The sequence below is a fragment of the Streptomyces sp. NPDC096176 genome, from assembly GCF_044763255.1.
GTDB lineage: Bacteria > Actinomycetota > Actinomycetes > Streptomycetales > Streptomycetaceae > Streptomyces.
Genome location: NZ_JBIWFV010000012.1, coordinates 1 through 48,852 on the forward strand (window position 1 = coordinate 1; position 48,852 = coordinate 48,852).

The following is a 48,852-nucleotide window of genomic DNA, read 5'->3' on the forward strand; positions in this document are numbered from 1 at the left end:
AGGAACCTCGACCATCCGAAGATGGACGGGGTATCAACATATCTGGCGTTGATTTTTGGCACACTGTTGAGTTCTCAAGGAACGGACGCTTCCTTCGGTCCCTTTCACGGGCCCTCCGGGCGCTTCCCTTCGGTGTTTCCAACACTATCAGGCTTTCATGGCCTCTCCGACCACCACCTTGCGGGCACCCTGAGGGCAACCAGTGGTTTAGACCAGTTAGGATCCGGCTTGATAAGCGCTGCTGCCGACCCCCGACTCAGCGTCGCGTTGGGGTCAGGCAGGGGTACGACAGTACAGGCCTACCGGCAGATGACGCAAATCCCTCCGGTGTGCCCCTAGTCCGTCAACTGGTAGGTCCAGGGCGGAACTAGGACTTCTCATGACCTACCCTTCTGAAACAGTGCGTCGACCACGACACGCCGTGACGGCGCCGACCGAATCTCCGCCCCTGGGAGGCTCCATGACCACAGTGACGTCCCCTCTTGCCGGACGAGCCATCGGGCTCGCCGCGGTGCCCGACCCGGTGTTCTCCGGTGCGATGGTCGGGCCCGGGACTGCCATTGACCCCGTGCGTGAGCCGTCGGAGGCCGTCTCTCCCGTTGACGGCATCATCGTTTCGCTGCACCCGCATGCCTTTGTTGTCGTCGACGACGAGGGGCACGGGGTGCTGACGCACCTCGGTATCGACACGGTGCAGCTGAATGGCGAGGGCTTCGAGCTGCTCGTCAACAAGGGGGACACCGTGCGCCGCGGTCAGGCCGTGGTGGGCTGGGACCCGTCGGCCGTCGAGGCCGCCGGCAAGTCCGCCATCTGCCCGGTCGTGGCGCTCGAGGCCACCCACGATGCTCTGTCCGGGCTCCGAGAGGACGGCGACGTGAAGGCCGGCGACAGCCTCTTCGGCTGGCAGTGACCGCCGACGCCGGTGACGGCGGGTCGGAGATTCATCGCGGCGGCACGGATCGTCGCTCTATCGGAGACGGTGAAATGGAGACAACGCTGCGAGGCGTCGGCGTGAGCCACGGTGTGGCGATCGGCGAGGTGCGGCACATGGGCACGGCGGTTCTCGAGCCGCCGGCCAAGCAGATCCCGGCACAGGACGCGGGGCGCGAGCAGGGGCGTGCCCGTCAGGCTGTCGAGGCCGTGTCCGCCGACCTGATTGCCCGCGGGAATCTGGCCGGCGGCGAGGCACAGGCGGTGCTCGAGGCGCAGGCCATGATGGCGCAGGACCCGGAGCTGATGGCCGACGTCGAGCGCCGTATCGCAGTCGGCAGCACGGCCGAGCGTGCGGTGTACGACGCCTTCGCCGCCTACCGGGCGCTGCTGGCCGGTGCCGGCGAGTACCTGGCCGGGCGGGTCGCGGATTTGGACGACGTGCGGAACCGGATCGTGGCACGACTGCTGGGCGTGCCGATGCCGGGAGTTCCCGACAGTGACGAGCCGTATGTACTGATCGCCCGGGACCTGGCGCCGGCGGACACCGCGCTTCTGGACCCGGCACTGGTGCTCGGGTTCGTCACCGAGGAGGGCGGGCCGACGAGCCACAGCGCCATTCTGGCGCGGGCGCTCGGGGTGCCTGCCGTGGTCGCTCTGCCGGGCGCGGGTGAGATCGCCGAAGGCACCATGATCGCCGTCGACGGCAGCACGGGCGAGATCTTCGTGGAGCCGAGCGACGAGAAGCGCGAGCAGATGGAGCAGGCCGCGGCCGAGCGCAGGGCGGCCCTCGCGGCTTCCACCGGCCCGGGGGCGACGTCCGACGGGCACAAGGTGCCGCTGCTGGCGAATGTCGGCGGCCCCGCGGATGTGCCCGCGGCCGTGGACGCCGGTGCCGAGGGTGTCGGTCTCTTCCGTACCGAGTTCCTGTTCCTGGACGACAGCAAGCAGGCTCCGTCGGAGGAGAAGCAGGTCGAGGCGTACCGCAAGGTGCTCGAGGCCTTTCCCGAGGGGCGAGTGGTCGTGCGGGTGCTGGACGCCGGCGCGGACAAGCCGCTCGACTTCCTGACCCCGGCCGACGAGCCGAACCCGGCGCTGGGTGTGCGCGGGCTGCGCTCGTTGCTGGACCACCCGGAGGTGCTGAGGACGCAGCTGTCGGCGCTGTCGAAGGCCGCGCAGGGGCTGCCCGTGTACCTCGAGGTCATGGCTCCGATGGTCGCGGACCGTACGGACGCCAAGGCGTTCGCCGACGCGTGCCGGGAGGCGGGCCTGCGGGCGAAGTTCGGAGCGATGGTGGAGATCCCGTCCGCCGCGCTGCGGGCGCGCTCGATCCTGCAGGAGGTGGAGTTCCTTTCGCTCGGCACCAACGACCTCGCGCAGTACACCTTCGCCGCCGACCGGCAGGTGGGTGCCGTTTCACGGCTGCAGGACCCCTGGCAGCCGGCGCTGCTCGATCTGGTGGCGCTGTCCGCAGAGGCTGCCCAGGCCGAGGGCAAGAGCTGTGGTGTGTGTGGTGAAGCTGCCTCCGATCCACTGCTGGCTTGTGTGCTGACCGGTCTGGGTGTGACGTCGCTGTCGATGGGCGCCGCGTCGATTCCTTATGTGCGGGCGACGCTCGCGAAGTACACGCTGGCGCAGTGCGAGCGTGCGGCCGCGGCGGCGCGTGCCGCGGACACCGCCGAGGAAGCCCGGGTGGCCGCGCAGGCGGTGCTGTCCGGCGAGTAGCCGCGGCACGGCGCCGATGGATGACAAGGGGGCTTCCCGCCGACGGCGGGAAGCCCCCTTCGCTGTCAGTGGTGGTGTTCCGGGTCGTCGGTGGTGATGGGGAAGCCCGCGCAGTACTCGACGCCTGGCTCCGGGGACAGGGGGTCGCCGGTGGCGGAGTCGGTGCAGTAGGCGCTGAACACCTCGCCAGCGGTGAGTGGGTCGAGGCGGCCCTGGGTGAGCCGCCAGCCGTGGAGGTGGTCGGGCGTGTCGGAGCTGCTGGTGCGGAGCACCACTCCTCCGGAGGTTTGGAGGGCGATGCCCGCGGCGAGGACGGTGACGAACTCGGCGCCTTCCGCAGCGTCGATCTGCGCCGACGTCGAGGGGCCGCCCTGGGCGTGGAGAACGGCGAGGAGCTGTTCGTCCGGGCCGGGGACGCTGCAGACGAGGTGGTGCGTGCCGGGCCCTGCCACCTCGAGCAGGCGCATCAGGATGCGGGAGGCCGTGTCGAACGCGGACCTTCCGATGTCCTGTCCGCAGTCGGCGCAGGCTCCGAGGTCGGCGAGAAGCATGGTGGCGTACTCCCACGTGGCCTGGCGGACCGCCCTGTTGATGAGCTGGGGCAGCAGCGCGCGCAGGGGTTGCCCCGTGTACGCGACGCCGGCGCCGCGGCCCGCGAGCTCTGCGGTGAAACGGCTGCGGCCTGCCGGGGCGTCGGCGTCGATGCCTGCCTCGGTGCAGTACTCGGCGAATTCCCCGGGGTCGAAGAGGGCCACGGACGTGTGCAGTTGCTGGGCAGCCAGGGATTTCAGGAGCTGCTCCGACTGCCGTAGATAGGTGCTGTAGTCGTCGAACGCGAAGGTGCGGTAGCGGCGCATGGTCGTGAAGTCCTGCTCGTCGGCGAGGATGCCGACGGTGCTCGGGACTTCTCGGCGCAGCGCGCGCCGCATCGCTGCGTTGCTGCCGGTCTGCCTGGACTGCCTGGACTGCCTGATGTGCGCCATGTCGATTCCCCCAGTGCGCTGTCGATCATTCGTGACTCACGGTAGTGGGAGGCACTGACAATCCGGCTCCGGCAGCCGGTCGCGTGCGAGCCGGCCTTGGGCGAGGCACACCGCGCAGAAACCCTTGAGGACGGCATCGAGAACGAACATGCCCCGGACATCGCGGGCGCGCCGCTCCATGCACCCGCGTCCGGAGGCCTCGCGCCGTGCGGCCTACGTGCGGACCGCCACCAAGCTTCTGGGTACGGACTTGCGGTGGGCCACGGCGGCGTGCGACCCGACGATGCCGGCGCGTCACGACGGGCGGCTGCGGCTGACGTGGGGGTGGATCAGTCATCTGCTGCAGCGCACGGTCCTCGGCCTGATGACCGACTCCGACACGCAGGCCCTGGCGGCCCGCGCCCGGTCCGCCTACGGCGAGCGGCGGCGGGAGCTGGTGTCCGAGTTGGCCTCACGCGGGGTGGAGGCACACGGGGTGGGCGGGATGAATGTGTGGGTGCCCGTCCGCGACGAGTCCGCAGTCGTGCACGGACTGCGTTCGAGGGGCTGGTGGGTCGCGGCCGGGGCACGGGTTACGGCTCTCGGCGGCCCCCGGGTGCGGATCACGGCCGCCGACTGCAGCCGGCCGACGCTGCTCGGCCGGCCTCGGACTTCGCCGGCGTGCTGGGTGAGTCCGAGACGACCTACGGGGGTTGACCACGACCGGGGCTACTTGCGGCCGCGCGCGATCTCCTCGTAGAAGCGGAGGAGTTCGGGGTTGTCCACGGAGCCCGGGTTGACCGCCTTGGCGAGCGCGGTGCCCTGGAGGAGTCGTTTGACCGGGACCTCGATGCGCTTGCCGGTGAGCGTGTGGGGGACGCCGGGGACCTCGATGATGTCGTCGGGGACGTGCCGCGGCGAGAGGTTCTCGCGGATGGACTGCTTGATGCGGGTGCGCAGGCCGTCGTCGAGGACGGCGCCCTCGGCGAGGTGGACGAAGAGCGGCATCCAGTAGCCGCCGTCCGGTTCCTCGAGGCCGATGACGAGCGACTCGCGGATCTCGGGGAGGCGTTCGACGACCTCGTAGATGTCGGCCGAACCCATGCGGACGCCCTGACGGTTGAGCGTGGAGTCGGAGCGGCCGTGGATGATCACGGAGCCGCGGTCGGTGATGGTGATCCAGTCGCCGTGTCGCCACACGCCGGGATACATCTCGAAGTAGCTGTCGCGGTAGCGGCTGCCGTCGGGGTCGTTCCAGAACCGGATCGGCATCGAGGGCATCGGGTTGGTGACCACCAGTTCACCGACCTCGCCGACGACCGGTTTGCCCTGCGGGTCCCAGGACTGCAGGTCGGTACCGAGGCACGCGGCCTGCAACTCGCCGATCTCGACGGGAAGCGTGGGCACGGCTCCTGCGAAGCAGCTGCACACGTCGGTGCCGCCGCTGACGGAGGCGATCCACAGGTTGTCCGCCACCTGGTCGTGCAGCCAGCGGAAGCCGTCGGGCGGCAGCGGGGAGCCGGTGGTGGCGACGCACTTGACGCGCGAGAGGTCGAAGTCCCCTCCGGGGTGGACATCCGCCTTGGCGCAGGCCATGACGTACGCGGCGGAGGTGCCGAACAAGGTGGCCTCCGTGCGTTCCGCGACCCGCCACTGGGCGCCGGTGTCGGGATAGCCGGGGCTGCCGTCGTACAGGACGACGGTGGTGCCGGTGAGCAGGCCGGAGACGAGGAAGTTCCACATCATCCAGCCGGTGGAGGTGTACCAGAAGAACCGGTCGCCGGGGCCGAGGTCGCAGTGGAGACCGAGCTGCTTGAAGTGCTCCAGCAGGATGCCGCCCTGGGACTGGACGATGGCCTTGGGCAGGCCGGTGGTGCCAGAGGAGTACAGCACCCACAGCGGGTGGTCGAAGGGGACCTGTTCGAAGACCGGCTCGGCGTGTCCCACGGTCACCGCGGTCCAGTCGAGGGCGCCCTCGGGGGCGTCGGTCCCGAGCAGCGGGATGTGGACGACCGCACGCAGGGTGGGCAGTTCGCGGCGCAGCTCGGCGACGGTTTCCGTGCGGTCGTGCTCCTTGCCGCCGTAGCGGTAGCCGTCGACCGTGAACAGGACAACGGGTTCGACCTGTTGGAAGCGGTCGAGGACGCTGCGGGCGCCGAAGTCGGGGGCGCAGGAGGTCCACACCGCGCCGACCGCGGCGGTGGCGAGGAGCGCTGTGACGGCCTGCGGGATGTTCGGGAGGTAGCCGCTGACGCGGTCCCCGGGCCTGACGCCGAGGGCGCGCAGCTCGGCGGCGAGCGCGCCGACCTGGCGCCGGAGCTCGGACCAGCTGATGGGCGTCGCCTCATGTGTCTCGTCCACATACAGCAGCGCGGGATCATGGGCACGCGTGGGATCTTCGGCGGTGCGCAGGGCGTGCTCGGCGTAGTTGAGGGTGGCGCCCGGGAACCACTGGGCACCGGGCATCGCTCGGTCGGCTAGGACGCGCGAGTACGGGGTCGAGAAGCGGATCTCGAACCATTCGGCGACCGCCTGCCAGAACGTCTCCAGCTCGTCGACGGACCAGCGGTGCAGCGCCTGGTAACCGCCCTCGGCGGGTGCCCCGTGGCGCTCGGCGGCCCAGGCCTGGAATCGGGTGATCCGGGCGGCGGCGATGCGGTCGGGGTCGGGCTGCCAGAGAGGGGCAGGGTTCGCGCTTGAGGTCATTGGTCGGCTCCCGGGCTGGCTCTACGCGGTGTGTGCGTGCCGCCGCGCACGGGCGGGGTGTGCGCGGACGCGGCTGACAGGACGATGCCATGTGATCGTCTTTCGCACCAGGGCTGATCCCCCATGGTCAGCTTGGCGAATATGTGCTCCCATCACGGGTGAACGGCAGTTGAACAGCGCATCTGCGTCCGCTCTCGGATGGCAGGGTGATCCGCATGGACGGTCGTGATCTGGTGCGCTCTGTGAGAACGTTCGCTACGGCTCAGGGGCTGCGGGCCGCCCGCTCGGCATGGCGCCGGCACCGGGCCGATGCCGTGGGCCTGCCGGCCAGGGGCCCGGAGCGGGCCAGGGTGCCGGGCCCGGCGACCGGCGCGGAGCCGCTGCCCGGTGGGGGCGTCGTACGGTTCGCCCGTGCCGAGCTGCGCATCGTGGTGACGGTGGGCGGTGCGGTGTTCCTGGGATGGGACGGTGCGCTGCCGGAACCCTCCTACGCCCTGGCCGGCGTGCCTCCCGAGCCCGATGCCCGGGTGGCGATCGAGCCGGACAAGGACGGCGGCTGGCGGGTGGTCTCCGAGCGGCTGACGGTCGAGGTCTCGCGGCACGGCGGGGTGGAGATCCGCACGCCGGGCGGTGTGGTGCTGCGGCGGGATCTGCCGCCGCGCTGGTGGGAGCCGGTCGGAGGAGGGTCCGCGCGCTGGGTGCAGCGCAGCGAGATCGCCGCCGACGCGCGCCTGTTCGGGCTCGGCGGGCGGGCTTCGGGACCGCGGCTGCGGGACGGTGTCTATGGGCTGTGGAACACGGCGCCGCAGGAAGGGTTCGGTCCGGGCGAGGACCCGTTGTACATCACGATGCCGGTGCAGCTGGTGGTTGCCGACGCGGCCACCCATCTCGCCTTCCACGACAACACGTGGGAGGGCAGGGTCAGCGTCCGTGAGGGTGAGGAGGGCGCAGGGTCCGGCCACGACCGGCCCGGCACCGTCGAGCTGCGGATGGAGGGCGGGCCGCTGCGCAGCTGGGTGCTGGTGGGCATGCCCGCGCGGGTCCTCTTCGGATGGGCGCAGCTGACGGGGGCTCCCGCGCTGCCCCCTTCGTGGGCGCTCGGCGCGCAGCGCGTCGTACGGACCGACAGCGAGGAGGAACTGCGCAGGGCCGCGGCCGCCCATCGTGAGCTGGAACTTCCGCTGTCGGCCGTCCATGTCGGCGGCCTCTTCGGCGACGGCTTCGACGGCGCACCGTCAGGGCTCACAGGCGACCGTGATCGTTTCCCCTCCCTGCCGGAGGTCGCGAAAGATCTGCGCGAGGAAGGGGTGCGACTGGTCCGCGCGGTCTGCCCGGCGGTGGGCGCCGTGCCGGGAGAGGCGGTGTACGACAGTGGGTCCTCGGCGGGGCTGTTCGTGCGGGACTCCAGGGGCGCCGAAGTGCGGGGCACGGCCGGTCGGCAGGAGTGCGTCTTCCCGGACTTCACGGAGCCGCGGGTGCGCGAGTGGTGGGGCGAGCTGTACGAGGAGGGACTCGCCCAGGGCTTCTCGGGTGTGTGGCACGACCGGAACGAGCCGGTGGCCTGCACGGCCTTCGGCAGTATGACGCTCCCCCGGTCATCGCTGCACGCGCTGGACGGGCGCCCCGGCGACCATCGGGAGGCGCACAACGTGTACGGGCTGGGAATGGCCCGCGCCGGCTACGAGGCGCTGCGCCGGCTGCGTCCCGAAGAGCGGCCGTTCCTCGTCTCCCGCTCCGGCTGGGCGGGGATGCAGCGGTACGGCGGCGCCGGGTCCGGGGAGGTCTCGGCGGGCTGGCCGGGACTGCGGGCAACGCTGTCACTGGTACTGGGGCTCGGGCTGTGCGGCGTTCCCTATGCGGGGGCGGATGTGGGCGCCGACGGGGGGCCGTCGCCGGAGCTGTATCTTCGGCGGCTCCAGCTGGCGGCGTACCTGCCACTGATGCGTACGAAGGAGGCCACGCCGCCGCGGGCGTACGGCCCGGAGGTGGCGGCGCACGCGAGGGCCGCCCTGGTGGAGCGGGCCCGGCTCGGCCCGTACTTCGTGACGCTGGCGCACCTGGCCCGGCTGACCGGGGCGCCGTATGTGCGTCCGCTGTGGTGGGGATGTCCGGAGGACCGGGCGCTGCGGGACTGCGAGGACGCTTTTCTGTTGGGCGACTCGTTGCTCGTGGCTCCGGTGCTGGAGCGGGGCGCGGACCGGCGTGCGGTGCGGCTGCCGCGCGGCCGGTGGTACGACACGGCCACCGGCCGGTCCTACGAGGGCCCCGGCCAAGTGCTCGTTGACGCACCGCTGTCCCGGATTCCGGTGCTCGCACGTGCGGGTGCGGTGCTGCCGGTGCTCGACATGGCCGGCGGAGAGGGCGACGGACAGGACCGGGTCGGGCTGGAGGTCTGGGCGCCGGCCGTGGGACGCACGGGTGGCGGGCTGGTGGTGCGGGACACCGGGGACGGCTGGGCCGAGCCGGAGGTCGAGCGCTGGACGACCCGCCTGGTGAACGGGCGGGTTGTGGTGGAACGGGTCACCGACGGCGGACCGGTCACGGCCGAGGGACCGGTACGGGTGCGGGGCCTGGAGTGACGGCGAGCCGCGTTGCACGGCGGCCGACGGGGCGCGCCCTCGGACCGGCGCTCCGTCGGCCGGGCGTCCCTCAGAACGACAGGCGCGCCCTCAGTTAACGACAGGCGCGCCCTCAGTTGGTGTAGACGCCGGAGAACCAGTTCCGCGCGGCGATCGTGTGGAGGGGGAACGCGAGGTCCGCGGGGCCGCGCAGCAGCCGCCAGCCGTCGGTCTCGTCGGTCGGGAGGGACGGCGGCAGTTCGGCCGCCGACCGCACGGGGAGCAGCCCGAGGACGAGCAGATGTCCGGCCGGGGAACTGAGGGCGTCTGCGAGCCGCACGTCGCGCTCCGAAGCCTCGATACCGGTCTCCTCCCGAAGCTCGCGCACCACCGCGTGCCGCCAGTCCTCGCCGTGGTCGATGAATCCGCCGGGCAGAGCGGTTCCGCCGAGGGCGGGCGCGATCGTGCGGGTGATGACGACGAGGCCGGTGCCGTGGGCGTCGCGCACGGGCAGCAGTGCGACGGCGACCGGCAGCGGATTGCGGTAGGCGATCTCGCCGCAGGCGGGACAGGTGCGGGGCCAGCCTGCGGTGGAGCCGTACGGCGCTCCGCAGTGGCCGCAGTGGGAGTCCTTGGACACGCGCGGACTGTATCCGATCACTCTTTCCCGGCGGGCCGGTACCTGGTAAACGGTGGGCGCATGACTCGACTTGGTTCCGCCTTGCGTGCTCTGACCGCCACAGCCGCCGCTCTGCTCACCGTCACCACAGCGGCTCCCGCAGCCCGGGCAGTTCCCGAACCCAAGGCGCCGCGGGAGTTCGTGGCGCTGCGCGCCGTGGCGCCGACGATCATTCAGGAGATGCGTTACACGACGCCGCACAACTTCGTGGGCGAGCCGGTCGACGGCTACCGGCAGCCGGTGTGCATCGTCACGCGGCCCGCGGCGCAGGCGCTGCGCCGGGCGCAGTCGGCGCTGCTGCGGCAGGGGTACTCGCTGAAGGTGTACGACTGCTACCGCCCGCAGCGTGCTGTCGACCACTTCGTGCGGTGGGCGAAGGATCTCGAGGACGAGACGATGAAGAAGGAGTTCTATCCGCAAGTCGACAAGTCGCGTCTCTTCGCGGATGGTTACATCGCGGAGAAGTCCGGGCACAGCCGCGGCAGCACGGTGGACCTGACGATCGTGAAGCTGCCCGCCCTGCCGACCCGGCCGTATGTGCCGGGCGAGCCGCTCGCGCCGTGCTACGCGCCCCAGGCCGAACGGTTCCCGGACAACTCGGTCGACATGGGGACCGGGTACGACTGCTTCGACACCCTGTCGCACACCGACGATCCGCGGATCACCGGCGAGCAGCGCGCCAACCGGGAACTGCTGAGGGGCACCCTCGCGGCGGTCGGGTTCGTGAACCTGCCGGAGGAGTGGTGGCACTTCACGTACAAGCCGGAGCCCTTCCCCGACAGGTACTTCGATTTCCCCGTAGCGGTGCGTTCGGTCGCGGGGCACCGGGCGGGCTGACGCTGGGCGCTGCGGCGGCTAACGTGCCGGCATGACGCAGCAGCAGACTTTCCGGTCGTACGAGGAGTTCTGGCCCTACTACGTCGCGATGCACTCCCGGGCGGCGACTCGGTGGGTGCATCTGACGGGCACGCTGACCGGGCTCGCGGTCACCGCCTACGGTCTGGCACGGGGGCGGAAACGTTTCGTGGCCGCGCTGCCGTTGATCGGCTACGGGACGGCGTGGCCTGCCCACTTCTTCATCGAGGGGAACAATCCGGCGACGTTCGGGCATCCGGCGTGGTCGCTGCGCGGTGACATGCAGATGATCCGGATGATGCTGGCGGGCAGGGACGCCGAGCTGGCGGAGATCGCCGCCAAGTGGCTCGCGGAGAACCGCTGACTGCTCGTTCCCCGCGCTTGGTCATGCCGTGAACAGCGCATGCTGTCGGCGACCTTGACGCCCCATCACGGCCGGTGAAAACTGCCTGTTCGTCGGCAGCTCCGTACGTCGGCGCGCACGCTCACCACGCTCGTCACGGACACCGGGCGTGGCAGGGATCCGCCCTGCCGCCGGCTCCGTAGCCATGGACGTCCATGAAATGCACATGGAGCACGAACCCTGCACGGAGGGCCGGGGCAGGTGTCCCGGGCGAGGGCCAAGGAGCCGCCATGAGCAACGCAGACATATTCCTCGGTGAGGTCATCGGCACCGCGATACTCATTCTCTTCGGCGCAGGTGTCTGCGCCGCCGTCACCCTGCATCACTCCAAGGCGAAGTCCGCGGGCTGGGTCGTCATCGCGTTCGGCTGGGGCTTCGGTGTGCTGGCCGGCGCGTACACCGCCGCACCGCTGTCCGGCGGGCACCTCAACCCGGCGGTCACCGTGGGCGTCGCCGTCGACACCGGCGAGTGGAGCAAGGTGCCGCTCTACATCGTGTCGCAGATGATCGGCGCGATCGTCGGTGCCGTACTGGCGTACCTCGTCTACTTCGCACAGTTCCAGGCGAACGGCGACGCCAAGAACGCCCAGCCGACGCTGGGGATCTTCGCCACCGGTCCGGAGATCCGCAAACCGTGGGCGAACGCCCTCACGGAGATCATCGCGACGATGGGGCTGGTCCTGCCGATTCTCGCGTTCGGGAAGAACGACGGCATCGGCATCGGACCGATTCCCGGCGAGGACGCCGGAATCTACGGCTCCGGCATCTCCATCCTGCTGGTCTCGCTGCTGGTCGTCGGCATCGGCCTCTCGCTCGGCGGGCCGACCGGTTACGCCATCAACCCGGCCCGCGATCTCGGTCCGCGCATTGCGCACGCCGTTCTGCCGATCCCCAACAAGGGGATGTCCGACTGGGGTTATGCCTGGGTGCCGGTAGCCGGGCCGCTCGTCGGAGCACTGCTGGCCGGACTCATCTTCAACGCGGCCTTCTAGGGCCGCCGCCGGCCTTTCCCCGGCCCTCCGGCCGGCCGATTCGAGAAGGGGACGTCATGACGGACAGGTTCGTCGCCGCAATCGATCAGGGCACCACGTCCAGCCGCTGCATCATCTTCAACCAGGACGGCGCCGTCGTCGCCGTCGACCAGCGCGAACACCGCCAGATCTTCCCGAGGCCCGGGTGGGTGGAGCACGACGCGACCGAGATCTGGTCGAAGGTGCAGGCGGTCGTCGCCGGGGCCGTCGCCAAGGCGGGTCTGCGCGCCGACCAGCTCAGCGCCCTCGGGATCACCAACCAGCGCGAGACGACGGTGCTGTGGGACCGGGCGACCGGAAAGCCCGTGCACAACGCGATCGTCTGGCAGGACACCCGTACGGCGGCTCTCTGCCACGAACTGGGCGGCTCGGACGGGCAGGACCGCTTCCGCGACACCACCGGTCTGCCGCTGGCCAGCTACTTCTCGGGGCCGAAGGCCGCCTGGCTGCTGGACGAGGTGCCCGGGCTGCGTGCGCGGGCGGAGCGGGGCGAGATCGCGTTCGGCACCATCGACTCCTGGTTGATCTGGAACCTCACCGGCGGCACGGACGGCGGCGTGCACGTCACCGATGTGACCAACGCGTCGCGCACCATGCTGATGGACCTCCGGACCCTGGAGTGGGACGCGGAGATCCTTGCCGCGATGAATCTGCCGAAGGAGATGCTGCCCGAGATCCGGTCCTCCTCTGAGGTGTACGGGACAGCCGTCGGCCAGCTCGCCGGGGTCCCCGTGGCCTCCGCGCTCGGCGACCAGCAGGCCGCGATCTTCGGCCAGGCCTGCTACGACATCGGCACGGCCAAGAACACCTACGGGACCGGCAGCTTCCTGCTGCTCAACACCGGCAACCGGTTCGTCCCCTCGAAGAGCGGGCTGATCACGACGCTCGGCTACAAGATCGGCGACGAGTCACCCGTCTACTGCCTGGAGGGGTCCATCGCCATCACCGGCGCCCTCGTGCAGTGGTTCCGTGACCAGCTCGGCATCATCCGCTCGGCCGGGGAGATCGAGACGTTGGCCGCGAGCGTGGAGGACAACGGCGGCGCGTACATCGTGCCGGCGTTCTCCGGCCTCTATGCCCCCTATTGGCGCTCCGACGCACGCGGTGTCGTCACGGGCCTGACCAGGTATGTGACGAAGGCGCACCTCGCACGGGCGGTCCTGGAGGCGACCAGCTGGCAGACGCGTGAGGTGGTCGACGCCATGTACCAGGACTCCGGGGTGCAGATCACCACGCTCAAGGTCGACGGAGGCATGACGGCCAACAATCTCCTGATGCAGCATCAGGCGGATGTGCTGGCCGTGCCGGTGATCCGGCCGAAGGTGTCGGAGACGACCTGTCTGGGCGCGGCGTACGCGGCCGGGCTGGCGACGGGTGTCTGGTCGGGCCTGGACGAGCTCAAGACCCACTGGCAGCGCGACGTGGAGTGGTCGCCGCGGATGGAGGCGGAGGTCCGCGAGCGCGAGTACCACAACTGGCGCAAGGCGGTGGAGAAGAGCTTCGGCTGGGAGGAGGAAGCCGGCCAGGGCTGAGCCGCCGCCCTGGCCTGTTCGGGGCTCGGCCCCCGGCTTGGGGCCCGGCCGGGTGTGCGCGGCAGCGGCACCGAGCCCGATCCGCAGCGGTTGCACAGAGCCCACGGCCCGTACCCCTGTCGGTGGGGGTACGGGCCGTGTCACCTCATGGGCTCAGGTCGTGGCGTGCTCGCGCACCTGGTCGGCGCGGGCCAGGGCGTGCTCGACCACCGCGACGAGGATGTCCTTGACGGACTCCCGCTCGCGAGCGTCACCCATCAACAGCGGCACTTCGGGATCGAGGTCGAGCGCGGCGCGTACGGTCTCCTCGGGGAAGCGGTTCGCCCCCTCGAAGCAGTTGACCGCGACCGCGAAGGGAATTCCTCGGCGTTCGAAGTAGTCGATGCCCGCGAAGCAGTCCTCGAGACGGCGTGTGTCGGCGAGGACGACGGCGCCGAGCGCGCCCTGCGCCAGCTCGTCCCACAGGAACCAGAAGCGGTCCTGGCCCGGGGTACCGAACAGGTACAGGACCAGGTCCTCGCGCAGGGTGATGCGCCCGAAGTCCATGGCGACCGTGGTGGTCGTCTTGGTCTCGACGCCGGCGAGGTCGTCCACCGGCCGGCCGGCCTCGGTGAGCGTCTCCTCCGTACGCAGCGGTTTGATCTCGCTGACCGCGCCGACCAGGGTGGTCTTGCCGACGCCGAAGCCGCCGGCCACCAGGATCTTCAGAGTCACCGGCTCGATCGGCGCCTTGCGGCGGCTAGAGCGCCCGAAGACCATTGATCACCTCGCGGAGAATGCTCACGTCCGGCAGTTCGGCCGGCGGAACGGGACGGGTTACGTGTACGAGCGCGTCGTCGACGAGATCGCCGACGAGCACGCGGACCACACCGACGGGCAGGTCCAGACCGGCGGCAAGTTCGGCGATCGACTGCGGGGTGCCGCCACAGCGTTCGACGATCTCGACGTGTTCCGGCGAGAGCGTCTGGTCACGGCCCGGGTCGTCGGCCGCGGCCTCCGGCACGACCAGGGCGATCAGGTCGAGCCGGTGGCGGCCCGCGTGGCTGGTTCGGCCTCGGGTCATCGCGTACGGGCGCACCACCGGGCCCGCGTCGGCGTCGATCCAGTGGTGCGACCTGTGACCATGCTGGAGTGAGTCACTCATGGCCGCCCTCACCCTCCGGCGGCCGGACCGGTCCGTGGTGCGGTGACGAGGTGGGCTCCGACCCGCTTGACCATCAGGGTCATCTCGTACGCGACCTGGCCCACGTCCGAGTCGGAGTCGGCCAGCACGGCGAGACAGCTGCCGTCGCCGGCGGCGGTGACGAAGAGGAAGGCCTCGTCGAGTTCCACGACGGTCTGGCGGACCTGCCCGGCGTCGAAGTGGCGGCCGACGCCCTTGGCAAGGCTGTGGAAGCCGGAGGCGACGGCCGCGAGATGCTCGCTGTCCTCGCGGGTCAGTTCCCGGGACGTGCCGGTGGCGAGGCCGTCGCTGGAGAGCACGAGGGCCTTGCGGATACTGGCGACGCGGTCGACCAGTTCGTCCAGGAGCCAGTTGAGTCCGCCCGAGCGCTGGGCTCCGAGCTGGGCGCCGTGTGCGTCGGTTGCTGCGGCGTGCGGTGCGGTCATCGACCGTCCCCCTCCGATGTCGATCCGTCCGATGTCGATCCTGGTGCCGACCGGCCGTCGCCGGTGGCTGGGTCACTGCCTGGTTCGGCCGCGGCGTCCTCCGCGTTGCGGCGGCGGCCGCGCTGCCAGCCGCGCTGCATGGACGCCATGCGGTCGCGGACTTCGTCCGCGTCCCGCTCCGGCTCACTGCGTGGGACCGGGGCGGCCGTCTGCTCGCCGTCGGCGTCGGCCGACGCCCTGAGCTGGGGCGCGAGGCTGGCCTGCCGGACCCGGCGGGGCAGGCCCTCGAGCGGCTGCTGCGGCGTGCCGTCCGGCCCGGGCACGTCGCGCCTCGGCCGTACGGGCTGCGGCGGTCGAGTGTCCTGGCGCGGTGCCGATTCCTGCGAGGGTTCCTGCACGGGCTGCACGGGCGGGGGGCCGGACAGCGGCCTCGGTTTCGCGCGGTCGCGGCGGTCCTCCGGGAACGGCGTGGGCGCGGCCGTGAGCGGCGGCCGGGCGAACGGCGTCGGATCCACGGCCCGTCCGGGCTCCTGGGCCGGGTGATGACGTCCGGCCGCACCGCGCTCGTCGACCCGCCGGCCGTGGTCGGCGACGAGCGTCGGGGGCCTGCGTCGCGGCAGGGGCACGGGCCCGACGCGGTGCTCGCCGGGCTGCTCCCGCGCCTGCTGGTGCTGCTCGCCGGGCGCGTCCCCGTGGCGTCGGCGGGGGCGGAAGACGCCGCCCCGCTCGCTCTCGGTGCCCTCCAGGTCGGCGAGGCGGCCGGGGTCCGTGGGCAGAGGTCGGTTGTCGCCGAGCACCGAGCGGTCGCGCTCGTCGAGGCCCAACGCGCCGATCGGCGCCTCCAGTTCGACGGGTCCGTCGAGGAGGGCGGAGCCGACCAGGCCGGTCGGCACCTGGGACAGGGCAGCCTGCTTGCCGTCGCCGCGCCGTCCGGCCGCGCTGTCGCTCTTCCGGTCGAGACGGAATCCTGTGCCCTGCGTCTCCGGCGCCTCCGTGAGCAGGGCCGCCGGTATGAAGACCACGGCGGTCGTGCCGCCGTACGGGGACTGCTGGAGCGAGACACGGACGTTCTGGCGCTGGGCGAGGCGGCTGACGACGAAGAGGCCGAGCCGGTCGGTGTCGGAGAGCTCGAACTCGGGGGTCTCCGCGAGGCGCAGGTTGGCGTCGAGGAGCGCGTCTGCGGCCATGCCGAGACCGCGGTCGTGGATCTCGAGGGTGAAGCCGTTGGCGACCCGTTCGCCGAGGACCTGCACGCCGGTGTGCGGAGGTGAGAACACCGTCGCGTTCTCGAGGAGTTCGGCGATGAGATGGGTGAGGTCGGCGACCGCGGGCCCGCCGACGCCGATCCGCGGCAGCCTGCGCACCTCGATGCGCTCGTAGTCCTCGACCTCGGCCACGGCGGCCCGGACGACGTCCATCAGCTGGATGGGCTTGCGCCACTGCCTCGACGGGGCGGCCCCGGAGAGGATAACCAGGCCCTCCGCGTGGCGCCGCATGCGGGTGGTGAGGTGGTCGAGGCGGAACAGGTCGGCCAGTTCCTCCGTGTCCTCGGTGCGCCGCTCCATCTGGTCGAGGAGGGAGAGTTGGCGGTGCAGCAGCACCTGGTTGCGGCGGGCGAGGTTCACGAACACCTCGGAGACCCCGCGCCGCATCTCGGCCTGGCGGACGGCGGCCTCGACGGCTGCCCGCTGGAGGGTGTTCAGCGCCTGACCGGCCTGGCCGATCTCGTCCTTGTCGTACTCGAGGCGCGGCGCCTCCGTCTCGACATCGACGTGTTCGCCGGCGGCGAGGCGCCGCATCACGCTGGGCAGCCGTACGCCGGAGACCTCGTGGGCATCCTTGCGCAGCCGGGACAGGTCGCGGACCAGGTCGCGGCCGATCCGTACGGAGACGATCACGGAGACGAGCAGGGCCAGGAACCCGAGGACGCCTGCCACTCCGGCCAGGAGAAGAACCCGGTACGCGGCGGGTTCGACCCGGTCCTCGTAGCGGTCGCCGGCGTCGGCGGCCTCACGGTCGAGCTGGTCGAGGACGGGGGTGGCGGCCTGCTGCCAGCGTTCGGCGTCGGACGCGGGCAGCTTGTCGGCCGGCCCTGCAGCGATGATGCGTTCCTCGGTGTCGCGCAGGGGCGCGGTCTCGGGGCTGCTCCAGTACTGCTCGAAGGTGTCCCGTTCCCGGGAGGGCAGCATCTCGAGGTTCGACGCGTAATAGACCTTCCGGTGCGCGGCATGGTCGGCGAGCCGGCGGATCTCCTGTGCCGTCACCTTCCGGGCGGTCAGCGACGAGGCGATCAGGGCGTCTTCACGGGAGAGCATCTCGCGGGCGCGGGAGAGTCCGACCAGCGCACGGCCCTGGCGTTCCATCTCGACGTCGTCGAAGGCGTGCAGGGTCAGCAGGAAGCTGTGCGAGGGGTCGACGAGCCGGTTGTAGAACTCGAGGGCGTCCGCGCGGCTGACGGTGTTGGTGTCCACGGACCGGCGCAGGGCTCCGATGCCCTCGAAGGCGTCGAGGAGCGACTCCAGTTGCTGCGCCGACTCGGAGGACATGTCGTCGCGAGCGGACGGCTGCTCCGCGTTCCGCCGGAGCGTGGCGAGGGCACTGTCGGTGGCCGCGCGGCGCGTGCGCAGCACCGGCTGCGCGTCGGCGGCACGCCGGTCCGCGAGGTAGATCAGTGTCTGCCTGCGTTCCTTCTGGACGACGTCGATCGTGTCCAGGACGGGCTTGCCAACCTGCTCCGCGACGGAGCTGGCGTCGAGCAGCTGGTTCGCCTCCCGACCGGTCAGTACGGTCGCGAAGCCCCACAGGGCCGTGAGGGAGACGAGAGGGACGAGCAGCAACGCCACGATCTTCCGGCGGATGGACTTCCCGCGAAAGCGCATGGCCTCCCCCTGCTCGACTCCGCACGGTGCGGGTGGTGTTCCGACAGCAAACGGCGTGAGCCTACTACTGTCATACAACCAACTCGAAGAGACGTCCGGATGGTTTTCGGCCTCCGCACCATCGTTCGATCATGGGATGTCCTGGTATTCGGGGAGTTGGCATTCTGCGCCTTGCCGCGCGACAGCTGCGGCATGTCACTTTTCGGACCAGGGCAGATGGCTGGAACTCTTCGCTCCCTGGGAATCATCCGGCCTGCTCGTTCGTCGTTCTGTGCAGGGGTGTTGAGGGGTTCGCAGTCGCCACGCGCATGGAATTCAGCCGTTGCGGCGGGGGGTCGAGCGGCGGGTCCTGTGGCGGTTGTGCGGCTGCTGTGCGGGCAGCCGGAGTAAGGAAACCGAATCCGGGAAGCCACCGTCAGGTCGGACAGAGGTGGGGAGTGACAGAAACCATGGACACGGACGAGCGCCGCTACGCGGCGCCGACGGCGGACGACGCGCATGTGCTGCGGCAGCTCTGGGTCGAGGAGCCGGTGGCAAGACGGCGCATGGCCGACCCAGTCCGTACGGCGGCGGTCCGCGCGGTGATCATCGCGTCGCTGACGATGATCCAGGCGATGGCGGCGTTCCTCTTCACGCTCACTGGGGCCTGGCTGGCGTTTCCGCTGGTGCTCAGCAGCATTGTCAGCACGATTGCCGCCACGTGGGCGGTACTCGACGTGTGGGTGACCCGCCAGGTGTGGAACCAGCGGAACGGCGTGGTTTCCGCGCCCAGCAGCACCGCGCGCCACCTGCGCCGCGAGCGCCGTCACGCCCGCCGGACGGCCCGCGCCGCAGCCCGCGAGACCTCGCACATACGGCGGCGCGGCACCGGAAACCTCTCCCGGGCGTAGGGCCGCCCCTTTCGGACCTGCCAGGCCTGCCTGCCCTTCCGTCGGTCCGGGCCTGCCTGCCCTTCCGTGGGGACCGGCTCGCCTGCCCTGTATGCCCGACCTGCCCGCGCCGACGGGACGGCGCGGGCAGGGGCGAGCGGGTACGGCGCTACTCCTGCGGGCCCGCCGCCGACTGTGCCGGCGTCTGGGTCGGCTCCCCGGTCGGCTGCGCGGGCAGCGAGGCGCGCTTGAACATACGGGTCGCGGTGATCTCTCCGTGCACGGTCTCCCCCGTCGAATCCACCTGCGGCAGGCCGGGACGCAGATGCTCCTCGACGCTGATGTACTTCAGCCCTGCCCGCAGGTCGGCGTCGTTGCGCAGCCGAATCACCAGGGGGAACTCCGCGAGGGCCGTCGTGTCGAACAGGCCGGTGGTGTAGAGCAGTTGAACACCGAGCGCGTCGGAGACCGCCCGCTGGAGCTCCAGCAGATAGGTGGCGTTGGCGCGGCCGATGGGGTTGTCGAGGAACAGAGTGCCCGCGTGCCGGTGCTTGTCCCTGCCACGGTCGTTGCTGCGCAGCGCGGCCATCGTGCAGTACAGGGCGATGGCGGCGGTGAGCAGCTGGCCCCCGGAGAACACGTCGCCCATCTGACCGACCGGCACACGCTCGGCACGCAGCACCGCGTCGGGCTTCAGGATCTCCACGGCCACGCCCTTGGGCTGCAGCGCCGCCTGAACCCCGCGGAGCAGGAGCGACATGCCGTCGCGCCGCCCCTCGCCGTACGCGGCCGACGCGTTCTTCTTCACCGCGGCACGGGTCGCCTCGTCGATGACCTCGCCCAGCCGCTCCGCGAGCGTCGCCTGGTCCGGCTCCTCGAACCTGATCCGCAGGAACTCCTGTCCCGACCACTCGCCGAGCCCTTCGGGCAGCCGGGAGAGCCGTTGGGCGGAGCGGAGCGTGGCCAGCGCCGACTCCACAAGGCCGCGCAGCCGGTCGACGATGGTGTCGCGGTTGCGCTCGAGCTGTTCCAGCTCGTCGGTGAGCACTCGTAGCCGGGGCGCGAACGCCTCCGCCCACTTCGCCGCGTGCTCGGGCAGCGCGGCGGCGGGCAGTTCCCGGATCTGCTGGCGGGCCGGGGTGCGGACCTGCTCGTAACGGGTGGAGTTGGCGTGCCGGACGAGTACGTCGCTCGCCTCGCGCACAGCCGACTCGGCCGCGGACAGGTCGGTCGCGCAGCCGCGCAACGCGCGGCGGGTCTCCGCCGCGGAGTGCCGGGCCTCCTCCAGGGTGCCCGGGTACGGCTCCGGTGCGTCCGGCGTCTCGTCCTCGTGGTGGTGGTCGCGCAGCAGGTCGCTCAGGAGTGCGGCCGTCTCCTCGAAGCCGCCGACGGCGTCCTCCGCGGACCGGTGGGCATGGAGCAGACCGGCGTGCGCGGCGCGTGCCGTCTCCAAGGCGTCCGTGCAGGCGGCGAGTTCGCCGGTGGCCGTACGCAGCAGGGCCTGGGCGTGCTCGGCATCAGCGGGGACGAGGTCGTCGGGCAGGTCGGTGTGGGCCTCGCCTTCGGCGGGGGCGAGGCGCTCGGCCTCGCCGCGCAGCCGGCCGAGCTTCTCGCTCGCCTCCGAGGCACGCGACTCCAGCATCTGCACCAGGGACTCGGCCCGTGCGGCGGCGGCCTGGCGGGAGGGGCCGTCGGCGCCGTCGGTTCCCTCCAGGAGCTGTGCGGCGCGGGTGCGGACCTTGTTGGTGAGCCGGTCGAGTTCCGCGAGGGCGGCGCTCTCGTCGCTCTCGGCACGGGCCTGCTCCGCGCGCAGATCCGCGCCGACGCCGACCTTCTCGTAGAGCTGGGAGGCCGCGCGGTACGCCTCCCGCAGGGTGGGCAGCGCGGGGCAGGGCGTCGTCCCGTCATCTTCCGGCAGGTTCTCGGGCGCTCCGGCGATCTCGGCACGCTCTGCCAGCAGCGCACGGGCGGTGCGGCGGGCGTCGTCCCCCGCGCGCTGCGCGGCGCGGCGGTCCTCGTCGGCGGCCTTCGCGCGCTCCAGGCAGGTCGCGGCGCGGGTCTCGGAGTCGGCGGCCTCGTCGGCGAGTTCACGGAGTTTCACCTGCCAGCCCGCCCGTTCGCGCAGCCGGAAGGCGAGGCCTGCGAGCGCGTCCGCGGCCCGGCGTGCCCGTTGGGCGGCGTCCTGCCGCTCGTCGTGCACACGGGCGGCGTCGGACGCCGCCTCCTCGGCTTCGGCGCGTGCGGTGCGGGCCTCTGCGAGCGTTTCCTGCGCTTCTTCCGCCGCTGCGCGGGCCGTACGGGCGCCTTCGGCCAGCTCGGCGAGCATGCCGGGCGGGCAGTCCGTGCGCCACGCGCCGAGGCGCGCGGCGATGGCCCGGTCGGCGGTGAGGCGGGCGGCGAGCGTCCGGATGTCCTCGTCCCGTGCCGTCGCCCTGGCGCGCAGCGCCTGGCGCTCCTCGTCGGCGGCATGTTCGTCGTGCATCGCCGGGTTCGGCGGCACGAGGAACACGTCCCCGTCGTCGTCGGTCCTCGGCCCCGGGACGGGGGCGAGCAGTGCGGCGGCGGTCCCGACGGCCACGGCGGACCGGGGCAGCAGAGCCGCGCCGGCGAGAACCTCGCGGGCGCGGGCGTGCGAATCCGGGTCCGTGATCACCACACCGTCGACGAGCTCGGGTCGCGCGGCCAGGACGGCGGCGTGGTCGGCGGGGTCGACGGACTGTGCGAGGTAGCGCCAGCCGGGCAGGGCGGGGATGCCGTGCTCGCCCAGATGTTCAACGGTGGCGAGGACGTCGGGGCCCGGCGGCAGCAGCCCGCCGTCGCCGAGCGCGCCGAGGATGCGGGCGTCGTCGGCGGCGGCGGTGCGCAGGTCGAACAGCTGTCGTTCCGCGGAGGCGACGGACTGTTCGAGCAGTTCGCGCAGTTCGTCGGCGAATCCGTCGAGCTCCTCGACGGTGAGGGGCCCTTCCCCGGTCCGGCGGGTCGGGACGAGGCGGCCGTCGCGGCGTCGGTGGGCAGCGCTTTCGGCGGCGAGCGTTGCGTGCGAGGCCGCGGTGCCGTCGCCCTCGCCGTGGGTTGCCGGTGCGGCCTGGCCGGTGCCGAGCGGGTCGGGGGTGCGCGGCGACGGCACCAGGGAGTTCGTGGTGGCGGGCGCGAGGCTCAGCAGGTCCGTCAGACGTTCGTCTTCGGCGATGGACTCTGCGGCGCGGCGCTCTGCCGCGTAGGCGTTCTCCGCCGCCTGTGCCGCGTCCGCCGCCCGGGCGGCGGCGAGTTCCGCGCGGCTCTCCGCGGCCGCCGCCTCCTTTGCGCGCTCCGCCGTGGAGCGGGCGGCCTCGCGGGCCTCGTCCCAGGCGGCGACGGTCGTCTTCTCCGCGTCGCTCGCGGCCAGCGCGGCACGGGCCGGGTCGGCGTCGGGGGCGGTGTCGTCGAGCCATCCGGCCCGCACCGCCTCCGCCGTCTCCTGCTCGACCTCGGTCAGCCGCTGGCGGAGGTGGCCGATCTCGCTGCGGGCGCGCTGCGCCTCCCTCGCGGCGGCAGTGGCGTCCCGGTGGGCGGCCTCGCCCGCCTCCTGCAGGGCGCGGGAACGCTCCTCCTCCTCGTTGGCGATGCGTTCGCCGTTCTCCGCCGCCGTGTTCAGAGCGCGGACGAGGTCGCCGGCGGCCTTGGCCCGCGCGGCGAGCGCGGGGGCGGCGTCCCGCTCCGCCTCCCGGATCGCCGCGGCGACACGAGCGGAACGGTCGGCGGCCGCCCGGTGCCGCAGTACCGCCTCCGCCGCTTGCCACGCCGAGTGCAGGGTGCGCGCGTCGATGAGTTCCCGGCGCTGCGCGGCGGCGCCCTTCTCAGCGGCCGCGAGGGCCAGGGACGCGTGGCGGAACGCCAGTTCGGCGGCGACCAGCGAGCTGCGGTTGCGTGTCTCCTCGGCTGCGGTCACCGTGTGCGCGGCGGCGGTGACCTGCTGGGCGAGCTCCGCAGTACGGGTCCGCTCCTGCGCGGCACGGGCGGAGAGGCGCCGCGCCAGGGTGCGGGTGCGTCGCTCCGCGCCGGCGTGGATGTCGCGCGCCCTGGTGCGGGTGTCGGCGGCCTCGACGATGCGGCCGAGCAGGTCGACGGAGCCTGCGGTGAAGTCCCGTTCCGCGGTGAGCTCCGCGCGCCGGCCCAGCTTGTTGCCGAATCCGCTGACCAGGTCGGCAAGCCCGTCCGTGTCGCGGGTGTCGGTGACGGCGCGCAGCAGGAGGTCGGTGAAGTCGGAGTCCTTCTTGACGGCGAACAGGCCGGCCGCCTCGCCCTCGTCGGCGTTCATCTCCCGCTGGTAGCGGAACAGTTCGGGGTCGAGGCCGAGGTCGCCGAGGTGCTCGTTCCAGCGGTCGTGGATCTCCTCCCAGTACACGTCGAGATGCGGATACGCCTTGCCGGCCTCGGTGATGGCGTCGCGGAAGCCCTTCATCGTGCGGCGGCGGCCCTGAGCGCCCGACGCGCCTTCGACGGGGGGACGGACGGCGGTGGACTCCGCGACCGGCAGCGAGTCGAGCCCGAGTCCGGGGCCGGGACGGAAGGAGTACCAGGCCTCCGCGAACTTCCGCGGGTCGTTGGACACCTGACGTCCCCGCCACTCGCTGACCTTGCCGACGACGACCAGCTCGCCGGTCAAGGTGTGCTGCCACTCGAGCGCCACGTGCCCGCAGTCGTCGGCGAGCAGGAATTTGCGCAGCACGCCCGAGCTGGCTCCGCCGAGCGTGTTGCGGTGGCCGGGCAGCATCACGGAGAAGATCAGTTTGAGCAGGACCGACTTGCCGCCGCCGTTCTCGAGGAAGAGCACGCCCGCGGGCGCCGGGCGGCGCGGCGGGCCGACCGGCTCCTCCTCGAAGAACTCCGCCTGCATAGGGGCGGGGTCGGGCACGGGCTCGCCGACTCCGCGCAGGTCGAGCACGGTGTCGGCGTAGCGCGCACCGGCAGGACCGATGGAGTAGAGGCGGACCCGGGACAACTCGTACATGGCGGGGGACTCTCGGTTTGGTCGATGTGTTCGTCTGAACGGTTACGCGGCGGCGGGCAGCAGTCGGGCGGGGACGAGCACGCCCTACGCGTGGAAGGGCAGTCCGGCGTCGGCCGCCACGTCGAGGTCGTCGCCGTCGGGCGGTGCCACGAGCGTGGCGGAACCGTCGCTGACGGGGACGACGCCCAGTTCCAGCAGCTCGGCCATCGCTGCGTTGCCCGCCATGTCGCGAACCTGCAGCTGATAGCGGGCCGTGGTGCGGAAGGCGCCCCCGGCGTCGTCACCGGTCCGCTGCAGGAAGCCGGAGTCGGTGAGGAAGGCGACGGCCTTGCCGACGATGCCGGTCGTCGATCCCGCCAGGCGGCGAGCGTCCTTGGTGGCGCCGGTGGCGCTGCGACGGGCGTAGACCCGCCAGGCGGCCTCCAGACCCGGGGCCTCGCTGGCCGGGTCGGTGTTCTCGCCCTTCTCGTCGGCGCGCTCTTCGAGGCGCCGGCACGCCTGGCGCACGAAGGCGTCCACGCCGTTGATGGTGATCCGGCCGATGTATCCGTCGTCGGCGAGGTCCTCCGGGCGGGGGAAGGCCATGGCGGCGACGGCGAGGTGGGCCAGGCCGTGCAGGAAGCGGTCGGCGGAGTCGGCGGAGGCCCGGCGGGCGTAGTCGCCCATCCGGACCGCGAAGACGGAGTCCTCGCCGGCGGTGACGGCCATGCCGGCCCGGGGAGACACCTCCAGCACGACGAGGCCGAGGCCGGTCGCGACGGCGTCGGCGACGCGTGCGAAGGCGGTGTCCCCACGGTAGCGGCGCAGTAGTTCGGCGTACTCCGCGTCGCGGGCCGGCAGCAGCTTGGGCTGGAGCCCGAAGGAGACGAGGCGCGCGGCGTCGGCGGCGTCGGCGGGGGTCACCCCTGGGGCGGTGATGGCGGCCGCGGAGATCGGTCCGGTCGGAGGGCCTGGAGGGGCGACCGGGTCGCTCCACGCGGCGGGAGCCTCGACGTGGGGGTCGCTCACGGGGGTGCTCCTAGGGCTGGGTTTGACGGGGGAGATGGGTGGTCGAGGTGTCTACGGGGCGGTGGCGGTGGGGGCGGCACGCCGTTCCCCTAACCGCCCTGTCCGGAAACCGGGCTCCGCGCGGACCGTGGTACGGCGCTTCGCACGGTCTCCTCAAGCGCCGGACTGGCTGCGGTCGCCGTCGTACGAGGCCCCGGGCGCTCGGCCCACGGCCTCGTCACGCCCCCTCCGCACGCGCCGCCGCCATGCCCACCGCGTCCAGCAGCGCCGTACCCACGATCAGGTCCGCGCCGCCGAACTCCGGGTCGTCCAGCTGCGTACCGTCGTCCACGGCGAACAGCAGTCGCTGCTCGCCCTGGCGGTACGCGGTGCCGACCGGAGGGCTCGCCGCGTGGACGGCCAGCAACGCGACCAGATACGGAAGGTCGGGGTCCCGGCGGCGTGCCTCCACCAGCAGGCCGGAGAGCCGGCGCGGCGCGTCGTGCTCCAGGTCCAGCAGCTCCCTGGCGCTCGCGAGCTGCTCCTCGCTGAAGCGGCTGTCGTCGGGGGTGGCGATCAGGTCGGGCTCCGGCATCTCCGCACCGAGGTGCTCGCGCTCCATCGGCGGGGTCAGAAGCAGGTCGACGAGGTCGCCGACGCGGACGGAGGGCGGTGTCCGCAGGCCGGTCCCGCGTGCGAAGAAGGCGTCGGTGACGTGGATCGCCGACTCGACGGGCAGCGGCAGCAGTGGTGCCACCAGTTGTCCGTACAGGTCGAGCCCGGTCCGGGCGGTGGGCCGGGCGAAGGCCTGCCGGTCCTGTTCGGCCCGGAACAGCGGGCCGGCCTCCAGAAGGCGGGACTGGAGCTGGGTGTGCCGGCGGATGCAGTCCTTGACTATGTCGACGAGCTCGGCGGCGCGGCGCTTGTGCTCGGGGTCCTCGGCTTCGTCACGGGCCTTGCGGATGTTGGTGAGGATCGCGTTCTCGTGGCGGTACCGGTCGGCGACATGGTCGAGGGCCTCGGCGATCATGTCGGGGACGTCGTTCAGCCAGTCCACAGCCCGGACGTTGCGTCGTGTGGCCTCGAGCGTCCTGCGGAGTACCTCCGAGTACTGCACGGTCCGGTAGCGGGCCTGTTCGGCGGCGAGTTGCGCGTCGGCGAGACGGCCGCGGCTGATGAGGACCTCGAGCTTCACCTCGGCCGCGATCTGCGCGCTGGTGACGTCGGTGTCGAGCGCACCGACCAGGACGTTGACCGCTTCGTCGGTGGTGCGCAGATAGACGGTGCCGCCGTGGCCGGGCACTTCCTCGATGAGCTTGAAGTCGTAGTCGCGGCGGGTGTAGACGCCGTCGGTGCCGAACGTGCCGTAGACGGCGCGGAAGCCGCGGTCCACGCTGCCGACGTTGATCAGGTTCTCCAGCACCCAGCGCGCCACGCGCTCGTGCTCGGCCACGGGCCGTCGTGGCGCCTGGGCGGCCACCCGCGGGAGGAGGCGCGCCACTATCTGATCGTGATCGGCGCCGGTGTCGAAGTCCATGTTGAGCGTGACGAGATCGATCGCGGCGAGGGCGACCTCTGCCATGGCGTAGACCGAATACTCGCCCGCGAGATTCGCCTTGCGGGCGTCGAGATCGTGCAGCGGCGCGGTGCACGCGAGCGCACGGAGCCGCCGCGCGAGCCCTTCGTCGGCGGCCGGGCCCTGCGCGGGTCGCGGCCCCGCGCTGAGCTGGGGCGGAACGAGGTCCGTCGAGGCTGGCGAAGTCACGGTGCACAGATTAGGTCCTCGCACCGACAACGGTCGAAACGGCGCAGAGCACCCTCATCGCGCAGGTGCGGTCAGGCGTCCGGCAGGAGCCTCGCGTATCTGCTGACCAATTGCGCGCGGGAGTCGTCCAGGTACGCGTCCAGGAGCTGTCGTGCCTCGCTCCGCCTGCCCGCGCGCAGCGTTTCGAGGATCTCGCGATTGCGGACGAGGTAGGGCTGGTGCAGTTGCTGCGGGTCGTCCACGACGTGGAAGGCAAGGCGCAGCTCGGCGAGGACGCTGCGCATCAGTTCGTCGGTCCGTGCGCTGCCGGCGAGGGCGACGAGTTCGCGGTGGAAGTGGATGTTGGCCGTGGAGACGCCCTTCCAGTCCCGCTCGTGTGCGGCGCGTTCTCCTCCGGCGACCGCGGTGTCCAATTTGTCCAGCGTGTACGGCGGTTCGCCCAACCGGTCCACCACGGCGCATTCGACCAGTCGCCTGGTGCGGTAGATGTCCTCGACGTCCTGGACGGCCAGCATGCGCACGAAGACGCCGCGGTTGAGCTCATGGACGAGCAGCCGCTCGTGGGTGAGCAGCCGGAACGCCTCGCGCAGAGTGTTGCGCGAGACACCGAGGGCCCTGCCGATGCTGTCCTCCGACAACCGCTCGCCGGGAGGAAAGTAGCCCTCGGCAATGCGGGTGCGCAGGATGTCCGCGACTCGTTCGGCCGTGCTGGTGCGCCCCAACAGCGGGCGGTCGTCCGCCAGCCCCCCGGCCCTGGGCTCCGTCGTCCCCACAACGCCCCTCTCTCCGCCGCCGGACGTCCGCGCCGGCGTGCGGTCTCCATCGTAGAAGCCAGAACGTGTCCACACGACTCTTGTCGGATCGTTCAACAATCCCCTACCTTGGCGTCACCGCACTCTCCGGAAAGCTCCTCCTCCCCCTCAGTGAGGTGCAGATGAGCACGACCCAGGCACAGCCGAAGCACGACGAGCTCCCCGAGGACACCGGCGCGTTGGCGTGGCTGCGCGCGCTCGGGCCGCGCGGTCGCCGTGCGTTCGGCGGCGCGTTCGGCGGCTACGCCCTCGATTCGTACGACTACTTCACGCTGCCGCTGAGCATGGTGGCGATCTCCGCCTACTTCAGCCTCGACAACGGACAAACTGGACTTCTCACCACCGTCACCCTGGTCGTCTCGGCCATAGGCGGCGCACTCGCCGGGATCCTCGCGGACCGCATCGGCCGGGTGAAGGCGCTGATGATCACCGTGATCACGTATGCCGTGTTCACGGTGCTGTGCGGCTTCGCACCCAACTACGAGACGCTGCTGGTCTTCCGTGCGCTGCAGGGACTCGGCTTCGGCGGCGAGTGGGCGGTCGGCGCCATCCTGGTCGCCGAGTACGCCACGGCCAAGCACCGGGGACGCACACTCGGGGCCGTGCAGAGCGCGTGGGCGGCGGGCTGGGCGCTCGCCGTCGTCGTCTACACGCTGGTCTTCCAGTTCCTCGACGCCGACACCGCGTGGCGCGTGATGTTCTGGACGGGCGCACTGCCCGCCCTGCTGGTGGTGTACGTACGCCGCAATGTCAGCGACGCCCCCGCGGCCGCCGAGCAGCGCCGCACCAGCGCCGAGCGAGGGTCGTTCACCACGATCTTCAAGAAGGACCTGCTGCGCACCACACTGTTCGCCACCCTGCTGTCCACCGGTGTTCAGGGCGGCTACTACACCCTCGCGACCTGGGTCCCCACGTATCTGAAGACCGAGCGCGAACTCACGGTCGTCGGCACCGGCGGGTATCTGACGTTCCTCATATCCGGGGCCTTCGTCGGATATCTGACCGGGGGCTATCTCACGGACAAGATCGGCCGGAAGAAGAACATCGCGCTCTTCGCGGTGCTGTCGGGCACCGGAATCCTCGCCTACACCAACATCCCGGCCGGGGCGAACGGTCTGCTGCTCGTCCTCGGCTTCCCGCTCGGCTTCTGCATGTCGGCCATCTTCAGCGGGTTCGGCTCCTTCCTCAGCGAGCTGTACCCGACGGCCGTGCGCGGCACCGGTCAGGGCTTCACTTACAACAGCGGCCGCGCGGTGGGCGCCTTCCTGCCCACGCTCGTCGGTTTCCTGTCCGACAGCTGGGGAGTGGGCGGCGCGCTCGTTCTCGGCGCCCTCGGCTACGGTCTCGCCGTGCTGGCTCTGCTCGGCCTGCCGGAGACGCGCGACCGCGAACTTCTCTGACCGGCCCGGCACCGGCCGGACTCCGTAAGGGACGGACTCCGCAAGGAACTTGGAGGTACTGCGGTGACCTGGGCGTCCATCGATCTCAACGCCGACCTGGGCGAGGGCTTCGGCAACTGGCGGCTGACCGACGACAAGCAACTGCTGTCCGTCGTCACCAGTGCCAACGTCGCCTGCGGTTTCCACGCCGGGGACGCGGTCACCATGCGCCGCGTCTGCGACCTGGCAGCCGAGCGCGGGGTGCGGATCGGCGCCCAGGTCTCCTACCGCGATCTGGCGGGTTTCGGACGGCGTTCCATGGACGTCCCGTCCGAAGAGCTGGCCGCGGAGACCGCCTATCAGATCGGCGCGCTGCAGATCTTCGCGCGGGCGGCGGGCTCCCGTGTCTCGTACGTCAAGCCGCACGGCGCGCTCTACAACCGAGTCGTGCACGACGAGGAGCAGGCGGCGGCGGTCGTCGACGGCGTGCTGCTGTCGGGCGAGCGGCTGCCCCTGCTCGGCCTGCCGGGCTCCCAGCTGCACACCATGGCGGAGAAGGCCGGTCTCCCCGTGATCACCGAGGCGTTCGCCGACCGCGCGTACACGGCGCAGGGCACGCTCGTGCCGCGTGCAGAGAGCGGCGCCGTGATCAGCGACCCGGCCGCCGTCGTCGAACGGTCCGTGAGCATGGCTCGCTTCGGGGTCGTCACGTCCCGGTGCGGACGCTCGGTCGCGGTGCGGGCCCGCTCGCTGTGCCTGCACGGGGACACCCCGGGCGCCGTGGCGCTGGCACGCAAGGTGCGCGAACAACTGGAAGGCGTGGGCGTCCGTGTGGAGGCCTTCGTATGAGCGGCCCTGCCCGGAGGGTTCTGCCGGTCGGCGAGCGGGCGCTGCTCGTCGAGACCGGGGACGGCGAGGAGGCGGGCGCGCTCCACGCCGAACTGCTGCGCCGGCGCGCCGCGGGCGTCCTGCCGCGCGTCGACGAGATCGTGCCCGCCGCGCGGACCGTACTACTGGACGGGCTCGACGATCCGCGGCGCTTCGCACAGGAGATCGTGTCGTGGGTGGTCCCGCCGCTCGCCACGTGTGCGGACAACTCCGTCGAGATACCGGTGCGTTACGACGGGCCCGACCTGGCGGAGGTGGCGGCCCTGTGGCAGGTGACCGCGGACGAGGCCGTACGGATCCACTCGTCGCTCGAGTTCCGGGTCGCCTTCTGCGGGTTCGCGCCGGGGTTCGGCTATCTGACAGGACTGCCGCAGCGCTACGCCGTTCCGCGCAGGTCCACGCCCCGTACCGCCGTGCCCGCGGGCTCCCTCGCGCTGGCCGGCCCGTACACAGGTGTCTATCCACGCTCGTCCCCCGGCGGCTGGCAACTGGTCGGCACCACGGACGCCGTGCTGTGGGACCCGGCGAGGGAGCCCGCGGCGCTGCTGTCGCCGGGGACCCGGGTCCGGTTCGTCCCGGAGGGCCGATGACCGATCTCGCACTCGCGGTCGTACGGCCCGGGGCGCTGACCACGGTGCAGGACGCCGGGCGGCCGGGGCACGCGCACCTCGGGGTGCCGCGTTCGGGCGCTCTCGACCTGCCGGCGGCCCGGCTCGCCAACCGCCTGGTCGGCAATCCGGAGGGCGCCGCGGTCCTGGAGACGACGCTCGACGGCTGCGCCGTACGGCCGCGTTGTGCCGTGACCGTCGCCGTCGGTGGGGCGCACAGCCCGGTCACCGTCGACGGCAGGCCCGCCCCCTGGGGCGCGCCGCTGCGTGTCCCGGCCGGGGCGGTACTGGAGGTGGGTCCCGCAGTGCGGGGCGTGCGCGGTTACATGGCCTTCGCCGGCGGCATCACCGTCGACCCGGTACTGGGCAGCCGCTCCACCGATCTGCTGTCGGGGATCGGGCCCGCCCCCCTGTCGGCCGGTGCGGTGCTGCCCCTCGGGCCTCCCGCACAGCCGCCGGCCCGGGTGGACGTCCAAGTGCCCTGGCCCGCGCTCCCGGCCGAACTGGTGCTGCGAGTACGGCTCGGCCCCCGCGACGACTGGTTCACGGACACCGCGCTGCGCACCCTCGCCCGCGGTGTCTTCCGGGTGTCGTCGGCGAGCAACCGCATCGGGCTGCGCACGGACGGGCCGCCGCTCGAACGGGCGGGGTCGCGTGAGCTGCCGAGCGAGGGCATGGTGCTGGGCGCGGTGCAGGTGCCCCCGGACGGCCGCCCGGTCGTCTTTCTCGCCGACCATCCCACCACCGGTGGCTATCCCGTGGTGGGCGTCGTCGACGGGCGCGATCTGCCCGCGGCGGCACAGGCCGTGCCCGGTACCGCGGTGCGCTTCGTGACGGTTCGCTGATCACGGCTGTGGCGTGCCGTAGTCACCGGCCCCCGGCGTGGGCTGCGGCGTGCCGTAGCCACCGCCCCCCGGCGTGCTCACGACCAGTACGTCGCCGGGCCCGACGTCGACGGAGTCGACGCCGTCGAGGCGGTGCACGCTGCCGTCCGCCCGCTCCACCCGGTTCTCGCCCAGGGCACCCGGCGCGCCGCCCGCCATCCCGTACGGCGTGATGCGCCGGTGACCGGTCAGCAGCGCCACCGTCATCGGCTCCAGGAAGCGGATCCGCCGTACGACGCCGCAGCCGCCGTGCCACCGTCCGCGCCCCCCGCTGCCCGTACGTACGACGAAGGAGTCGACGCGGACCGGATAGCGCCACTCGAGCACCTCGGGGTCGGTGAGGCGCGAGTTGGTCATATGGGTCTGCACGGCGTCCGCGCCGTCGAAACCGTCACCGGCGCCGGAACCGCTCGCCACGGTCTCGTAGTACTGCACGCGGTCGTTGCCGAACGTCACGTTGTTCATCGTCCCCGAGCCCTCGGCCTGCACCCCGAGGGCCGCGTACAGCGCTCCTGTGACGGCCTGCGAGGTCTCGACGTTGCCCGCGACCGTGGCCGCCGGGTGCACGGGTGCGAGCATCGAGCCCGCCGGTACACGCACCTCCAAAGGCGCCAGGCAGCCGCTGTTGAGGGGGATGTCGTCGGCCACGAGGGTTCTGAACACGTAGAGCACCGCGGCCATTACCACGGAGGTGGGTGCGTTGGCGTTGCCGGGCTGCTGGGGCGAGGTGCCGGTGAAGTCGACGACCGCTTCGCGGCGTTCGCGGTCCACCCGCACGGCCACCTGGATGACAGCGCCGTTGTCGGTCTCGTACCTGCATTGCCCGTCCTCCAGTGTGGCGACGATCCGGCGCACCGACTCCTCGGCGTTGTCGCGGACGTGGCGCATGTACGCCTGGACGACACCGAGACCGAACTGGCCGACCATGCGGCGCAGTTCGGTGATCGCCTTCTCGTTGGCGGCGATCTGCGCCTTCAGGTCGGCGATGTTGATGTCCGGGGCGCGGGACGGGTACCGGGCGCCGGTGAGCAGCCGCCGGGTCTCGTCCTCGCGCAGCCGCCCGTCCCGTACGAGAAGCCAGTTGTCGAAGAGGACGCCTTCCTCCTCGATGTCGGTGCTGAACGCGGGCATGGAGCCGGGGGTGATGCCGCCGATCTCGGCGTGGTGGCCGCGCGAGGCGACGAGGAAACGCAGTTCGCCGTCTTCGAAAACGGGGGTCACGACGGTGACGTCGGGCAGATGCGTACCGCCGTGGTACGGGTCGTTGACCGCGTAGACGTCACCCGGTCGCAGCTCGCCCTCGTCACGGCGGCGGCGCAGCACCTCCTTGATGGACTCGCCCATCGAGCCCAAGTGGACCGGGATGTGTGGTGCGTTGGCGATCAGATTGCCGTCGGCGTCGAAGAGGGCGCAGGAGAAGTCGAGCCGCTCCTTGATGTTGACGGAGTGGGCGGTGTTCTCCAGCCGCACGCCCATCTGCTCGGCGATGGCCATGAAGAGGTTGTTGAACACCTCCAGCAGCACCGGGTCGACGTCGGTGCCGACGGCGACCCGGGTGGGCCGGGGGCGCACCCGCGTCACCAGCAGGTGCCCGGTCGCGCTCGCCGTGGCCTGCCAACCGGGGTCGACGACGGTGGTGGCGTCGGGCTCCGCGACGATCGCGGGGCCGGTCACCTCGTGGCCGGGCCGCAGATCGCCCCGCCGGTACAGCGGCACCTCCTGCTGCTCTCCCCCGACGAACATCGACACGCGATCGAGCGGCCGCGACTCGGCCTGCGTGCCCGGCTCCTCGACGACGGCGGCGTCGTGGTCGCTCGCGGTGCCCATCGCCTCGACGGACACCGCCTCCACCACGACCGGCTTGTCCATGGTGAAGGCGTAACGGGCGCGGTGGGCGGACTCGAAGGCCTGGCGCATGGCGGGGGCGGAGTCCAGCGGTACGGGCAGACTCGCGTCGGTGCCCGCATAGCGCAGCAGCACCCTCGCGCGCGTGGTGATCGCGGCGTCGGGGATGGCGTCGGCGCGCAGCTCGGCGCGGGTGCGGGAGGCCAGCTCGCCGCAGAGGCCACGGACGCGGACGATGCTCTGCTCGTCGAGTTCGGCCTCCACGGACTGCTCGCGCATGGCGGTCGCGTCGGCGAGGCCGATCCCGTAGGCGGACAGTACGCCCGCGAGCGGCGGCACGATCACGGTGTCGATGGCGAGGGCGTCGGCCACGGCGCAGGCGTGCTGACCGCCGGCGCCGCCGAACGACGTGAGCGCGTAGCGGGTGACGTCGTGGCCGCGCTGGACGGAGATCTTCTTGACGGCGTTCGCCATGTTCAGGACGGCGATCTCCAGGAATCCGGCCGCCGCCTCTTCGGGAGTGCGCCGATTCCCGGTCTCCCGGGCGATCTCTTCGGCCAGTTCGCCGAAGCGTTCGCGTACGGTGCGGTCGTCCAGGGGTTCGTTGCCTTCCGGGCCGAACACCTCCGGAAAGTACGCGGGCTGGATACGGCCGAGCATCACATTGGCGTCGGTGACGGTGAGCGGGCCGCCGCGCCGGTAGCAGGCGGGGCCGGGCACAGCGCCCGCGGAGTCGGGACCCACGCGGTAGCGGCGCCCGTCGAAGTGGAGCACGGAGCCGCCGCCGGCGGCGACGGTGTGGATGCTCATCATCGGCGCGCGCATCCGGACACCCGCCACCTGGGTGCCGAGTTCGCGCTCGAACTCGCCCGCGTAGTGCGAGACGTCGGTGGACGTGCCGCCCATGTCGAAACCGATGACCTTCTCGAAGCCGGCCCGGCGGGAGGAGCGGGCCATTCCGACGACGCCACCGGCCGGGCCCGACAACACGGCGTCCTTGCCGCGGAAGTGTGTCGCCTCGCGCAGACCGCCGTTGGACTGCATGAACATCAGGCGGATTCCGGCGAGGTCGGCGGCGACCTCGTCGACGTACCGCTGGAGGATCGGGGAGAGATAGGCGTCCACCACGGTGGTGTCACCGCGGGGCACCAGCTTGATCAGCGGGCTCACCTCGTGGGAGCAGCTGACCTGGGTGAAGCCCAGGGCGCGTGCCGTCTCGGCGATGCGCCGCTCGTGGTCGGGGTGGCGGTAGCCGTGCATCAGGACGACGGCGGCGCTCGAGATGCCGTCGGCGCGTACGCCCTCCAGCCGCTCGGACACGGCCGCCAGGTCCAGGGGGCGTACGACCTCGCCGTGGGCGTCGAGGCGTTCGGGAACCTCGATCACCCGGTCGTACACGGCCTCCGGCAGCACGATGTGGCGGTCGAAAAGGCGGGGCCGGTTCTGGTAGGCGATGCGCAGGGCGTCGCGGAAGCCTTCGGTGATGACGAGCACGGTCGGCTCACCGCGCCGCTCCAGAAGGGCGTTGGTGGCGACGGTCGTGCCCATCTTGACCGAGGCGACGAGGTCGGCCGGTACGGGCCGGTCCGCGGCCGTGCCCATCAGCAGCCTGATGCCGGCGACGGCGGCGTCGCGGTAGCGCCCGGGGTTGTGCGAGAGGAGCTTGCGGGTCACGAGCCGCCCGTCGGGGCGCCGGCCCACGACGTCGGTGAACGTGCCGCCACGGTCGATCCAGAACTCCCAGCGCCCGGTCATTCCCCCATTCTTGCCCCGATCCGGGCGCCGGGAACGGTCGGCGTCACCGCCGCGAGCGCGGCGGACAGGGCCAGCTCCGCGCTGCGGTCCAGGCGTGCGCTGGTGCCACGGGCCCAGTGGTGCACCTCGTCCCCCGCGAGGCGCAGCAGTTGCGGCAGCAGGTCCGTGCAGCGCCGTGCCACCCAGCCGGTGCCGGCCGTGGCCAGCCACAACAGCGCTGCGGCACGGGTCGGGTGGGGCTGGTCGGGCTCGGCGTCGGGTGCGGTGCCGTGGGCCAGGCCGCGGGCGGCGAGCAATGCGTGGAAGCGCCGGGCGAGCATGCGGTGTCCGCGCTCCCCCGGGTGCAGGCGGTCGGTGCTCCACATGGCCCGGTCCTGCACCCACGGGGCGTTGGCGGCGTGCAGGTGGACGGTGCCGTACCGGTCGGACAGCACATGGACGACGGCGTTCACGGCCCGCTGCCGCCGGGCCAGCGGCCGCGCGAGCGGGGCCGGCAGCCCGAACATGGCGCCGGGGTCGGGCAGGCACGCCGTCAGCAGTACGGTCCCGCGGGCGGCGAGCGCGGAGCAGACGTCGTCGAGGCAGCGGGCGAGGTCGGCTATGTCGAACGTGCGGCGCAGCGTGTCGTTCACCCCCACCACGACGGACGCGATGTCGGGCGCGAACGCGAGGGCCGTCGGCGCCTGGAACTCGGCGACGTCCTTGCTGAGGGCGCCGCTGACGGCGAGATTGCGGAAGTCGACCGGCGCGGCTTCGCTGCCGACCCCGTCGGCGAGCAGCGCGGCCCATCCACGCCAGGCGCCCCCGACGGGGTCGCCCACCCCTGCGGTGAGCGAGTCGCCGAGGGCGGCAAACCGCACCGGGCGGGTGGCTGTCGAGGGCGGCGTCGGCGTCCCCGTCCGGGTGCGTCTCGTTCCCGGTTCGGCGGCCACGCACGCGGACGCCTCCGTCGCTCCCCCGATCGCCTCCGTGGGTGCTTCCGGCGCCGGCATCAGCGGCCTCCCGGCTCGGACGCCCGGCCGGCGACCGGCAGAGCTTCATGGGCGGCCAGGAACGCATTCACCGAGCGCTGCCAGTCGAAGAGTTCGGCGCGGGCCCGCGCCGCTTCACGGCGAGCGCCCTCCGGGCGGGAAAGCACGTCCAGGACGCCACCGGCGAAGTCCTCCGCGGTGTCGGCCGCCGCCACGCCCGCGTCGCCCACCACCTCGGGCAGCGCCGACGACGCGCTGACCACAACCGGCGTGCCGCAGGCGAGCGCCTCGAGGGCGGAGAGGCCGAAGGTCTCGGCGGGACCGGGTGCCAGGCACACGTCGGCCGCCGCCTGCAGGTCGGCCACCGCCTCACGGTCGGGGAGGTGGCCGAGGAACTCCACGGGCAACCGTTCCGCGCGCCCCCTGCGCACGAGCGACCCCTTCAGGGGGCCGTCGCCCGCGACGACCAGAGACGCCCGCAGACCGCGTTCGCGCAGCGCGGCGAGCGCGTCCAGGGCGGTACCGGGGCGCTTCTCCACCGACAGGCGGGAGCAGAGCAGCAGGAGCACGTCGGCTCCGGCCGCGTACCGCGCGCGCAGCCGCATGCTCCGGCGGGCCGGCCGGCAGCGCCGGAGGTCGACGCCGAGCGGGGCTCGCACGATGTTGCGCGCCCCGATGCGTACGAACTCGCGCTCCGCCCACTCCGTCGTGCACACGATCTGTGAATAGGTCCAGGCGCTGCGCCGGTTGAGCCGGTCGGCGGTACGGGCGGCGACCGCCTCCGAGAGCCCCCAGGTGCGCAGCACTCCGTCCGCCGTCTCGTGGGAGACCATCACCGAGGGGATCCGCCTGCGCCGTGCCCACTCTCCGGTCCAGCGCAGGGTGGTGCGGTCGGAGACCTCGAGGCGATCGGGCGCCAGCTCGTCCAGAACCTCCCGCAGCCGCCGCCGGCCGGCCAGCACCCGGTACCCGCCCGTACCGGGGATCTCGGGTCCGGGCAGGGTGATGACGCGGCCCTGGTCGGTGACCCGGTCGCTCTCCCCGTCGCCCGGGACGACGAGCACGGGCTCGTGGCCCGCGGCCAGGTAGCCGCGGCCGAGTTCCGCGAGCGCGGTGCGCAGCCCGCCGGAGGAGGGGGTGACGAAGTTCGCCAGCCGTACGATGCGCAGACCACGCTCCCCGCTCATGCCGCCACCGCCGTACGCGCGCCGAGCACATCGGCATAGTGGTCCAGCAGCATGTCCCCGACCGCGGCCCAGGTACGGCCCTCCACGGCGGCGAGCCCGGCCCGCCCGTAGGCGGTCCGCAGAGCACGGTCACCGGCGAGCACGTCGACCGCTGTCCGTACGGCGTCGGCGCTGTGGGGCTCAACCAGCAGTCCTGTGCGGCCGTGGTCGACGAGGTCGAGCGGGCCCCCCGCGGCAGGGGCGATCACCGGCAGTCCGCTGGCCATGGCTTCCTGCACGGTCTGGCAGAACGTCTCGTAGGGGCCGGTGTGCGCGAAGACGTCCAGGGAGGCGAAGATCCGGGCGAGGTCGTCGCCGGTCCTGCGGCCGAGAAACACTGCCCCCGGCAGGGCGCCGCGCAGCGACGTCTCGCTGGGGCCGTCACCGACGACGACCACCCGGACGCCGGGCTTCGCGCACAACCCGGCGAGCAGCTCGACGTGCTTCTCGGGGGCGAGCCTGCCGACGTATCCGACGATCAGTTCGCCGCCGGGAGCCAGAGTCCGCCGCAATGCGTCGTCGCGCAGCTCCGGCCGGAAGCGTGTGGTCTCGACCCCGCGCGGCCACAGCCGCACCCGCTCGACGCCGTGCTCCTCGAGGTCACGCCGCGCTGCTGTGGAGGGGGCGAGTGTCCGGTCGGCGGCGCTGTGCACGGCCCGGATGCGCCGCCAGGCCGCGCCTTCGCCCGCTCCGACGTAGGTACGCGCGTATCCGGCCAGGTCGGTCTGGTAGACGGCGACGGCGGGCAGCCCGAGCCGTGCCGCGGCCGCCATGCCGCGTACCCCGAGCACGAAGGGGCTGGCGAGGTGGACGAGATCGGCCCGGTGCGCGGTGATGGCGGCCGCGACCCTGCGGCTGGGCAGGGCGACGCGCACCTGTGGATAGCCGGGCAGCGGCAGTGAAGGCACGCGCACGACCGGGCAGGGGGCGTCGGCGTCGAAGCTGTCGGCCCCGGCCACGGCCGGGGCGATGACGAGCGGTTCATGACCGCGGGCGGCGAGATGCCGTGCGGTCTGCTGGGCGCAGTGCGCCACACCATTGACGTCTGGCGGAAAGGATTCGGTGACGATGACGACACGCATACCCGTGTTGTCGTCGGGCCCGGAGTGGCTGCGCCAACGTGGATCTTTCCGTACGCGGAACGTCCCGTGAGCGTTTGTGGCCGGGCGGGCCCCCAACCGGCGTCAACCACCGCCGAACGTCCTGAATCGTCCATCGGGGCCGTCGGCCGCCCTGCCGGCGGTCCGGCGGGGCTTCTCGGACCGCTGGGGGTTCTCGGACTGTCGTCGATCCGCTTCGGGCGGCGTCGGGCTCCCGACCGTCACAGCCCCGACCGGTCCGGGCCGATACGGCTCCGCACCGCGGTCTGCACCTCGGCCTCCTCCGCCGGGTCGGCGGCGAGCCGGCGCAGCCGCTCGGCGACGCGCACATCACCGGTCTCCGCGTGCAGAGCGGCGACTTCTCTCGTGGTTTCCTCGCAGTCCCACAGGCATTCGACGGCGAAGCCGGTGGGGAAGGACGGGTCGGTGGCGGCGAGCGCCCGGGCGGCGCGGCCCCGCAGATGCGAGGAGGCCGTCTCCCGGTAGACATGGCGCAGGACGGGGGCGGCGCAGGCGATGCCGAGGCGGCCCGCTCCGTCGACGAGGGTCCACAACAGGGGGGCGTCGGGTCCGTCCGCACGCACGGTCTCGCGGAGCGCGCCGAGCACCAGTTGCGCGTCGCCGGCTCCGCCGCGGCAGGCGAGTACGCCGGCCGCGGAGGCGCCGAGGGCGTCGGGACGGTGCACCCAGCTGCGTGCCCGGTCCACGGCCGGCTCGCCGCACATCCGCTCGAACGCGGCGACTGCCGCGTCGGCGACGGGCCGGGGGCCGGAGGTCACCGCGGTCTCGATCAGGTCGAGGACAACGGGGTCGCGCGACTCGGCGAGGTAGTGCAGAGCGGCGGAGCGTGCGCCGTCGGATCCGGTGCGGGCGGCCTCGACAATGGTGGGCCGGTCCTCCGGTCCCGCCACAGCGGTCAGGCAGCGGGCTGCCGGAACGTGCAGGGCGCTGCCGCGCTCCAGGCCCTGGTCGGCCCAGTCGAGGACCGCCTGGACGCTCCAGCCGGGCCGGGGCCCTGAGGGGCGCATCTGACGCTGCCAGCGGTCGAAGGAACCCGCCTCCTGGGCGGCCCTGATCCTGGCGCCGACGGTTTCACGTCCGTCCTCCGCCCACAGCCGCCAGGGGCGCGGCTCGAAGGAGTCGCGTACGGCCGTGGCCAGCTCTGCCTCGCCTTCCGGGGTGGCGGGGAATCTGGCGAGGATCGGGCCGGCCAGTGCGCGTAGTCCCGCGTCGTCGTCCCGCAGGGCGAGTTCGTCGAGCGCCCAGGCCCAGTTGGCGCCGTGTGTCGCGTACCGCCGCAACAGAGCGAGCGCGTCGCCCCTGCCGTAGGAGGCGAGATGCCCGAGCACCGCCAGGGCGAGACCGGTACGGCACTCGTCCGTGTCGATGTGGTCGTCGGCATCGCACAGATGCCGTTCGATCTCCTCGAGGCTGCCGTGGAGATCGAGGTAGAGGCGGGCGTAGTAGAGGGAGCGGTTCTCGACCTGCCAGTCGTGGCGGGGGTCGTTGAGCACGCAGTGGTTGAGGGCGGCGAGCGCTTCGGCTCGCGGGGCGGCGAGCGCGTGCAGCGTGCCGTCGCCGCGGCCCCTCTGCAGCAGGCCGAGCAGGGTGCCGCTCGGCGCTATGACTGGATCGAACATGGGGAATGCCTCACATCAAGCTGTCGACGCGACCGGGAAGTGGAGTGCCTAGGCCGCGCAGCAGCATGTAGGGCCGCCCGTCGTCGTACGCGTCTTCCGCTTGTTGTAGAGCATCTTCCTCTGCCTCTCTTCGGTGGCCCCAGGGGAGACTCCCGGTTGATGTCGTCCGGGATGGGGCTGACGTCATGATGACCCACCCATTTCGCCACCGCGACCACATTTACGGCGCCCCCCGCGGCGACCTCTTCCTTGCTGCGCGGGCGCTGCCCGCGGAGCGCTCAGCGGCCCTCGAACAGCTCCAGAAGTTCCGCCTTCCCGAACATCCGCGCGGTATCCGCCGCGGACGGGGTGCCTGCCTGCGGGTCGGCGCCACCGGCGAGGAGAGCTCGGATGACGGCGTCCTCACCCTTGAAGACGGCACCGGCGAGAGGCGTCTGGCCGCGGTCGTTGGCCCTGTTCGGCTCCGCGCCGCGCGCCAGGAGCGCCTCCACAGTGTCGGCGTGGCCGTGGTAGGCGGCGAGCATCACGAGCGTGTCGCCCTTGTCGTTGGTCAGGTCGGCCGGGACGCCCGCGTCGACGTAAGCGGCCAGAGCGTCGGCCTCCCCTTGACGCGCCAGGTCGAAGACCTTGGTCGCGAGTTCGATCACCTCGGAGTCCGGGACCTCACTCATGGGACGTACCGCCTTTCACCACTTGACCTGGGGCGCACGGCAGGAGCAGCCGTACGAGTGAATCGACAGGGTACTGCCCGGCGGCCGACATGACGCGGCGCGTCGGCGGCAAAGGATCACGTCGCGGGGGCACTGTGCCCTGCGGTCCTGCCCTCTGCCCGCTGCGCAACGACCGACTGTCCGCCAGTGCAGTGAAATGCCGAACAGTTCACCCATATGCACCTTTTATCGCATAGATACTTCCTGTGAGCCTGGAACAACTCAAGGTGACTGTCCCCTCACCCAGGAGAACTCCAATGATTCTGTCCATGTCAGGCGTCGTGCTCCTCGGCATCATCGTCTTCCTCTTCTTCAGGAAGGACGGCCTGAAGGCCTCGCACGCGTTCGTCTCCGCGCTCTTCGGCTTCTTCCTCGCGGGCACCGCGATCGCCCCCAGCATCCAGGCAGGCACGACGAGCCTGGCCGGACTGCTGGGCGGGATCAAGTTCTGACCGTCCGCCCCCTTCAGCACCCCAGGAGACGATGTGGCCCGGCGTCCACTCCCCCGCATTCTGAGCAGCGGCAGCACGCAGATCGCCCGCAGCCGAGCGATCGCGCGCACGGCCGCCGACAGCGCCACAGACGTCCTCCATCCGCTGATCACGGTCTCCCGTGGTCTGCGGAAGCTGGCGGGAGTGGCACGGCAGAAGTGGGCAGGCACGCCCAAGGAGCGGCGCGGTCCCGCCCTGTTCTTCGTCGCCGCCTGTGTCCTGGTGGTCGCGCTCATCCCATACGGGCCGCTGCTCGCCCTGATCACGGTGATGGCCGCGGCCGCCTGGCAGGGGCGGGTCAGGGTGCCCGTCAAGACGGGTCCCGACGAGGCGGAGGCGGGGCGGCTGCAGGCGCTCTACGAAGCGCTGATCCCGTACTTCTCCATCGCCGAGGACCCGGCCCCGCTCTTCGCCCACGGCGGGGAGTGGAGCAAGGCCTTCACCGAGTACGAGTTCGACGACAGCGGCCGTCTCACCCGGCTCCGCGTCAAGTACCCCGCCTACTTCACCGACGGGGAGACCGCCGCCCGGGCGCGGATCGAGCAGCTGCTGCACGCGAAGTCCGGGCGCGGGCGGGAGTACCTCTTCACCTGGGACGAGGAGGGCAACGAACTCGTCATGAGCGTGCTGCCCGCCCTGTCCACCGCCATCGCCGCCCAGCGTTTCGTCACCGTCCCCGGTGAGACCGTGCTGGGCTTCACCGACGCCGACGCGGTCCAGCGCACGGTGCCGGTGATCCGGGGCGACGAGATCGTCCAGGCACCCCCGGTCGTCTGGCGCACCGGACTTCGCTCCACCGAGCCGCACCTGCTGGTCGTCGGGGAACCCGGCAGCGGCACCACGACCCTCCTCCGCTCCATCGCCCTGCAGGCGCTGCAGCACGGGGACGTACTGATCGTGGAAGGCAGCGGCACCGGTGAGTACGCCTGCCTCACCGGGCGCACCGGCGTCCTCGCCGTCGAGTGCGGACTGGCCGGCGCGCTCGCCAGCCTCGAGTGGGCCGCGCACGAGACCGAGCGGCGGCTCATCGCCGCCAACCGCGCCCGGCAGGCGGGGCAACCCGCGCCCGAGGACACCAAACGGCCCCTGTGGATCCTCATGGACCGGCCCAGCGTCTTCGGGCACCTGGCCGCCGCCGACGGACATATGGACCCCCAGGAGCTGCTCTCCGTACCGCTGCGGCACGGGCGGGCGGCGCACGTCACGGTGGTCGTCGCCGAGCAGTTCGACAGCGTCGGCGCGCTCAGCGAGGCGGTACGGACGCACACCCGGGCCCGGGTGACGCTCGGCCCGGCCGGCTTCCCGGAGGTCGCATCGGTGCTCGGGGAGGCACCCCGCACCACGCCGACGACCGACGTGCCGCCTGGGCGGGGGTACGCTCGGCTCGGTACGGGGCCGGTCCTGCGCCTCCAAGTCCCCGCGACGCCGGACCCGTTCGACGACGCGACGACGGAGGCCCACCGCCAGGCGGTCCTGGCGGTGCTGCCGCCCGACCCCGGCGCCGCGGAACCCCAAGCCGCGGCCACGGCTCCGGACCTGCCCGGCATGCCGGCGAAACCGGCCACCCCACCGACGGTTCCTCTGCGCGGAACCGGCTGACCCGCAGCTGCGCATGGCCCGGCCGGGGACGTGACGGTCCCCGTGCCGGGCCTCGGCGTTTCCGGATTCGGCCGGGCCTGCCCTCTGGCCCCTGGCCCGGAGGTACCCCCCGATCCCCGACCCTCACTGGCCCGGCGAGAACCATCCGGTCGTCCAGCCGCTTGCGCCCACGCAACGAAGCCGCACGGCGGACGAATGAAATCCCGTTCCCGGCGGACAGTTCATGCCGGCGTATCCCCGGACCGTGATCCACCAGGCCAGGTCACCTGGCGGCAGGCTCTATGCAGAGGGGCGGCTGACCACGTTGATGTTGAACGCGTGAGAACCCAGACCGCCGGCGATGCCCATGAAGAGCAGGGCGAAGTGTTCCTGTCCGCGTGCTGTGGTGATGCCGCCGATGTCCAGCTGGGACGACGGGGGCCAGCCGAGGTCGGTGAGCAGTCGGCCGGTGGTCGATTTGGCTCCGGCGTCGTCGCCGGAGAGGAAGACGGTGCTCGGGCCGTCCAGACGGTCCGGGGCGATCATCACCGTGGAGTCCATGGTGCACAGCGTCTTCACGACGGGGGTCAGGGGGAAGGCTTCCTGGATCTGTTCCGCCAGGCTGCTGTTGGGGTGCGAGAGCTCCGTGAAGTCGTCGGAAAGGCCGACCCCGACGTCGATCATCAGGGTGCCGGCCAGCGCCGGTGCCCCGATGGAGTGCAGCAGTTCCACCGAGACGGTTCCCGGGGTGGCGTTGACGAGTACCTCCGCGTGGGCGGCCGTTTCGTTCAGACTCGCTACGGGGAGACCGAGGTCTGTCCGATCTTTGGGCTGACGTGAACCGAGGAGCACGTCGTGCCCTGCGGCCTTCCAGCCGTGGGCCAGTGCTCGAGCGACGTTGCCGGTGCCGAGTAGTCCGATACGCATGGTGGGACGCTAGCTGTTTGTCGGGGCGCGGCGAATCGGACCTGTGGCCCAGGTGGACCGGCACCAAAGACCTAGGCCAGGGGCGCTCCGGGGTGCTCCGGCAGACACGGCGCACTCCTCCCGCGCCTCCCGTACCCCCTGTGCCGTCGGAGCATCAGGGCGGTCGTCCCCCGGCCCGCCTACCAGACAGCCGAGCGCGAACGGCGCGGCCGAGCCGGCAGCCTTCGAGCCTCACAGGCTCGCAGGGGCGCGGCCCTGCCACTCGACACAACAGAACCGCCACCGTCTACAGGCCGCACGGCACGTCGCGGGCATCTTCATCCGGTCAGCACGATGGCCCAGCGGAAACCGCCTAGGCCACGAATGTGCGGGGCGTCTCCGTGGACGTCGAAGCGCCCGTTGTGACCAGGCGCGCCGCCGCCGCCAGCCGGGCTGCTGCCTCTTCGGCCACCGGGCCGCCCACCGTGAACGGCAGCCGCACATACCCTTCGAACGCGCCGTCGACGCCGAAGCGCGGGCCCGACGGCACGCGGACGCCCACGCGCTCGCCAACCTCCGCGAGGCGGGAGCCCGAGAGGCCACCTGTGCGCACCCACAGGGTGAGGCCGCCGCGGGGGACGTCGAATTCCCAGGTCGGCAATTCCTTGCGCACCGCCGCGACGAGTGCGTCGCGGTTCTCGCGTGCCTGGTCGCGGCGGACGGCGACGGCCTCCTTCCAACCCCCCGTCCGCATCAGCCAGTTGATCGCGAGCTGCTCCAGGACGGGCGTGCCGAGGTCGGCGTAGGCGCGGGCGGCGACGAGGGAGCGGATGACGTCGGGGGCGGCGCGGACCCAGCCGATCCGCATGCCCGCCCAGAAGGCCTTGCTGGCGGAGCCGACGGTCAGGACGGTGGAGCCGGCGGGATCGAAGGCGCAGACGGGCCGGGGCATTTCGATGGCGGCGTCCAGGTGCAGCTCGGACATGGTCTCGTCGACGACGAGGACCGTGCCGGCCGAACGGGCCGCCTCTACGAGGGCGCGGCGCTGGGACTCGTCCGCGAGCGCGCCGGTGGGGTTGTGGAAGTCGGCGACCACGTACGCGAGGCGCGGCGCGGAGTCGCGCAGCACCTGGCGCCAGCGGTTGAGGTCCCAGCCGGTCAGACCCTCGGCCATGACCACGGGCACGAGCCGTGCGCCCGCTTCGCGCATCAGCTGGAGGATGTTGGCGTACGAGGGGGATTCGACGGCGATGCGCTCGCCGCGGCCGGCGAAGAGGTGGCAGATCGCGTCGATCGCGCCCATCGCCCCGGTGGTGACCATGATCTGTTCCGGCATGGTCGGGATGCCGCGCTCCGTGTAGCGGTCGGCGAGCATCTGGCGCAGGGCGGGCAGCCCGGCCGGGTAGTCGCCGTGGGTGTGGGCGTACGGTGGCAGCTCCTCGAGGGCGCCCTGGACGGACCGGGTGAGCCACGGTTCCGGTGCCGGCAGTGCCGCGCAGCCCAGGTCGATCATGGAGCCGAGCGACTCGGGGGGCAGGGGCTCGAGGCCACGGGCGGGCAGAGGGTTGCCCGCGGGGACGGCGGTCCAGCTGCCGGCACCGCGGCGGGACTCGAGGAAGCCTTCCGAACGCAGTGCCTCGTACGCGGCGGCGACGGTGGTGCGGCTGACGGCGAGCGACAGCGCGAGTTCACGTTCTGCGGGCAGTCGCGCCGCGACCGGCACGCGGCCTTCCAGGACGAGCAGCCGAATGCCGTCGGCGAGCGCCCGGTAGGCGGGCGGCTTGCGGGTGCCGGGGCCGGCGGGGCGCGGCTGCTGCGAGGTGAGCTGACGGGCGAGCTGAGACGCTCCCACCGCAGAGGTCCACTGCGTCATGGAAATCAGTCCACCTTCCCCGAATTGGCCATGGTTGCCGATTGTTCCATAGCCACAGAGTGGCACGCATCAGTCCACCCACACCAGACAGGGGGCGCCATCGTGTCCGCGCAACTCACCCGCCGACTGCTGCAGCTGTACGTCGGCCTCGCGCTGTACGGAGTGAGCTCCGCGCTCCTGGTGCGCGCGGGGCTGGGGCTCGAGCCCTGGGGAGTGCTGCATCAGGGGCTGGCCGAGTTGACCGGACTGACGATCGGCGTGGTGTCGATCATCGTGGGCGCCGTGGTGCTGCTGCTGTGGATTCCGATCAGGCAGCGGCCCGGGCTCGGCACCGTCTCCAACGTGTTCGTCATCGGCATCGCGATGGACGCCACACTGGCGCTGGTGCCGGAGGTGCGAGGGCTCGCGGGGCAGATCCCGCTGATGGTCACGGGCATCGTGCTCAACGGCATGGCGACGGGCCTGTACATCGCGGCGCGCTTCGGCCCCGGCCCCCGGGACGGTCTGATGACCGGCCTGCACCGGCTCACGGGCCGGTCGATCCGCCTGGTGCGCACGGCGATCGAGGTGGCCGTCGTGGTGACCGGTTTCGCGCTCGGCGGCTCCGTGGGCGTGGGGACGGTGGCCTACGCGCTGGCGATCGGGCCGCTGGCACAGCTGTTCCTGCGGCTGTTCGCCGTCCCAGAGGGGGCTGGTCGCAGCACCGTGGTGGCCGGGAGGTCACCTGGGCGCGCGATACTTCGACCGTGACCCGCATACGCCACCCGTACCTGGACCACCCGTCGACGCTCGCCTTCGCCCACCGCGGCGGAGCGGCCGACGGCATCGAGAACACGGCGGCAGCCTTCCGGCGTGCCGCCGATGCCGGTTACCGCTACTTCGAGACCGACGTGCACACGACGGCCGACGGCCGGCTGGTGGCGTTCCACGACACGACGCTGGACCGGGTGACCGATGCGCGGGGCCGCATCGGGGCTCTGCCGTGGAGCGAGGTACAAAAGGCACGGGTGGCAGGCCGGGAGCCGCTGTCGCTGTTCGAGGAGCTGCTGGAGGAGTTTCCTCGGGCCCGGTGGAACGTGGACCTGAAGGCGGAGTCGGCGCTGGTGCCGCTCGTGGAGCTGATCCGCCGGACGGACAGCTGGGACCGGGTGTGCGTCGGGTCGTTCTCCGAGGGGCGGGTGGCGCGCGCGATGCGCCTCGGGGGCCCCCGACTGGCGACCTCCTACGGGGTGCGCGGCGTCCTCGGTCTGCGGCTCGGGTCGTACGGAATACCTGCGGCGGTGCGCAGCGGCGCGGTCTGCGCACAGGTGCCGGAGACGCAGGGCGGTATCCGTGTGGTGGACCGGCGGTTCGTCCGGGCGGCTCACGCACGGGGCCTGCAGGTCCATGTGTGGACGGTGAACGACGCCGATCGAATGGCCGCGCTCCTGGACCTTGGCGTGGATGGCATCATGACCGATCATCTGGAGACGTTGCGCACCGTGCTGAGTGACCGGGGCGTGTGGGGCTGATCCGGCGCGTCTGCGACGGCACGAACAAGGGGGCGCGGGGGTGACGGCCGACACCGCGGACCGCACTGGCGGCACGGGCGAGGACGAGGGTGCGGGTGCCCGCAGACGTGAGCAACGAGGTTGGTACTTCTACGACTTCGCGTGCTCCGTCTATTCGACGAGCGTTTTGACGGTGTTCCTCGGGCCGTATCTGACGTCGGTGGCGAAGGCCGCGGCGGACACCGAGGGCTTCGTGCATCCGCTGGGCATACCGGTGCGGGCCGGGTCGGTCTTCCCGTATGCCGTGTCGATCTCCGTGGTGCTCGCGGTGCTGATCATGCCCCTCGCGGGGGCGGCGGCGGACCGGTCCGGCCGCAAGAAGCCTCTGCTCGCCGTCGCGGCGTACCTGGGGGCGGCGGCGACGACGGGGATGTTCTTCCTGGACGGCGACCGTTATCTGCTGGGCGCGCTGCTGCTGATCGTGGCGAACGCGTCGCTGGCCGTCTCGATGGCCCTCTACAACGCGTATCTGCCGCAGATCGCGGACCCGGACGAGCGGGACGCGGTGTCCTCGCGGGGCTGGGCCTTCGGCTACACATCGGGCGCCCTGGTGCTGCTGCTGAATCTCGCCGTCTACTCGGGCCATGATTCCTTCGGCCTCTCGGAGTCCGACGCGGTCCGCATCTGCCTGGCCTCTGCGGGTGTGTGGTGGGGCGCCTTCACCCTGATTCCGCTGCGGCGGTTGCGGGACCGCCGGATCGCGCCTGTCGGCGAGGGCGGAGTCGGGGCGGGATGGAACCAGCTCAGGGCAACGCTGCGCGACATGCGGCGCCATCCTCTGACGCTGTCGTTCCTGCTGGCCTATCTCGTCTACAACGACGGGGTGCAGACGGTCATCTCGCAGGCCTCCGTCTACGGTTCCGAGGAGCTGGGTCTGGACCAGACGACCCTGATCACCGCTGTGCTGCTGGTGCAGGTGCTCGCCGTGGCGGGTGCGCTGCTGATGGGGCGGCTGGCCCGTACGTACGGGGCGAAGCGCACGATCCTCGGCTCGCTCGCCGTCTGGACGTCGATCCTCGCGGCGGGGTACTTCCTGCCCGCCGGCGAGCCGGTCTGGTTCTACTGCCTTGCGGCCGGAATCGGACTTGTCCTCGGCGGCAGCCAGGCGCTGTCGCGCTCGCTGTTCTCTCATCTCGTGCCGCGAGGCAAGGAGGCGGAGTACTTCTCCGCGTACGAGATGAGCGACCGGGGCCTGAGCTGGCTGGGGCCGCTCGTCTTCGGGCTGGCGTATCAGATCACGGGCAGCTACCGGGACGCGATCATCTCGTTGGTGATCTTCTTCGTGCTGGGATTCGTGCTGCTCGCGAGGGTTCCGGTGAGGCGTGCGGTGGCTGCCGCGGGGAACCCGGTCCCGGAGCGGATTTAGACGCCTGAGTGAAAGGCCGGTAGTGTACGCCTTTGGCTTGCCAGGCGGACCGTTACTGCGTGCTTGAATAGTGAAATCAGTGGGTGACACTTTCGGTCAGATGTGACAAACCGGGCACTGGTGGGTACCCCAACCAATGGCAAAGCAGCGGCACGACGGGCGACGCATGACCCGGAACGGGAATCTTTACCGCCGACCGGACGTTGACCGGATGACGACGACAGCGACACCTGTCCTGTGGGCGACAAGCCCGGGAGGCACGATTCATGAGTGAGCGAGCTCTCCGCGGCACGCGACTTGTGGTTACCAGCTACGAGACGGACCGCGGCATCGACCTGGCCCCGCGCCAGGCGGTGGAGTACGCATGCCAGAACGGACATCGTTTTGAGATGCCGTTCTCGGTCGAGGCGGAGATTCCGCCGGAGTGGGAGTGCAAGGCGTGCGGCGCCCAGGCACTCCTCGTTGACGGGGACGGCCCCGAAGAGAAGAAGGGCAAGCCGGCGCGCACGCACTGGGACATGCTCATGGAGCGGCGTACCCGCGAGGAGCTCGAGGAAGTGCTGGCCGAGCGGCTGGCGGTCCTTCGCTCCGGCGCCATGAACATCGCGGTGCACCCGCGAGACAGCCGGAAGTCCGCGTAGCGCGCGCAAGCGCGCGAAGCGAGGCACGACACGACGAGAGCCGCGGGGGGGGGCCCCGCCGCAGGCGGGGGGGAGCCGGCCGGAGACAAAGGGGGCAGCCCCCACAAGAGCGCGGCCGGGGGGGGGGGGGGGGGTGGTTGTCAGGGGGCG

Annotated in this window: 38 protein-coding genes; 19 read left to right on the forward strand and 19 right to left on the reverse strand. The window is 71.9% G+C overall.

The annotated features are described in order from the left end of the window. The first annotated feature begins 460 nt into the window (after window positions 1-460). Both ACIQ7Q_RS27865 and ptsP read left to right on the forward strand, forming a co-directional pair. Complete coding sequence (locus tag ACIQ7Q_RS27865; RefSeq protein ID WP_403867766.1) at window positions 461-910, forward strand: PTS glucose transporter subunit IIA; 450 nt, start codon at window positions 461-463, stop codon at window positions 908-910. 74 nt (window positions 911-984) lie between these two features. Then, window positions 985-2,655: a phosphoenolpyruvate--protein phosphotransferase gene (ptsP, locus tag ACIQ7Q_RS27870; protein ID WP_403867769.1), complete on the forward strand. Its 1,671-nt coding sequence runs from the start codon at window positions 985-987 to the stop codon at window positions 2,653-2,655. 65 nt (window positions 2,656-2,720) lie between these two features. Here the strand turns inward: ptsP and ACIQ7Q_RS27875 are convergent, their stop codons facing one another. After that, window positions 2,721-3,638 (reverse strand): hypothetical protein, encoded by a 918-nt coding sequence (locus tag ACIQ7Q_RS27875; protein ID WP_403867772.1) that lies wholly within the window; start codon window positions 3,636-3,638, stop codon window positions 2,721-2,723. 148 nt (window positions 3,639-3,786) lie between these two features. Between ACIQ7Q_RS27875 and ACIQ7Q_RS27880 the strand changes: the two genes are divergently transcribed. Beyond that, the gene (locus tag ACIQ7Q_RS27880) at window positions 3,787-4,377 is read left to right on the forward strand and encodes a hypothetical protein (protein ID WP_403867775.1); all 591 of its coding nucleotides are present in this window, start codon (window positions 3,787-3,789) and stop codon (window positions 4,375-4,377) included. Here the strand turns inward: ACIQ7Q_RS27880 and ACIQ7Q_RS27885 are convergent. Beyond that, window positions 4,347-6,323, reverse strand: a complete 1,977-nt coding sequence (locus ACIQ7Q_RS27885) for an acetoacetate--CoA ligase (RefSeq protein WP_403867777.1) — start codon at window positions 6,321-6,323, stop codon at window positions 4,347-4,349. The genes ACIQ7Q_RS27880 and ACIQ7Q_RS27885 overlap by 31 nt on opposite strands. 215 nt (window positions 6,324-6,538) lie before the next feature. Between ACIQ7Q_RS27885 and ACIQ7Q_RS27890 the strand changes: the two genes are divergently transcribed. Then, on the forward strand, window positions 6,539-8,902 hold the full coding sequence (locus ACIQ7Q_RS27890) for a glycoside hydrolase family 31 protein (protein ID WP_403867779.1): 2,364 nt from the start codon (window positions 6,539-6,541) through the stop codon (window positions 8,900-8,902). Between the two features lie 112 nt (window positions 8,903-9,014). On the opposite strand, the gene ACIQ7Q_RS27895 is transcribed toward ACIQ7Q_RS27890, so the two are convergent. After that, entirely contained in the window at window positions 9,015-9,521 is a 507-nt protein-coding gene (locus tag ACIQ7Q_RS27895; RefSeq protein WP_403867782.1) for an NUDIX domain-containing protein, read from the reverse strand. Window positions 9,522-9,581: 60 nt separating this feature from the next. Here ACIQ7Q_RS27895 and ACIQ7Q_RS27900 point away from each other — a divergent pair, with 60 nt between their 5' ends. The 4 genes from ACIQ7Q_RS27900 (at window position 9,582) to glpK (ending at window position 13,381) form a co-directional block, all read left to right on the forward strand. Then, window positions 9,582-10,397, forward strand: coding sequence for a M15 family metallopeptidase (locus ACIQ7Q_RS27900; protein ID WP_403867785.1), 816 nt, complete (start codon window positions 9,582-9,584; stop codon window positions 10,395-10,397). Window positions 10,398-10,428: 31 nt separating this feature from the next. After that, window positions 10,429-10,779, forward strand: a complete 351-nt coding sequence (locus tag ACIQ7Q_RS27905; RefSeq protein WP_403867787.1) for an Mpo1-like protein — start codon at window positions 10,429-10,431, stop codon at window positions 10,777-10,779. A gap of 269 nt (window positions 10,780-11,048) precedes the next feature. Next, on the forward strand, window positions 11,049-11,810 hold the full coding sequence (locus ACIQ7Q_RS27910) for an MIP/aquaporin family protein (RefSeq protein ID WP_403867790.1): 762 nt from the start codon (window positions 11,049-11,051) through the stop codon (window positions 11,808-11,810). Window positions 11,811-11,866: 56 nt separating this feature from the next. Beyond that, complete coding sequence (gene glpK, locus ACIQ7Q_RS27915; protein ID WP_403867793.1) at window positions 11,867-13,381, forward strand: glycerol kinase GlpK; 1,515 nt, start codon at window positions 11,867-11,869, stop codon at window positions 13,379-13,381. A gap of 153 nt (window positions 13,382-13,534) precedes the next feature. Here the strand turns inward: glpK and ACIQ7Q_RS27920 are convergent, their stop codons facing one another. The 4 genes from ACIQ7Q_RS27920 to ACIQ7Q_RS27935 are packed head-to-tail and all read right to left on the reverse strand — an operon-like array spanning window position 13,535 to window position 17,868. Continuing rightward, window positions 13,535-14,140, reverse strand: a complete 606-nt coding sequence (locus ACIQ7Q_RS27920) for a GTP-binding protein (protein ID WP_403867796.1) — start codon at window positions 14,138-14,140, stop codon at window positions 13,535-13,537. Further along, window positions 14,121-14,525, reverse strand: coding sequence for a DUF742 domain-containing protein (locus ACIQ7Q_RS27925; protein ID WP_403867798.1), 405 nt, complete (start codon window positions 14,523-14,525; stop codon window positions 14,121-14,123). The genes ACIQ7Q_RS27920 and ACIQ7Q_RS27925 overlap by 20 nt, the downstream gene beginning before the upstream one ends. An 8-nt stretch (window positions 14,526-14,533) precedes the next feature. After that, the gene (locus ACIQ7Q_RS27930) at window positions 14,534-14,989 is read right to left on the reverse strand and encodes a roadblock/LC7 domain-containing protein (RefSeq protein ID WP_403867801.1); all 456 of its coding nucleotides are present in this window, start codon (window positions 14,987-14,989) and stop codon (window positions 14,534-14,536) included. Continuing rightward, window positions 14,986-17,868, reverse strand: coding sequence for a nitrate- and nitrite sensing domain-containing protein (locus ACIQ7Q_RS27935; RefSeq protein WP_403867804.1), 2,883 nt, complete (start codon window positions 17,866-17,868; stop codon window positions 14,986-14,988). Before ACIQ7Q_RS27935 ends, ACIQ7Q_RS27930 begins: the two co-directional genes overlap by 4 nt. Before the next feature lie 449 nt (window positions 17,869-18,317). Between ACIQ7Q_RS27935 and ACIQ7Q_RS27940 the strand changes: the two genes are divergently transcribed. Next, window positions 18,318-18,758, forward strand: a complete 441-nt coding sequence (locus ACIQ7Q_RS27940) for a hypothetical protein (protein ID WP_403867806.1) — start codon at window positions 18,318-18,320, stop codon at window positions 18,756-18,758. Between the two features lie 148 nt (window positions 18,759-18,906). Here the strand turns inward: ACIQ7Q_RS27940 and ACIQ7Q_RS27945 are convergent, their stop codons facing one another. The 4 genes from ACIQ7Q_RS27945 to ACIQ7Q_RS27960 form a co-directional block, all read right to left on the reverse strand. Beyond that, entirely contained in the window at window positions 18,907-23,727 is a 4,821-nt protein-coding gene (locus ACIQ7Q_RS27945; protein WP_403867809.1) for a hypothetical protein, read from the reverse strand. 84 nt (window positions 23,728-23,811) lie between these two features. Beyond that, window positions 23,812-24,735 (reverse strand): hypothetical protein, encoded by a 924-nt coding sequence (locus tag ACIQ7Q_RS27950; RefSeq protein ID WP_403867812.1) that lies wholly within the window; start codon window positions 24,733-24,735, stop codon window positions 23,812-23,814. 217 nt (window positions 24,736-24,952) lie between these two features. Beyond that, the gene (locus ACIQ7Q_RS27955; RefSeq protein ID WP_403867815.1) at window positions 24,953-26,479 is read right to left on the reverse strand and encodes a hypothetical protein; all 1,527 of its coding nucleotides are present in this window, start codon (window positions 26,477-26,479) and stop codon (window positions 24,953-24,955) included. Window positions 26,480-26,550: 71 nt separating this feature from the next. Continuing rightward, window positions 26,551-27,252, reverse strand: a complete 702-nt coding sequence (locus ACIQ7Q_RS27960; protein ID WP_403867818.1) for a GntR family transcriptional regulator — start codon at window positions 27,250-27,252, stop codon at window positions 26,551-26,553. 161 nt (window positions 27,253-27,413) lie between these two features. On the opposite strand from ACIQ7Q_RS27960, the gene ACIQ7Q_RS27965 reads away from it, so the two are divergent. The 4 genes from ACIQ7Q_RS27965 to ACIQ7Q_RS27980 all read left to right on the forward strand — a co-directional run bounded on the left by ACIQ7Q_RS27965 (window position 27,414) and on the right by ACIQ7Q_RS27980 (window position 31,011). Beyond that, window positions 27,414-28,691: an MFS transporter gene (locus ACIQ7Q_RS27965; RefSeq protein WP_403867821.1), complete on the forward strand. Its 1,278-nt coding sequence runs from the start codon at window positions 27,414-27,416 to the stop codon at window positions 28,689-28,691. Window positions 28,692-28,754: 63 nt separating this feature from the next. Next, window positions 28,755-29,519, forward strand: coding sequence for a LamB/YcsF family protein (locus tag ACIQ7Q_RS27970; RefSeq protein WP_403867824.1), 765 nt, complete (start codon window positions 28,755-28,757; stop codon window positions 29,517-29,519). Then, the gene (gene pxpB / locus ACIQ7Q_RS27975) at window positions 29,516-30,148 is read left to right on the forward strand and encodes a 5-oxoprolinase subunit PxpB (RefSeq protein ID WP_403867827.1); all 633 of its coding nucleotides are present in this window, start codon (window positions 29,516-29,518) and stop codon (window positions 30,146-30,148) included. Before ACIQ7Q_RS27970 ends, pxpB begins: the two co-directional genes overlap by 4 nt. Next, on the forward strand, window positions 30,145-31,011 hold the full coding sequence (locus tag ACIQ7Q_RS27980; protein ID WP_403867830.1) for a biotin-dependent carboxyltransferase family protein: 867 nt from the start codon (window positions 30,145-30,147) through the stop codon (window positions 31,009-31,011). The genes pxpB and ACIQ7Q_RS27980 overlap by 4 nt, the downstream gene beginning before the upstream one ends. On the opposite strand, the gene ACIQ7Q_RS27985 is transcribed toward ACIQ7Q_RS27980, so the two are convergent. From ACIQ7Q_RS27985 to ACIQ7Q_RS28010, 6 genes are all read right to left on the reverse strand, one after another. Continuing rightward, complete coding sequence (locus ACIQ7Q_RS27985; protein WP_403867833.1) at window positions 31,012-34,650, reverse strand: hydantoinase B/oxoprolinase family protein; 3,639 nt, start codon at window positions 34,648-34,650, stop codon at window positions 31,012-31,014. Then, the gene (locus ACIQ7Q_RS27990; protein ID WP_403867836.1) at window positions 34,647-35,642 is read right to left on the reverse strand and encodes an SGNH/GDSL hydrolase family protein; all 996 of its coding nucleotides are present in this window, start codon (window positions 35,640-35,642) and stop codon (window positions 34,647-34,649) included. The genes ACIQ7Q_RS27985 and ACIQ7Q_RS27990 overlap by 4 nt, the downstream gene beginning before the upstream one ends. Beyond that, window positions 35,642-36,808, reverse strand: a complete 1,167-nt coding sequence (locus ACIQ7Q_RS27995) for a glycosyltransferase (protein WP_403867840.1) — start codon at window positions 36,806-36,808, stop codon at window positions 35,642-35,644. The genes ACIQ7Q_RS27990 and ACIQ7Q_RS27995 overlap by 1 nt, the downstream gene beginning before the upstream one ends. Further along, window positions 36,805-37,929 carry a glycosyltransferase family 4 protein gene (locus tag ACIQ7Q_RS28000; RefSeq protein WP_403867843.1) on the reverse strand — a complete coding sequence of 375 codons (1,125 nt, stop codon included), beginning with the start codon at window positions 37,927-37,929 and terminating at the stop codon, window positions 36,805-36,807. Before ACIQ7Q_RS28000 ends, ACIQ7Q_RS27995 begins: the two co-directional genes overlap by 4 nt. Window positions 37,930-38,168: 239 nt before the next feature. Beyond that, window positions 38,169-39,587: a HEAT repeat domain-containing protein gene (locus ACIQ7Q_RS28005; RefSeq protein ID WP_403867846.1), complete on the reverse strand. Its 1,419-nt coding sequence runs from the start codon at window positions 39,585-39,587 to the stop codon at window positions 38,169-38,171. A gap of 278 nt (window positions 39,588-39,865) precedes the next feature. Then, window positions 39,866-40,258: an ankyrin repeat domain-containing protein gene (locus ACIQ7Q_RS28010; RefSeq protein ID WP_403867849.1), complete on the reverse strand. Its 393-nt coding sequence runs from the start codon at window positions 40,256-40,258 to the stop codon at window positions 39,866-39,868. Between the two features lie 296 nt (window positions 40,259-40,554). On the opposite strand from ACIQ7Q_RS28010, the gene ACIQ7Q_RS28015 reads away from it, so the two are divergent. Next, on the forward strand, window positions 40,555-40,749 hold the full coding sequence (locus tag ACIQ7Q_RS28015) for a hypothetical protein (RefSeq protein WP_100106149.1): 195 nt from the start codon (window positions 40,555-40,557) through the stop codon (window positions 40,747-40,749). A 33-nt stretch (window positions 40,750-40,782) separates the two neighbouring features. Next, entirely contained in the window at window positions 40,783-42,387 is a 1,605-nt protein-coding gene (locus ACIQ7Q_RS28020) for a hypothetical protein (RefSeq protein WP_403867852.1), read from the forward strand. Between the two features lie 279 nt (window positions 42,388-42,666). Here ACIQ7Q_RS28020 and ACIQ7Q_RS28025 read toward each other — a convergent pair whose 3' ends face one another. Both ACIQ7Q_RS28025 and ACIQ7Q_RS28030 read right to left on the reverse strand, forming a co-directional pair. Next, window positions 42,667-43,293 carry an NADPH-dependent F420 reductase gene (locus ACIQ7Q_RS28025; protein WP_403867855.1) on the reverse strand — a complete coding sequence of 209 codons (627 nt, stop codon included), beginning with the start codon at window positions 43,291-43,293 and terminating at the stop codon, window positions 42,667-42,669. 352 nt (window positions 43,294-43,645) lie between these two features. After that, complete coding sequence (locus tag ACIQ7Q_RS28030) at window positions 43,646-45,145, reverse strand: PLP-dependent aminotransferase family protein (RefSeq protein ID WP_403867858.1); 1,500 nt, start codon at window positions 45,143-45,145, stop codon at window positions 43,646-43,648. Window positions 45,146-45,247: 102 nt separating this feature from the next. Between ACIQ7Q_RS28030 and ACIQ7Q_RS28035 the strand changes: the two genes are divergently transcribed. The 4 genes from ACIQ7Q_RS28035 to ACIQ7Q_RS28050 all read left to right on the forward strand — a co-directional run bounded on the left by ACIQ7Q_RS28035 (window position 45,248) and on the right by ACIQ7Q_RS28050 (window position 48,702). Next, window positions 45,248-45,895 (forward strand): YitT family protein, encoded by a 648-nt coding sequence (locus ACIQ7Q_RS28035; RefSeq protein ID WP_403867861.1) that lies wholly within the window; start codon window positions 45,248-45,250, stop codon window positions 45,893-45,895. Further along, window positions 45,892-46,656 (forward strand): glycerophosphodiester phosphodiesterase family protein, encoded by a 765-nt coding sequence (locus ACIQ7Q_RS28040; RefSeq protein WP_403867864.1) that lies wholly within the window; start codon window positions 45,892-45,894, stop codon window positions 46,654-46,656. The genes ACIQ7Q_RS28035 and ACIQ7Q_RS28040 overlap by 4 nt, the downstream gene beginning before the upstream one ends. 40 nt (window positions 46,657-46,696) lie before the next feature. Continuing rightward, window positions 46,697-48,061: an MFS transporter gene (locus tag ACIQ7Q_RS28045; RefSeq protein ID WP_403867867.1), complete on the forward strand. Its 1,365-nt coding sequence runs from the start codon at window positions 46,697-46,699 to the stop codon at window positions 48,059-48,061. A 266-nt stretch (window positions 48,062-48,327) separates the two neighbouring features. Then, window positions 48,328-48,702, forward strand: a complete 375-nt coding sequence (locus ACIQ7Q_RS28050; protein WP_003959706.1) for an RNA polymerase-binding protein RbpA — start codon at window positions 48,328-48,330, stop codon at window positions 48,700-48,702. Window positions 48,703-48,852: the final 150 nt, after the last annotated feature.

Bases quoted from the DNA above. Each gene is read 5' to 3' on its own strand.
- ACIQ7Q_RS27945 (WP_403867809.1), bottom strand. From the start codon at position 23,727: ATGTACGAGTTGTCCCGGGTCCGCCTCTACTCCATCGGTCCTGCCGGT.
- ACIQ7Q_RS27920 (WP_403867796.1), bottom strand. From the start codon at position 14,140: ATGGTCTTCGGGCGCTCTAGCCGCCGCAAGGCGCCGATCGAGCCGGTG.
- ACIQ7Q_RS28000 (WP_403867843.1), bottom strand. From the start codon at position 37,929: ATGCGTGTCGTCATCGTCACCGAATCCTTTCCGCCAGACGTCAATGGT.
- ACIQ7Q_RS28025 (WP_403867855.1), bottom strand. From the start codon at position 43,293: ATGCGTATCGGACTACTCGGCACCGGCAACGTCGCTCGAGCACTGGCC.
- ACIQ7Q_RS27875 (WP_403867772.1), bottom strand. From the start codon at position 3,638: ATGGCGCACATCAGGCAGTCCAGGCAGTCCAGGCAGACCGGCAGCAAC.
- ACIQ7Q_RS28015 (WP_100106149.1), top strand. From the start codon at position 40,555: ATGATTCTGTCCATGTCAGGCGTCGTGCTCCTCGGCATCATCGTCTTC.
- ACIQ7Q_RS28050 (WP_003959706.1), top strand. From the start codon at position 48,328: ATGAGTGAGCGAGCTCTCCGCGGCACGCGACTTGTGGTTACCAGCTAC.
- ACIQ7Q_RS27925 (WP_403867798.1), bottom strand. From the start codon at position 14,525: ATGAGTGACTCACTCCAGCATGGTCACAGGTCGCACCACTGGATCGAC.
- ACIQ7Q_RS28010 (WP_403867849.1), bottom strand. From the start codon at position 40,258: ATGAGTGAGGTCCCGGACTCCGAGGTGATCGAACTCGCGACCAAGGTC.
- ACIQ7Q_RS27885 (WP_403867777.1), bottom strand. From the start codon at position 6,323: ATGACCTCAAGCGCGAACCCTGCCCCTCTCTGGCAGCCCGACCCCGAC.
- ACIQ7Q_RS27930 (WP_403867801.1), bottom strand. From the start codon at position 14,989: ATGACCGCACCGCACGCCGCAGCAACCGACGCACACGGCGCCCAGCTC.
- ptsP (WP_403867769.1), top strand. From the start codon at position 985: ATGGAGACAACGCTGCGAGGCGTCGGCGTGAGCCACGGTGTGGCGATC.
- ACIQ7Q_RS28005 (WP_403867846.1), bottom strand. From the start codon at position 39,587: ATGTTCGATCCAGTCATAGCGCCGAGCGGCACCCTGCTCGGCCTGCTG.
- pxpB (WP_403867827.1), top strand. From the start codon at position 29,516: ATGAGCGGCCCTGCCCGGAGGGTTCTGCCGGTCGGCGAGCGGGCGCTG.
- ACIQ7Q_RS27965 (WP_403867821.1), top strand. From the start codon at position 27,414: ATGAGCACGACCCAGGCACAGCCGAAGCACGACGAGCTCCCCGAGGAC.
- ACIQ7Q_RS27865 (WP_403867766.1), top strand. From the start codon at position 461: ATGACCACAGTGACGTCCCCTCTTGCCGGACGAGCCATCGGGCTCGCC.
- ACIQ7Q_RS27980 (WP_403867830.1), top strand. From the start codon at position 30,145: ATGACCGATCTCGCACTCGCGGTCGTACGGCCCGGGGCGCTGACCACG.
- ACIQ7Q_RS27985 (WP_403867833.1), bottom strand. From the start codon at position 34,650: ATGACCGGGCGCTGGGAGTTCTGGATCGACCGTGGCGGCACGTTCACC.
- ACIQ7Q_RS27880 (WP_403867775.1), top strand. From the start codon at position 3,787: ATGCCCCGGACATCGCGGGCGCGCCGCTCCATGCACCCGCGTCCGGAG.
- ACIQ7Q_RS27910 (WP_403867790.1), top strand. From the start codon at position 11,049: ATGAGCAACGCAGACATATTCCTCGGTGAGGTCATCGGCACCGCGATA.
- ACIQ7Q_RS27935 (WP_403867804.1), bottom strand. From the start codon at position 17,868: ATGCGCTTTCGCGGGAAGTCCATCCGCCGGAAGATCGTGGCGTTGCTG.
- ACIQ7Q_RS27905 (WP_403867787.1), top strand. From the start codon at position 10,429: ATGACGCAGCAGCAGACTTTCCGGTCGTACGAGGAGTTCTGGCCCTAC.
- ACIQ7Q_RS27990 (WP_403867836.1), bottom strand. From the start codon at position 35,642: ATGCCGGCGCCGGAAGCACCCACGGAGGCGATCGGGGGAGCGACGGAG.
- ACIQ7Q_RS27995 (WP_403867840.1), bottom strand. From the start codon at position 36,808: ATGAGCGGGGAGCGTGGTCTGCGCATCGTACGGCTGGCGAACTTCGTC.
- ACIQ7Q_RS27890 (WP_403867779.1), top strand. From the start codon at position 6,539: ATGGACGGTCGTGATCTGGTGCGCTCTGTGAGAACGTTCGCTACGGCT.
- glpK (WP_403867793.1), top strand. From the start codon at position 11,867: ATGACGGACAGGTTCGTCGCCGCAATCGATCAGGGCACCACGTCCAGC.
- ACIQ7Q_RS27900 (WP_403867785.1), top strand. From the start codon at position 9,582: ATGACTCGACTTGGTTCCGCCTTGCGTGCTCTGACCGCCACAGCCGCC.
- ACIQ7Q_RS28030 (WP_403867858.1), bottom strand. From the start codon at position 45,145: ATGACGCAGTGGACCTCTGCGGTGGGAGCGTCTCAGCTCGCCCGTCAG.
- ACIQ7Q_RS27940 (WP_403867806.1), top strand. From the start codon at position 18,318: ATGGACACGGACGAGCGCCGCTACGCGGCGCCGACGGCGGACGACGCG.